We start from the raw sequence: 57,671 nt of genomic DNA, 5'->3' as shown, positions 1-57,671 counted from the left end.
ATGCAGACTATTGGGTAGAGGCAGCCATTGTGCCATTGAAAAATGAATTTGGCAAAGTGGAACAATATTTATCCATTAACTATGATATTACGGACAAGAAGAGAATGTTAACGGAATTGAAAAATATTGAGCGTACTTTCCGATTAATTACTGAAAATACAAATGATTTAATTGTCATCATCAATGAGGATGGCATTATTATTTATGCTTCACCGTCCTATAGGATGTATTTAGGCTATGAGATTGTTGAGTTACAGGGACAGTTTTACAATAGTATAATCGAGGAGCAAAGTAAGCCAGCGTGGCAAGCATTTCTAAATGATTTTACTGCTAAGTCGGACACGCAGTTTGAACTTTTGCTTAAGTCAAAGGATGGTACGCCTGTTTGGACTGAAGGAAATGTAACGGTAGTGCATGATACAGAACGCGAAACAATTTCCCAAATAATAATGGTTTCACGTGAAATTACTCATCGAAAAGAACGAGAAAATGATTTGCTATATTTAGCCTATCACGATAGCCTAACGCAGTTACCGAATCGAAGGTTTTTATTGAAAGAATTCCCTAAACTACTTTCGGACGCACATGCAAAAGGTACTTGTATTGCAATGCTTTATATAGATGGAGATGACTTTAAGGATGTAAATGATCGTTATGGGCATGATATGGGTGATGATTTTATCCGTAATTTCGGTAATGTGCTAATAACATCTGTACGTAGTCATGATTTAGTCATCCGAATGGGTGGAGATGAATTTATCATTATTTTAACGGGTTTAACGCGGAATCCAGATGAAAGACAAGTTCAGATAATGCATATTATTAACCGTATTCGCAATGAATTGAAAAATGGATGGACTATAGAAAAGTATTTCTTTGCACCTACTGCATCTATTGGGATTGCTTATTATCCTGACCACGCAACAACTCTTGAGTCGCTAATGGATCTAGCAGACCAAGCTTTATATAAAGCGAAGGAATGCGGAAAAAATAATTTATTTATTACTGGACCACTATAAAAAAAGTCTGTACAAACGAGTATTTACTTGTGGTACAGGCTTTTTAATTGATGTTATGCTAGTACTATAATAAAGATGATGTTTATATTTTGAAATTAGAAGGTGATCAGATGCCTAAAAAAATACTTTTAGTAGAAGATGAGAAGCATATTGCCCGATTTGTAGAACTAGAGTTACAACATGAGGGCTATAATGTAAACGTTGCCTTTGATGGACGAGAAGGGCTAGCATTTGCCACAACTGAAGATTATGATGTGCTATTACTCGATGTGATGTTACCTAGTATTAATGGAATTGAAATTTGTCGCAGGGTTCGTACTCAATCCCAGGTACCGATAATTTTACTTACCGCTAGAGACGCAGTAATGGATAGAGTTGCTGGTTTAGATGCTGGGGCTGATGATTACATAGTGAAGCCATTTGCAATCGAAGAATTGCTTGCACGTATACGAACTATTTTGCGCCGTGTAGAGCCTAACGAAAAAATAGGAGGGGACACACTTCAATTTCGGGATATTGAAATTGACATTGATGCATACGAGGTATTGGTTCAAGGTAAAAAACTTGATCTGACTAAAACCGAATATGATTTGTTAAAGCTATTAATAGAACAAAAAAATCGTGTATGTACACGTGAGCTAATTCTAACTTCTGTTTGGGGATATGATGCTGATATCGAGACAAATGTCGTTGATGTATATATTCGCCATTTACGGACAAAACTACCCGGTAATTCAAATGCCTATATTGAGACTGTTCGTGGAGTAGGATACGTGATGCGCGAATGAAAAAAATAAAGGAATACTTAAGTAATCTATCATTACAAAGAAAATGGATGTTAACATCTAGTGCAGTTATTTTTATAAGTTATGCGATTATTTGTATAGTCGTATATGTATCACTGCATACTTGGCTTTTAAATGATGAAGGAAGTAAAGTGAAACGAACAAGAGATGATGTCGTTTCATTCTTAGAGTCACAAGGGCCAAACATCTCGATACAACAAATTCAGCAAAATACGGGATTATTGAAATCAATTGTCGATCGTGACCAAACTGTCCGACTATTTAATAATGATGGTATTGAAATTTTACGTATTAATAATGCCTCACAAGCTGCACCGCTTTCTTCGATGGGGTCAATTGTCCAGACGACTATTGACAAAAAGGATGCGTATGTTGTGAACGAACCGTTACAACTTGGTTTTTTTCAAGTATATATTCAAGTGATACATCCGTTAACACGTTTTGAATCATTAATGCGTTATTTGTTGACTGCTATGCTCATTGCAGGAGTTGGCGCATTATTACTTTCAGGTTCCATTGGGTATTATTTAGCAAATTATTTAACGAAGCCACTTCATGCATTACGTGCATCAATGAAAACAGTAATGGATCAAGGTTTTAATGAACCAATTCAGCTATCCTATACATCAAATGATGAAATTGGCGACTTGTTAAAAATGTACAATGCAATGATGAATGAACTGCAAATATCATTTGCTCAACAGCAACAATTTGTCGCAGATGCTTCCCATGAATTACGGACACCGATTCAGGCGATAGAGGGACATCTCTCATTATTGAAACGCTGGGGCAAAGACGATCCTGCTATTCTTGAAGAGTCTATAGACACATCACTGACGGAAATTACACGAATGCGTAAAATGATTGAAGAGTTACTGGAGCTTGCTCGACGGGAAGAAAAAGATGAGATGAGTGAAGCAAACCCAATAGATGTAATTAAAAGTGTGATAGAAGAAATGGCGCTATTATACCCAACAGCAAAAATAACGCTGTCGAAAAATGGTGAAATAGGGGCGGTTTTTATAACGTCTAATGCACTTAGTCAAATAGTTCGCAACATAGTAGAAAATGCGATTCGTTATTGTGAAAAAGTTCCGGAAGTAAATATTTCCCTTTCGATACAGGAAGATGAAATGCAAATTCAAATCGCTGATAACGGTATTGGTATAGCTGAAAATAATTTACCATATATTTTTGATCGTTTTTATCGTGTTGATGAGGCAAGAAATCGCCAAATTGGCGGTACAGGCTTAGGTCTCAGTATCTCTAAAATGTTACTTGAAAAATACAATGCTTCGATAGAAGTCAAGAGTGAAGAAAATGTTGGAACCGTTTTCTTGTTGAGGATACCGCTAAAATATTAAAGAAAATGCGCGGTTTATTTAAGATTTTTAGCCTTCGGGAAAAAAATTGCTTAATTTGCTAAAAAGTGTTGTATTTTTTGTGAAGAGTAGTAAGATTGAGATGGAAAAAACGTTCTTTAAAATATGGATAACTTGTGTCAAACATCCTTTAAAAGAACGGGATAATATTATATAATTAATTGTAATTTAATTAATGGAACTGCCGATAGGCAAAATTTGGAGGTCATTTTTCATGTCGAACAACGTTACAACTGTAAGTTCTCCATGGTCAGCTTTCTCTGGTCCTAACTTAGGATATGTGATGGAGCAATACGACTTATTCTTACAGTCTCCTGAAGAAGTAGAACCGGAGTTAGTATCATTATTCCAACAATTTGGTGCACCAGTAGAAGTAGAAGGTGAAGTAGCTGTAGTAAGTGGTTCAGCAGCTCCTGCTGGCGATTATAAAAAGGTATTGGCAGCTGTTAAATTAGCTGATGCAATTCGTTCTAAAGGGCATTTAGCTGCAGATATTTATCCTTTGAAAAATCGTGCACTTCAAACAGCACAAATTGAAGAAAGTGCGTTCAACTTAAGTCCTGCGGATTTAGCAGAAATACCTGCTGCTATCTTCTTCAAAGATGTGCCAGCGGGCGTGAAAAATGGTAAGGATGCTATTGACTATTTGAAATCTGTCTATACAGATAAAGTAGCTTTTGAATATGAGCATGTGGTAGCAACTGAAGAACGTGAATGGATTCAAGCACAAATTGAATCTGGTTCTTTAAAACAAGCACTAACTTCAGATGAAAAAAAAGCGTTATTAAATCGTTTAACACGTGTTGAAAACTTTGAAAAATTTATTCACAAAACATTTGTTGGTCAAAAACGTTTCTCTGGAGAAGGTTTAGATACTCAAATTGTCCTTTTTGATGAAATTTTAAAAACAGTAGAAGCAAACAATGTTGAAAATGTTCGTATAGGAATGGCGCACCGTGGCCGTCTAAATGTACTAACACATATTTTAAATAAACCATATGACATGATGTTCTCAGATTTTGCACATGTTTCAAACGATTTATTTATGCCAGAGCATGGTCGACTTGAAATTACAAAAGGTTGGACTGGCGACGTGAAATACCACATGGGTGCTTCATATACTCGTGAATCAGGCATGAACGTAAAACTAGCTTATAACCCTTCTCACTTAGAAGTTGGAAACCCAGTTGTATTAGGTTCTACTCGTGCAACACAAGATGATACATCAAAACCAGGGCAAGCTGTGCATAATCCAGCAAAAGGCTTAGGTATTCTTGTACATGGTGATGCTGCATTCCCTGGTCAAGGTATTGTTACAGAAGTGTTAAACTATTCGAAAACAGAAGGTTTCTCAACAGGTGGGACAATTCATATCATTGCAAATAACATGATTGGTTTCACTACAGAGCTTCAAGACTCACGTTCATCTGTCTATTCTTCTGACCCAGCAAAAGGTTATGAAGTACCAGTTGTTCATGTGAACGCAGACAGCCCAGAAGCTGTTTCTCAAGTAGGTCGTTTTGCAGCAAGCTACCGTCAAAAATTCGGTAAAGATATTGTTGTTGACTTAATTGGTTACCGTCGACATGGTCATAATGAAACAGATGACCCAACTGTAACAAATCCAGAAACATACAAACTTGTTTCGAAACATGAGACAATTCGTGCATTATACGGAGCGCAGTTAGTAGCAGAAGGATTAGTTACTGCTGATGAAGTTGCGGCACTTGATTCAGCTATTTATGCTGAGATGCAGGTTGCTTACGATCACGTTAAAGAAATGGCAGAAAAAGATGAACATAAACATTTAGAAATGCCAGAAGAATTAAAAATTAATTTCCCACAAATCGATACAGCAGTAGGTGCTGAGCGTTTAGAAACGATTAACGAAGAACTACTTGTGTTTGAACAAAACTTCGAGCCACAAAAGAAATTAGGCAAAATTTTAGAAAAACGTCGTGATGCATTTGCATCTGCAAAAATTGATTGGGGTCATGCTGAAACATTAGCATACGCAACAATAATTCAAGATGGCACTCCAGTACGATTTACTGGTCAAGATGCTCAACGTGGTACATTCTCACAACGTCATTTAGTGTTACATGACAAAAATAACGGTAACGTATTTACACCACTTCACCACATTTCTGGTGCAAGCGCTTCATTTACAGTACACAACTCACCATTGACAGAAGCTGGGGTTGTTGGCTTTGAATACGGTTACAATTTAGAAAAAGGTAACGTACTTTCAGTATGGGAAGCGCAATTTGGTGACTTCGCGAACATGGCTCAAGTGATGTTTGATAACTTCATTTCAGGGGCACGTTCTAAGTGGGGTCAAAAATCTGGCTTCGTCATTCTTTTACCTCACGGTTATGAAGGGCAAGGTCCTGAACACTCTTCAAGCCGTATGGAGCGCTATTTACAAATGTCTGCTGAAAATAACTGGTTTGTTGCAAACTGCTCGAATGCAGGGAACTACTACCACTTATTACGTCGTCAAGCAGCATTGTTGGAAACAGAAGGTGTGCGTCCATTAGTGGTTGTATCACCAAAATCGTTACTTCGTCATCCATTAGCTGCAGCAAATGCTGAACAATTAGCAAATGGCTCATTCCAAGAAGTAATCGAGCAACCAGGTTTAGGTTCAAAAACTAAATCTGTTGAACGAATTGTATTAGGTACGGGTAAAGTAATGATTGACTTAGCAGACCGCGTGAAAGATGGAGAAGGCTTCGATCACTTACACATTGTTCGTGTAGAGCAACTTTACCCATTCCCAACAGCGCAAGTTGCTGATATTATTGCTAAGTATCCTAACGCTAAAGAAATCGTATGGGTACAAGAAGAACCTAAAAACCAAGGTACTTGGAATTACGCATTGGAAACATTATATGAACTATCTGAAGGCAAAAAGCTTCGTTATGTAGGTCGTCCTGCAATGAGCTCAACTTCAGAAGGTGATGCAGATTCTCATAAAGCAGCTCAATCAGCTCTAATTGAAGAAGCAGTTGCTGAAACGGTAAAAGTAAACTAAATATATTATTATTACTGGAAGCTGGGCTACATGCCTAAGGCGGTAGCCCTTTTATGTGCATGATACGCATGCACGTTAATCAAAGGAGGAAATGAAAGTGGCTGAAATTAAAGTCCCTGAATTAGCAGAATCGATTACAGAAGGTAGTATTGCACAGTGGGTTAAAAAAGTGGGAGACCGCGTGGAAAAAGGTGAATTCATCGTTGAACTTGAAACAGATAAAGTAAATGCTGAAATCATTTCTGAAGAAGCTGGGGTGTTAACACAAATTTTAGCTGAAGAAGGCGATACTGTTCTTGTAGGTCAAGTAATCGCAGTTGTAGAAGCGGGCGAAGGGGCAGCACCTGCACCAGCAGCCGCACCAGTTGCGGAAGCTCCAACACCAGCGGCTCCTCAAGCAGTAGCTGCACCAACACCAGCAGCACCAGTTGTGGAAGAAACTTCTGGCGAGCGTGTAATTGCATCTCCTGCAGCACGTAAACTTGCTCGTGAAAAAGGTATTGATCTTGCAGCTGTATCTCCAGTTGATCCACAAGGTCGCGTACGTGTACAAGACGTTGCAGCTCACGGTACAGCACCTGTAGCAGCACCTCAAGCGACACCAGCAGCACCAAAAGCAGTAGTAGCTGTTGATGAGTCACGTGTTACAGTTGAAAAAATGAGCCGTCGTCGTCAAACAATTGCTAAACGTTTATTAGAAGTTAAGCAATCGACTGCTATGCTTACAACATTCAATGAAGTAGATATGACAAATGTTATGGCACTACGTTCTCGTAAAAAAGATCAATTCTTTGAGTCTACTGGCTCTAAGCTTGGTTTCATGTCATTCTTCACAAAAGCTGTTGTTGCGGCGCTTAAAAAATACCCTTATGTGAATGCTCAAATCGTTGGCGATGAAATTCACTTAAATAACTTCTTTGATATTGGTGTAGCTGTATCAACTGAAGAAGGTTTAGTAGTACCAGTTGTACGCGATGCTGACCGCAAAAACTTTGCTGAAATTGAAGATTCAATTGCAGACTTAGCTAAAAAAGCACGCGATAAAAAATTAGGTTTAGCTGATCTTCAAGGTGGTTCATTCACAATTACAAATGGTGGTGTATTCGGTTCATTAATGTCAACACCTATTATGAACGGTACACAAGCTGCTATTTTAGGAATGCACTCAATTAAAAAACGCCCTGTAGAAGTAAATGGCGAAGTAGAAATTCGTCCTATGATGTACTTAGCATTATCTTACGACCACCGTATTATCGATGGTAAAGATTCTGTAGGCTTCCTTAAAACAGTTAAAGAGTTACTTGAAAATCCAGAAGATTTATTATTAAATTCTTAATTCGATAAATTAAGTATTCAAACCCTGCAAACTTAACTGTTTAGCAGGGTTTTTCATTTAGATTGATTTACGCTATAATGAAATTTGCTTGATGGTCTTAATGGCCTTTATTTGACTGGGAAATCGATTCTTATGGTTTATAAATCTTGTTTTTTATAATAAAAATTTGTGAAATGATGACAAACATAGTTAATGTTATTCTACTTTATTTATGGATTTTAAAAGGATTATAGGCTAATTTTGTAATTAGTCAGAAAAATGATAAAACTATCTTGACGACTATGCTAGCTTTATAGTAATATCTATATATCATTTAAATAAACAAACCTCACTTTTGTTTTTTGTGAGGTAGAGGCGCGGTATTTATTAGTCCATTGCTGAGTATAAGCAAGCGAAGACGTAATGGAGAAGGAAATATCGCCGAAGTATAAAAGGAGCTCGTACTTTTATGCTGGGTCTGCAGTGAATAAGTGCAGGACTGTCCTAGTAAATTCAATTCCAGTTTACTAGGTTGTGCTATCTCGGAAACATGGAAATTATAGTGAGGATTTGGGCAACTGTCAATAAAAGGTAAGACCTAAGTTCAAAACTTAGGTCTTTTTTTGTACAGTTGCTTTATTTTTTTTACAGAAAAGGGGAGTTTTAGATGAAAAGAAAATGGTTGTTATTTATGTTAACAGCAATGACAGCAATCGTGTTAGCGGCTTGTGGTTCTGGTGACAAGGATGAAAAGACAACAGGTGATGGTTCAAAGGAAGAAACTGGTGGAGAGTTCCGCATTGGGATGGAAGCAGGTTATCCTCCATTTAACTGGACTCAGCAAGATGATGCAAACGGAGCAGTGAAAATTGCTGATAATGCAGAGTATGCAGGCGGTTACGATGTACAAATGGCGAAAAAAATCGCTGATGGCTTAGGTAAAAAATTAGTAGTAGTAAAAATGGAATGGGACGGTTTAGTACCTGCGCTTCAGTCAAAAAAAATCGATGCGATTGTAGCAGGGATGTCTCCAACAGAAGAACGTAAACAAACAATTGATTTCACTGAAAACTACTACACTTCTGATTTCGTAATGGTAATTAAAAAAGGTAGCAAATATGAAAATGCAAAATCAATTCAAGATTTTTCAGGTGCAAAAGTTACATCTCAGCTAAATACATCTAACTATAATGTTATCGATCAAATTAAAGGTGTAGAAAAGCAAACAGCGATGGAAAACTTCTCTGCAATGCGTGTAGCTCTAGAAGCTGGCAAAATTGATGGCTATGTAGCTGAACGTCCAGAAGGTATTTCGGCAGCAGCAGCTAATGACAAATTCACATTTGTATCTTTTGAAGAAGGATTTGATACAGATATTTCAAATACTTCAATTGCAGTTGGTTTACGTAAAGGTGATGCTAGTCTAGATAAAATTAATGAAATCTTAAAAGGTATTTCAGAAGATGATCGCCAAAAAATTATGGAAGAAGCTATTCTTCAACAACCTGCAGCTCAGTAATACAAAAAGAGATAGGGTTGTCCTTAACGAAAAAACAGCATACCGGAAATTTCAAGTATGCTGTTTTCTCTAAGTGAAAATTCACTTACAACATATAGAGAAGTTGATTTTTACTGATTGAAAGTCGTGACATTTTGCTAAGAGCGACTGGGACAGCCTTTATCATATTTAGTTTGTTCAGAGAGGCAGTCATTCTGAATAAAGTCATGTCTAAGAAGTGTGTCACATATTTTGAATAAAGCAAATGAATTCAAATGAAGAGATGATTTCACAAAAGGCATAATTGATATAAAGCAACAACACGTTGTTAGGAGGAACATCATGAGTTTAGAATGGATCATTTCTATTATAGAAAACAACTGGCAAATGTTTTTACGAGGAGCGTATTATACGTTACTCATTTCAACAATCAGTACAATTATTGGTGCATTCATCGGATTTTTTATTGGGATTATGCATACCATTCCAGTTCGTAAAAAAAGTATAAAACATTTTTTATTAAAATGTATTAATTTTATACTGACATGCTATGTTGAATTTTTCCGTGGTACACCAATGATTGTACAGGCAATGGTAGTATTTTACGGGCTAGATATTGCTTTTGGCATCGATATGCACTTTATTACTGCTGGTATTTTAGTCGTTTCACTGAATACGGGTGCGTATATGGCTGAAATCGTACGTGGTGGGATTGTCTCTATCGATAAAGGTCAATACGAAGCTGCTTCTGCGATTGGCATGGGGCATGTGCAAATTATGATGCATGTTGTATTACCGCAAGTTGCTCGTAACATCTTACCTGCAACAGGTAACCAACTCATTATGAATATTAAAGATACTGCCGTTTTAAGTGTAATTGGTGTAACGGAATTATTCTTTCAAACAAAATCGATTTCGGGTAATAACTTCCGTTATTTCGAATCGTTCTTTGTCGCATGTGTGCTTTACTTCATTATGACATTTACGGCTTCAAGAATTTTACTATATGTAGAAAAACGTCTTGACGGTCCGGATGCTTATCAAAAAGAACTGAAAGAAATTGACTAGGGGGAACGAACAAATGGCAATCATTCAAATAGAACATTTAAGTAAATCATTTGGTCGTAACCAAGTATTAAAAGATGTGAATTTTAAAGTAGAAAAAGGAGAGGTTGTATGTCTAATTGGTTCATCAGGATCCGGCAAGTCAACACTCCTTCGTTGCATTAATTTACTTGAAACACCAAATGGTGGGGAAATTATTTATAAAGGGGAAAATATTTTACACGCAAAACATAACGTTCAAGCTTATCGTACACATTTAGGAATGGTTTTCCAACAGTTTAATTTGTTTAACAATCACAATGTGCTAAAAAATTGTACAGTTGGACAGGTAAAAGTGTTAAAGCGATCAAAAGAAGAAGCTGAAAAAACAGCTTTAAAATATCTTAAAATCGTCGGGATGGATCAATATGTTAATGCAAAACCACGTCAACTTTCTGGTGGTCAAAAGCAACGTGTAGCCATTGCTCGTGCATTATCTATGAACCCAGATGTAATGCTTTTCGATGAGCCAACATCCGCTCTAGATCCAGAAATGGTTGGGGAAGTGTTAAAAGTAATGCGTGAATTAGCAGATGCGGGAAATACGATGCTGATCGTTACACATGAAATGGAATTTGCGAAGGAAGTTGCAGACCGTGTTGTGTTTATGGATAAAGGTGTAATTGTTGAGGAGGGGCCCCCTTCAAAGGTGCTAGTAGACCCGGAACACGAACGTACAAAAGAATTTTTAAAACGAACGCTGAAGTAAGTTTTATAGTATTTCAATTGTTTTCATATGTTTGTATAAAATAATGCCTAAAAAAGTGAGTCCAGAGCGAAGGACTCACTTTTGCTTATCGTATCCGCACGCAGCGGAAGTCAACAGCTTTTGCAATCATGTTAATAAAATGGAATTTATTTATTGATATGTTCAGTTGATTGGAGCGGAGGGCGACGACTCCTGCGGGAACGCACAATACGTAAGACGCAACAATCCGCGCTAGCGAGGGTTGCGGCTTACGGTGTGCCCGCGGAAAGCGTCCGCACGTAGCGGAAATCAACGGCAATAGACAACTATACTTATTTTCTAGAATTCCATTCTGCATATAAAATGAAGCAAATGGCAAATGCGACCGCGATGATAAAAAACCATTGTGGGACTCCACCGAAACTCATAACAACACCTCGAGTATAGATTTTATAGTATGAAATATGCAAACAATTCGTTATTAAGGACAAAATATAGACTTCTATAGTTTTTTCTCCACAAAAGAGCCAAAATCGTATAAAATAAACAATAGATGTTAGCTAATGGCTAGTAAAGAGAGGTAGAGAATTTATGTTACATTTAAAATGGAAAGATGCACCAACACTTCGTACAGTTACTTGCAAACATACGAACGCATCTAAATATTTAGTATCAAACGTATTAACAGTTGGGAAAGAATATGAAGTGAAAAATGAAACAGAAGAGTTCGTTTTCATTATCGACAACACTGGTAATATTGGTGGTTACTATAAAGAGTATTTCGCATAATAAGATAAAGGGGTGTCTCACATAATTGCTGAGACACCCCTTTATATAATTTAGCGCCCCATAATATTATTCCATCGTTTTTGATTGTTTCATGCCAGCTACATCCTGTTGTAGATGTTGTTTTTCCTTTTCGGTAGCTGTATGTAAAGCAAAAACATCTTGAATGGCCATTTTAAGCTCATGCTGTGTTTCTTTAAATTTCGTTACTTGTTGTTCAAAAGATGGGCTTGTAAATCGTTCATTTGTACGTGCTAATCGTTCTTCTAGCTGCGCATAATGATGATCCATATTCATTGAAAGCATCATTGCTAATTGATTTTTCCAAAGAGGTATAAGTGTGACGATTGAAAACTCGATCTTCTCAGCAAGTGTTTGATTGGCTTGTTGAATCATGCGTATTTGAGGTGCTGTTTGTAATGCTACCTGTTGTGAAACTTGTAAATCATATATACGCTGATCAAGACGTTCAAGTTGCGCCGTGAAATCATTGAGCTGTTGAATAGCGAGCGGTTGTTTAGTCGTTTGTACGATGCTGACTTTTGAAGGTAGCTCAACTTCAATAGCTTGGTGTTTTTTCATCTGTCCAGCTGCAATGGCAGTTGCTAGTTCTTCAAAAAATCCCCGATTATGTGTATATAATTGCTCTAGTAATTCAACGTCTCTTATTAGCTGTAGCTGTGCACGTTCGAGCTGGACACCTATTCGTTCAACCTGAATACTAATTCGTTCAAACTCAGTAAGGGTTTGTTTTACAGTTGGTTCTGTTTTACCGAACATTTTTTTAAAGAAGGAAGGTTTTTTTGGCTCTAGTGCAGCAGGGTCTACACGGTCTAATGTTTGCATTAATGAATCAAGCATCTGTCCAATCTTAGTGACATCCTTATCCTTTACTTGTGCAAGCATGCGATCTGCAAATTGAGAGACGGCGCGTTGAGAGTCTTGGCCTAAAGATAACACTGATTCAAAATTAGTTAGGTCAATTTGACTTGCATATAAAAGTGCTCGACTTTGAGCAAGAGGTGATAGCGTTTCATAGGTAGTCATTGCCTCTTGATTTGACGATCCTAAATAGGTTTGTACAAGAGGTGAGATTCCTGGCAACGATTCTAATGGAAAGATAGAATCTCTGTTAGCTGTCATTTTTCATCGCCTCGCCATTCCAGTTGTTCTTTCCTTCTTAAGTTGGAACGGTTTGCAAATTCAATTTCCATTTGAAGATGATCGATATCGTTTGAAAGTGCATCTTTCAAGTCAATTTGAAATGTAGAATTTAAATCCGATAACGTTTCGCGTGTTTTTGATAATGTCACTTGGATTTCTTTATCTTTGACAGGTTGCTTTGATAGCATTGTATACTTATCAGTCAATTCAACTGCAGAAGGGAGGTGCGCATAAAAAAACGGCTCCACATTGTAAAACTTTTGCGGATCAGTTTTTACAATTTTAACGATATTTTTTGAAATACGAGTCATTTCGAGTAATTGTTTAAAAGCAGAAACTGAACGTACGCGTAAATAGTTTTGACTTAATGTTTGAATATGCTTGTTTGCTGTTGAAAGCTGTAGTTCTATATGTTTGTACTCATCCTTCGAAATACCTGCTATGTGCATAACTTTTCTTTTTTGATTATGTTTTAGCAACGTTGTACTCGTTGCATATGTTCCAGCGAACAATAAACCACCAAGGAAGTATCCTGGATTTGCTGCAAACGCTGTAATAGAAACAGTTGATAGAGAAATTAAAAGGCTAGCGGTATGTCTAGAGAAAAACTGTCCTATACTGAGCATAGTTTCTTCCTCCTTGCTTTTCATTATGTCTATCATCTAATACGTAATAATCGACATAAAGTTTCATTATTAATAATTGTACTTATATTAATTTTACTGCTGTTTGCTAAGTTTCTCAATGAATACACCTGCGCAAAAGCTTCAAACTTGCCTAATGGTGTACTTATAACCTTTATAGTATGTTCGATTTATAAAAAGACCATTACCAATAGTCCGTTAATCTTATTTTTTTCTTGCGATTAAAGGGAAGTAGAAAAAAAGAAGCCAGACTTAAACAATGTCCGACTCCATACGTACATAACCTTTTAAATCGTCGTAAAGTTCTAAAGTAAATGAGTTAGAGTCTGCCTGAGGGCTAACACCCTTTTGAACAAATAGTAGAAATTCGTCAATTGCTTTTTTTGAACCTTCTACTTCTACTTCAATTTGCTCTTGTGCATTTAACTTGCAATACCCTTTTAAACCAAGCTCAATTGCTTTTTGTTTAATAAAAAAGCGATAGCCAGTCCCGTAAACATCTCCGAAAAATTTAATCAGCGCTCTTTTGTTCACGCTAAAACCTCCCAAAAGTAGTAGAGGGATAATCCCTCCAACTTACTGCATAACACGTTCTTTTTCCAAATAAGTAATTAGGTTATTAATAAAGAATAGAACTCGCTCTGAGGCTTCATCCACCTCTTTTAAATGGTCCTCAGCTTTTTTAATATTACCAGCTTTAAAGGCTTCTGCAGCTAGTTTGGCAGATTGGTGTACTCGTAAGTGATAGCCATCTAATTCACGATAATCCTGTAAATGGCCAAAGCGTTCAACAGTACGAGAAGCAGTGTACCATTTACCTAGGCGACATTCCGTATGTGAAGATACATCACTTGGCTGTACTTCTTCTAAACCAAGGAACATATTATAAATACGCCATTTCCATAAAATATGATCAGCTTTCGAAAGCTGTAATAGGGCAATTGAAGAAAGTTGGACATTATTATTCGAAATAATGTCATTACGGAAACGATTAATCTCTTTTCCTAATAAGTGAATATCGCTTGATGTATTAGAACTATAATTGCGAATATCATCTTGAAGGTCAGAAATTTCAATCATTCGGGCAGATACTTCATCAATTGCGGCAGCTTGCTCCTGCGAAATAGCAGCGGTATTTGTAACATCAAGATTAATGCCTTCAATTGCAGAAACAATGGCATTTAACAAAGGTAACGATTCTTTTGCCTCAATTGTTGCTTCTTTAATAATAGAAGTTGTTTCTGTAATAGAATGCGACACTTCATTTGAATAACTTTTTAAATGGTGAACATTTGTAGAAACCTCACTAAGAGCAGTAACGGTGCCTTCAGCCAGCTTACGTACTTCTTGGGCAACAACTGCGAACCCTTTACCATGTTCACCAGCACGAGCAGCTTCAATCGAAGCATTCAATGCTAGTAAATTTGTTTGATCTGCAATTTGGTTTATTAAAGTTACAACGTGTTCAATATCATTTACACGTTTTTGCAACTCAGTAAACGAGTCAACGATCGTTGTAAACGTTTCTTCTGTTTTGAAAATTTCTGATAAAGCATGTTCAATCGCATTTTTTCCTTTAACGGCATGGTCAACTGATTCCGTTGTTTTCTCTGATATATGAGAAGACATTCGGGCTACTTCATTGATCGATGCGGCAATTTCCTCAGTTGCAGCGGTAGATGATTGGATTTCCTCATTTTGTTTGTCTAAGCTATATACTAAATCTTTCATGTACATAATTTTCGCATTGACATCCATTAGTGAAGAAATTTCAGAGACAACGTTTTCAACAATACGCTCTGTTAATACTTCTACAAGTAATTCTTGGTCCACATTGACAGCTGATTGGAAAGATTTCATATACTCAAAAGCTTTGTTTGGTTTTAAACCAAAGTTATGTAAAATATATGTCGTAATATAAAAGGCAAATTGATTGAAAATAACGATTAATTTACCAGGTTCATATTGGTTTTTTCGAAACAAATTATAAAACTTAACTGTTTCATCAACATATTCATCATCACGAGTAGCTAAAAAGAATTGAGTTAAATATTGATTTATATTTTCTTCGCTAATCGTTTGTTGGGAGGAAGGTGAAATCTCACTTAAATAATTATTAAATATTGCATTCATAGAAGGGGTAATATCTTTCAATTTATAAAAGAGTGCTTTTAAATTTTCTTCATCTTGTGAATTAAAGTGATTAAAAGCTAATGTCTTATTGAATCGCCCTGTTGCACTTAAATTTGTTCCACGTTTTAATAATTCATCTAGTTCGGCCTTAGGTCGAATACTTGAAAACATAAAAAAAACCTCCAAATAAATAATGAATAATAAGGTAATAATAGCATATTGCAGGGTGTTTTAATAGACATTTCAGGAGCGTTTGCTAAAATTAGAATATCTTATTACAGCAAGGAATGTGGCAAATATGTATACAATACTTTACATGAAAGCTGATTATGAGCCTTGGTGGAAATTTGAAGGCTGGGAAGCTTTTATTCAAACGAAAGAAACGTTTGAAACAAAAGAACAATTTGAGCAAGCATTACAACGGAAATTAAATCATTTCCGATCAGCATATGAACATGAGGCGAGTAAGGAAGGTGGATATTGGGCATTTTGGTCTGAAGATGAAAGCTTTTACTGCGAGGCATGTGATGATGATGCACAAGTATATCATGGAATAATGGTATTTGAAGAACAAAGTTAAAGTAATTTTCAAATTAATTAAAAAAACAATTTTCTTTATTTGACAAAATTATGAATGGTGGTATACTTAACTTAACAATTTAATTGCTTCACCGGAAACATGGATTCACATATTACAAAAAGTGATCGCGTTAGTTCGGTACTCTTTGTAATATGTGAATTTTTTTAATTCGTTGAAGAAATTACATATTGTTCACTTTTATTTTTTTGGAGGTTTTTTTACATGAAACAAGGTACAGTAAAATGGTTTAACTCAGAAAAAGGTTTTGGATTCATCGAAGTTGAAGGCGAAAACGACGTATTCGTACACTTCTCAGCTATCCAAGGCGAAGGTTTCAAAACACTTGACGAAGGTCAAAAAGTGGAATTCGAAGTTGTAGATGGCAACCGCGGACCACAAGCTGCTAACGTAACTAAACTTTAATTCTCAGTAATTAAAATTACTTTCGTTAAAAAAAGCACCCTATAAATATAGGGTGCTTTTTTCTATACATTTCGGCAATTGCAACTTAGCAATTGCTGGTATATTACTATTGACTTACATTATAACAACTCCTTTTTTCCTACAGTTTCGATTAAATTTTTGAATTTTGGGTAATAGGTAAAGAGAGCAGGAGGAGGAAGATCAATGGAGGACTATCAAAACATTCCTAATGAGCAGGAGCAAAAAGATTTTTATCAAAAATTGCGAAAAAAATTGGAACAATTTCTTGTGTCAAAGACGGGGATGAAGCACAAATATGCTGATTATTTGTTGTTCGTTCCTGATATTTTTCATTTATTAGTTAAGATAGTAGCAGATCCTGCTATCGACTCGAAAAGTAAGTCATTAATTGGCGCTACAATTGCATATTTTATTTTCCCAATGGATTTTCTACCAGAAGGTATATTTGGCTTTGGAGGCTTTCTCGATGATATTATGCTGGCCACTTTTGTCCTCAATATGACAATCAATAAATTAGGGCCAGCAGTAATCGAAAAACATTGGACAGGGGATGAAAAATTGCTTGAGCTATTACAGAAAATCACTGAAACGAGCAATCAATACTTAAGTAAAATGCCTGTAAAATCAATATTTACTAAATATATTAAAAATAAATCTAAATAATAATATTATGTAAACTTGACTACTAACATGTAAGACCCCCAAAAAAAATGGGGGTTTTATTGTAATAATCGAGCTTTTAAATAAACATTTCAAAACTCGAACCTATCGTGGATTTTTTGTAATATAAAATTAAATTATAGTTTGACCTTAACCTCGGTCCCGTCTTGCGCTTTAACATCTACAAGTATAATGCCTTTATAATTTTTCAGTTCATTGACAATAGGTTTAAGTGTTTCTTTATCTATAAGTGGGATAGTAAAGTCTATTTTTTTTCTATCGAAGTGCTCTTTTGTCCATTTGTTTGCAATTTGCTGAACAAACTTTGAAAATAAGATAGAAATAAGGATATTTAAAATTGCATATGGAATTGGAATAGTAAAATTAAAGCCTTTTGTTTTCACTTTTACATGCATCATAAGCAAATCACTACTCAATAATGACTGAAACGGTATCCCCGTTTGCAGATTTAATATCAACAATTTGGCCATCTAATTCATTTTCGATTGCTTCAATTATAAGGTTGATATCTATATCTTTAACGTATTTTTCTGATTGGGGGATACTAGCTGCGATGCTGTGACCAGCCATTAATACTACTTTGACAAGTTTTATTGGTAAATTGACCATGACGTTATCATTTTCGGATGATACAACACGAACTTTTAATGTTTTATCTAAATATTTTGTTGTTTTTTCTAAAAAATTATTTCCTGTATCTTCCTTGTCTTTTAATGCTTGAATAAGTTCTGATCCCTTCTCTGCATCTAGCTTTCCTTCTTGTATCATTGTTAACACTCTTGCAATTTCCTCTTTCATAATAAGTTCCTCCTTATTCTTCTTTTAAGAGCTTTATGGCTTCTTCAGGTGTGATTTCGCCATTTTCCAACATAGTGACAATTTTTTTCTCGTCCACTTCATTTTTCTTCTTTTGTACATATCCAAGCGATGAGATGATTTCTGTTAACTTACCTCGAACAGTAGGGTACGAAATCCCTAATTCTTTTTCCACTTCTTTAATATTCCCTCTACATGTTAAAAACACTTCCACAAAATGAAGCTGGTCTTTTGATAGAGAGGCGAGCTTTGATAATTCAAATTCATTTTCGATCGTCGTGTGACAATGAGAGCAATGGAGCTTGGTAATTTTTAATGTTTTATTACAGACAGGACAATTCGTAATTACTTTATAAGCCATATTGAAATTTCCTTTCTTTAATTTAATTCGATTATACAATAAGGTATTAAGAAAATAAATAATAAAATTTAATTTATTTAATTTTATTATTAATAATTTTAATTTTAAGTTTAAGATAATTAATTATACCTTAAATAATTGTGTAGTTATTACTTAAAAAATTGAAGGGAACTTTTATATATGGGACCAGAGCGAAGAAATAAGTTTGACTGGACACCAAGTAGTGTCCTATAATTAAGGTCACCAATTGGTGTCCTATTTTAGGAGAGGATGATTTTGAACGATAAAGGTCAAGAACGTGATGTTTATGTAGCAGTCGCTGACCCAACAAGAAGGAAATTGCTACGTTTGCTATCAGAAGTAGAAGAATTACCTCTTCACGAATTAACAGCACAATTTCAAATGGGTCGGACTGCTGTTTCTAAACATTTGGCTATACTAAAAGAAGCTGGTTTAGTTTCAGATCGTAAAGTTGGTAGAGAAACAAGATATCGATTAAATGCTGCTCCTTTAAGTGAAATTAAGGATTGGGTAAGCCATTACGAAAAGTTTTGGAAAGAAAAAGCGTTACTTTTAAAAAATTTATTAGAGGAGGAATGAAAATGGCAGAATTGTCATTAGATTTTCAGTTCACAAGTTCAATCGAGAAAGTATGGAATGCATTAACGGATTCAGAAACACTTGCAAAATGGATAATGGAAAATGATTTTAAACCAGTTGTAGGACACCGTTTCCAGTTTCGTACACAACCGACAGAATGGTGGAATGGTATTATTGATGGGGAAGTGCTAATAGTTGAAGAACCATACAAATTATCTTATACGTTCGCAAGCGGTGAAGAGCATACGGTAACATGGACATTAAAAGAATTAGAAGATGGGAAGGTAAATCTTCATCTTGAGCAAACGGGTATTTCAAGTGCTCAAGCAGTAGAAGGTGCAAGATATGGCTGGTTAAATTGGTTTAACGGCTTTGAAAAAGTGTTGGAGGAATTATAAACCTAACGTCAAATCCTGTTGATTGTATGAAGTTAATGTATAAAAAAGCAAACGGCTAAATATGGAACAAAGCCGTTTGCTTTTTTTAATAATTTTTTGTGCTGACCATTTCCTTCACTAACATCAAGTTGAAGTCGCTGAATTGAAAAATAGAGAGGATATTACGATGAAAATAAATCATTTAATAGCAAATAATATTAACAATTTAAATGCTCTAATACCGGTAAATCAATCGCTAGGTATTGCTGGATTGTCTGGGTCTGGTAAAACAACATTTTGTCAAACAATTGGCGAAGAATCGAAAAAACGACTCGTATCCTTATTGCCGAAGGCTGAATATCAGTATTTATTTCCCAATATTATGGAAACGAACTTCAGTGCGATTAATATGGAAGACTTGCCACTTGTTCTTTTTCTAGGTAGATCATCCATTTCCTCCAATCCACGTTCAACTATTGGCACTCATACTGGCGTGTTTACAGAAATCCGTGTAACGCTAGCAGAAAAATATCAACTTTCTCCAGAGGTTTTTTCTTTTAACAATGTATTAGGATGGTGTCCTGATTGTAAAGGACGCGGGACAACTAAAAATGTTGAATGTAAAAAGTGTAAGGGCAAGCGTTTTAATCAAGAAGTTGAACAATATAAATTGGCTTTAAGGGACACAGAGCTCAGTATTTCCGATATCAATGACTTAAGCATTGAAACCATTCTCTCACAAGCGGAAGTTTTAAATATTAGTGAAGGGAAGCAACAAATCCTTCAAAATATTATCAATATGAATGTAGGCTATTTAACATTAAATCGAATAATGGGAACATTGTCAGGTGGAGAGTTAACACGCTTATACTTGGCCGAATTTATGGCGACTAGTGAAAATACAATTATTATTATCGATGAAATTTCTGTTGGCCTAGATCACGAAACACTTCTGACAATTTTAAAAGAAATTGAGCAATTAGGCTGCAAAAATCAAATTTGGCTCATTGATCATTCGGATACAGTGCTTGACATAACGGACGAGCAACTATTTTTTGGACCAGGTAGTGGAAAATATGGAGGGAAAATTGTTGAACAATCTCCACGCCCTAAACCAATTATTTGGGAACGAAATCATGCAATACCTGAAGAATACTACTCATTTCATGATCTTTACTGTCGTAATATTCAAATGGATCATATTGATATTCCTAAAAATAGACTTGTCACCTTTACTGGAGAGTCTGGATGTGGTAAATCGACACTCGTAAATGTATGTCTATCCAGTGATTTTCAAAAACGATATCCTAAAGATAAGTTAGTCATGGTGGGGCAAGATCGCAACCAATCGATTACGAGTCGTTCAACTGTTGCAACGTTTCTTGATATTAAAAGGAAGCTTACAAAATATAGTGACGATATTGATGATATTTTTCAGCGTTCAATTGAAGATATTATTGAGGAGTTGCCTACAGAGGATATTGCTTTTAAACGCCTAAATTTATTGATTAAATTAGGACTTGGTTATTTGACGTTGGAGAGAAAAACACAAACATTATCGACAGGAGAATTTCAATGTGTCCATCTTGTTTCGGAGCTATTTGCTAATACAAGAAATCCTCATACACTCTTTATTTTTGACGAGCCTTCAAAAGGACTATCACAAAATATTTTAAACCAATTCATTGATAGTATAAGGGGGATATTACAAGATGCATCTGTCTCCATTATCATGATTGAACATAATCCATATATGCTAGAAAGCTCTGATTTTATCGTTGATTTCGGTAAACGACAGCTAGCGCCTGTTACCCATCTTGATGTTGTCAGTTATGATGACTATCAACATAAACAAAGCCAAGCAGAGACAAAGACCGATTTGCATATAGCTTCGTCCATTAATCAACAAAATGGTATTGATTATGAAAAAGAGAATCCAATTGCTTATTTTAAAAATGCCGAAAACATCTATAAAGGTGGTATTTTAAAAAGTTTATCATCAATGGCTCGTTTAATTTATGGTGAATATGACTCTGAAACAATAGCTCCTGTGATCGCAATTGATTTAGAACGACACTTATATAGTCAATATACGTTTCTCTATGAAATTGGTGGATTAATCAATTATATTGTGGGAGCACATCCTTCAAACAAAGATACAAGTAGCTTCGATTTTTATTCGCAACATAATCATTGTCCTTGTTGCTCGGGGCGTCGTGTAATTGATAAATTTGATTTTGATATTGTTATTCAAGATAAAAATGCATCATTTTGGGATGGTTTATTGCACCCTGATGTGATGGCAATTTTGAAATTTTATAAATTCGATAAATTACAATTCATCTTTAATGAAATTAATAATGAGCTTGGTCAGGATATTAGTAAAAGTTTTAACGACATGTCGGAAGAAGAAAAGCATACTTTTTTATATGGTTATTGGGAAAAATCATTTTATGATAAAGTGGGCAAGGCATCAAGGACATGGGAAGGTTTTAATCATATAATTGGTAACTATATTGTTATTTCAAAATCCATTATAAAAGAGCAAATTAAAGAGTCGAAAACAAAAATAACATGTCCAATTTGTCAAGGAACCGTACTAAACCATCGTAAAAAGTTGAAATTTGGCGATACAGATATTCGGGAGATTATTCAACTGCCTATAGACGAAGTGATGAAAATCGTTGGAAAATTACCCGCATTAGAAAAAATAAAAGCTATCATTGGTGGTAATACGGTATTGACAGAAGATGTATCTCTTTTCCCAAGAGAAACACAAGTCGCATTGAAAATGTTAGAATTAGAGCTCGCAAGCTTTGCAAATTATGAAATGGTTTTACAAAACGCGTTGCCATTTTGGGACAATATTCGTGGAAATATTGAAACTATTAGCATGCAAAATCGAATGACTATTTGTGATTTTGCCAACATTACCGAGACGAGAGAAACCATTATTGATAAGTATTTCACCAATGGCAAATACAAAAAGCTAACCTATGTCTATGAAGCATTCGGTTACAAAAAAATTGTGACATCTATTAATAAAATAAAGGCAAGTCATCCATGTCCATTTTGCAAAGGGAAGAAAGTAATTTCGGAAGATGGTCTCCATGATGGCGTATATAAACTATCCGTTCCTTGTGTGAGTTGTTATGCAAGTGGCATCAATGATGAAGGGCGCCAGCAAGCCGTTGAAGGCATAGATGTGCAAACATGGCTAACTGGCATTGTAAGTGATGTAGTAGCGGAAAGTACACATGCCGTTGCAAATATCCCCATTTTTAATCGCACTCGAGAATTGAACAAACGAGATATGATGGCGATATACGAGTACCTTGAGCAAAATAATTAAACTTTTTTAGCTATATGTCAGCAAGCCTAGCAACTAGTTGTTCATCGCTAGCTGCTGGGCTTTCATTGTCGGTTGTTAATCTAATTTTACTTCATCATTCCGATAAAGAGAGGAAGCAACACTTCCATAGAAGGAGTGGGCTATTTAAAATTTTCACTTTGTGTATGCCCATATTGTAGGATGTACTCTTCTAACACATGTACAGGAATAAATAATCCTACTCGTCCATAAGGTTCCTTTTTCATCGTGGCAAAAATAATGCCGATTACCTCACCATCACTATTTAAAACAGGGCTACCACTATTGCCTTTGTACACAGGTGCTTGCATCATCATGACGGGTTCCTGCCAATCGTCAAGGTAAGTTTCTTTAAGTAATGTACCTTTATTAGCAATACCAGTGAAGGATAGTGGATTACCTATGAAATAAACAGACTCATTCTCTTGGTAACTAGGGTTATTTGCAAGAGTTAGTGAGGGTAGATTGGTACTAGTAACTTGCAAAAGTGCTAAATCAACTTCAGGAAAGCTTTGTAGTAACTGAGCTTCCATAAGCCCTTGTTCAGGAAATACAACGGACAATGTAAGGGCGTTTTCTACTACATGTGCATTCGTTACAATAAGACCTTCAGGAGAAATAACAAAGCCTGTACCTTTACTTGAGCCTGTAGAAACCTCTACAATCGCCTTTTTATACGTTTGAATATCTTCTTGTTGCGATAATTGACTTGAGACCTTTATAAATTCGATAGCAGGAATGGAGTAAATTTGAAAAATAAGCGCAAACGTATTAAAAAATAGTACGAACGCCATAACCCACATAATCCATTTCATAATTGGCTTTTGTTTTTTAGCCTTTTTACTATGGGTAAGTCGTTCTCTTTCCTCAGCTAGCGCTTTTTGTTGCTCTGCCAGTACAAGTTCGATAAACTCCTCTTCCGTTAGTTCTTCCCCAGTAGTGTGCTTATGTATGTCGCTCATAAATGCTACCTCCTTACTTAAGAAAAAGGCGCCATGCGAGACGCCTGTTCAGACATTTTATTCAATTTTTTGCAAAGTTGACGTAATGATAAATGATTCTCCGTTATTTGTTACCATTTCGTCTTTTGTACGGATTAGTCCCACACCTTTGGCAAAATATTTAGAAGTCGTCATGTTGTCCTTTGTTTTAATAAGTTCAATAACATCGTGGAAAGTGGTTAAGCCCGTGGGTATAGAAGCAGTAGTCGAAAGTATTTCCCACCCATTAAAACGGCTTCCAACTTCCAAAGGCTGTTGTAAAATGATTTCAATAACTGGAAAAGTTGCTATATCGTGTGCTGTTGGCAATGTTGGCGTTTCATCTACTGCTTCCATATAGACAAGTTCTATAGCAGATTTCGTAATACGATAGACTTTTAACAATGTGACGCCACCGTTATTTTCCACTTGAGCGATTGATGTTTCATCGATGTAGGTCGTTTGAAGTGTGTAACTAGCAAACTCGTTCCCTTCACCTTGAAAATAAGCAGTTGTTCCATCCGGTGGGAAATAGGAAGCGAGAACACTACTGAATGGTTGATTAGTTGCTTGTTCTTTATCGTTTTGCTCATCAGTATTAGTCGGATGGCTGGGCTGTGGATTTGTACTCGGATTAGTTGTACAGCCGACAAGTATTATTGCTAGAGAAAATAAGAATAAGATTCGAATACTATCAAACTCCTTTAGCAATTTTCTTTAAGTATACGTGAAAGGGCTCCTATATACGAATATTAAGAGAACCAGCTTTCTAACAACAAAATACGTTTATTCGTTGCATCTACTTTAATACGCAAGCCGATTGGCAATGGATGCAGTGGATGTGTGTGGCAACAATCCACCTCAGCTAAAATTGGTATAGGATTCCCATCCAGCTGTTCTAATAAAACATCATAAGGTTTTCGACCTGTGCCTTCATCATCATACTGCTCATGCTTACCTAAAATAATTGCTGCAATTTTGTCGAAGTAGCCATGTAACTTTAACATTGCAAAGTTTTTTTCCACTACAGCAATTGTTTTGGATGTATCCTCTAATAATAAAATATCGCCTTCCTTAATTTGAGGGAAGTAGGGGGTTCCAATAAAGCCATACATCGTATTGATATTCCCACCGATTAAACGACCTTCGGCACTACCTTGTTGAACTGTTATCCAAGAATTATCATGCTGCGTTTTTTCTGCTGTTTTTTCAAGCCAATTGATTCGATCATCTGTCCAAATAGGAGGAGTCGACATTTCATAAGGAATTGAAACAGTTTGCATAAAGAGATCGATAAAATATTGTTCTGTGTAATTCACAAATGGTGGGAATTCTCCAAATGTAGATGCAACAGAGGGTCCGTAAAATACTGGTACGCCGGTTTTAGCATAGACGGCAAGGAGAATTGCGGTCACATCCGATAAACCAACTAGTATTTTGGGGGATTGTTGAATCGCTTTATAATCTATATAAGGCAACATACTATTTGCATTTGTGCCACCCATTGTAGGTAAAATCATTTTCACTGTAGGGTCGTGTAATAGGTCATTGAGCTCCTGGGCGCGCTCCTTAGGTGTGCCAGAACGATAAATATCATTCATGCCAGTTAATGAACCTTCTTTAATTGTAAAGCCAAGTGCCTGTAACCGTGCCTTTCCTCGCTCATATCGGGCGCGGGCAATAACTGAAGCTGGTTTTGAAGGCGAGTAAATGCCAATTGTATCGCCTTTTTTTAATGGGGAAAACATAAAATACCTCTTTCTATTAGTTTAAGTTGTAGCCCATTATACATGATTTAACAAAAATATGGGCAAAGTCTTTAACTTGAGGAAAGAGAGGTGAAAATCTACTGAAATTTAGAACAATCGTAGTAAAGAGGAGAATAAATAATATTTTTATGTAAACTTAATAATAGAAACTTGCGATACAATAAGGATTTTACTATGATAATAAGGAGTTAAAATTTGGGGGGGCGATAATATGTATCGACAAGTAGACGATTTTCTAAGTGAATGGACAATTGCAACAGAAGGAACTGCTCAAGTACTGAAAGCAATGACTGATGAAACATTAGATCAAAGCATTGTTGAAGGTCATAATTCACTTGGCTGGTTAGGCTGGCATTTAGTTGGCGCGGCAGGCTATTTTAGTTATTTAGTAGGTTTAAAGGTGCCGATGATTCGCCAAGAAGATCCTGTTCCAGCTACAGCAGCTGAAATTGTAGCGACATATGAAAAGACAGCTAATAGTATTAAAGAGGAAGCTGCCAAGCTTTCAAATGAAGACTTACTGGAGGAAGTGAACGGTTTTAACGGACCAATCCCTCGAGGTGTATTATTACGCAAACTAATTGACCACCAAACACACCATCGTGGCCAAATGACTGTATTATTACGTCAAGCTGGCTTACCAGTACCAGGTGTACTTGGACCAACGAAAGAAATGCAAAAATAGTATCAGGCGGCAAATACATGATGTATTTGCCGTTTTTTTTTTAATGTTTATAATTAAAAACCTCCCCCAAGCGAGTGGGGGAGGTTTTTTTTAAGAATGGATTAGTTTAAGCCTTGGCTATCTTTCCACTCTAAAAACTCATCATATGTTAATTGTTTGTCTAAAATTGAACCATCTTCACGGATTTCAATGACACGGTTTGCAATCGTTTGAATGAACTGATGGTCATGAGAAGTGAAAATCATGGCACCTTTGAAGCGGATTAAGCCTTCATTTAGTGCTTGGATTGATTCAAGGTCAAGGTGGTTTGTTGGTTCATCTAGTAAAATAACATTGGCTGTTGCTAGCATCATTTTTGAAAGCATACAACGTACTTTTTCTCCCCCAGATAATACAGAAGGGGATTTTTTCACTTCTTCACCAGAGAATAGCATACGACCTAAGAAACCACGTAGGAAGCTTTCTGTTTCATCGTCAGGTGAATATTGACGAAGCCATTCTACTAATGATTTTTCTGAACCTTCAAAGTATTTATCATGATCGTTTTCGAAATAGCTTTGAGATGTTGTAACACCCCATTTAAATGTACCAGCATCAGCTTCTTTATCTTCCATTAAAATATCAAGAAGAGCTGTTTTAGCCATAGGGCTACCAAGTAAAACGATTTTATCATCTTTATTCATTGAGAAACGAATGTCTTTAAATAACGTTTGACCGTCTTGACTTGCTGTAAGACCATCAACTGTTAATACATCATTACCGATTTCGCGGCCGATTTGGAAGTTGATGAATGGATATTTACGGCTAGAAGGTCTAATGTCATCAAGCTCGATTTTATCCAACATTTTTTTACGTGATGTTGCTTGTTTTGACTTTGACGCATTGGCAGAGAAACGAGCGATAAACGCTTGTAATTCTTTAATTTTTTCTTCTTTTTTAGAATTTTGGTCTTGCGCCATTTTTTGTGCTAATTGTGAAGATTCATACCAGAAATCATAGTTACCCACATATAATTGGATTTTTGAGAAATCAAGATCCGCGATATGTGTACATACTTTGTTTAAGAAGTGACGGTCATGGGATACGACGATAACTGTATTTTCAAAGTTAATTAGGAATTCTTCTAACCATTGAATCGCTTTTAAGTCAAGGTGGTTGGTAGGCTCATCCAGTAATAATACATCTGGTTGACCGAATAATGCTTGTGCTAATAATACTTTGACTTTGTCAGAACCTTCAAGATCACCCATTAACATATAGTGAAGATCATCTGAGATGCCTAAACCGTTTAATAATGTTGCTGCTTCTGATTCAGCTTCCCAACCGTTTAGCTCCGCAAATTCACCTTCTAATTCAGCAGCACGCATGCCATCTTCATCAGAGAAATCTTCTTTTGCATAAATAGCATCTTTTTCATTTTTCACATCATACAGGCGTTTGTTACCCATAATAACAGTATCAAGCACTGTATGCTCATCGTATTCAAAGTGATTTTGTTTAAGGACAGATAAACGTTCGTCCTTACCCATTGATACATTTCCTTCTTGTGCTTCAATTTCACCAGAAAGAATTTTTAGGAATGTTGATTTTCCTGCCCCATTTGCCCCGATTAAACCGTAGCAATTTCCAGGGTTGAATTTTATATTTACGTCTTCAAATAGTTTACGATCGCCATAGCGAAGACCTACATTACTTACTTGAATCATGCAAGTTCCTCCTTTTTTCACAATGGCTTTAGTATATCATGAAATATGTTCCATAGTCTATAAACATTATGACATCAACGTTTACCGATAATAGTTCTTAGGTGTTTGAGGGGAAATTGAGAGTGGGATGAAGAAGTTGGAAATTAAGAGTGGTTTTTAAACGTTTTTAAGGGAAAGAACAGGTAAGTAAATGAAATTGATTTATCCCTAATTTATTACCTTTTAATATTTCATTGAAAGGAAGAAGTTAAATGTCAAGAAAAGTAAAAGAATTGGGAATGGATGATGTTGTTTTTAAGCCTAGCTTACAACCTAATCAATCGAAAGATAATACTACCAAACATAAATCCGATTCAATCCTAATCGATCAAGCACTTGTAATAGTAAATCGACAAATGCAATTACAAGGTCTAAGACATAAGACTTTGTTGACTTATAACCAGACGATGCAAAAATTTGTAGAGTTTTTAAATATTGAGACGGTGGATGATATTAATAAGGAAGGGTTTATGGAGTGGTTAGAATCACTCAGTCATTTAGACAAGTCGACTCAAGCTAATAGATTTAGATTTGTATCAGCTATATTAACGAGATTTTATGATAACGGTTGGATGCAAGGTAATAAATTTTGGAAGGACGTTAAAATTAAAGTTGATAGAAAAGTAAAAAAAGCAGCATACGAAAGTGAGTTAGAAATATTACTATCAGTGATCGACACTACCACATGGCTTGGTTGGCGAGATGTAACAGTTTTACTTCTACTATATAGAACGGGCATAAGAATTCACACATTAACAAGCTTAAAAGAAGAACATATAGATTTTAATAAAAAATTGTTGGTTCTTTCTGGGGACATCATGAAGAATGGACAGGTGTTGAAGATTCCCTTAGAAGATGAATTATTAATGTTGCTTGAACATTTGATTAGGCAAAATCATGAGGTTAGGAAACGTTATAAAGAGAAAAATGATTATGTTTTCATTACAAAAAGTGGAAAGCCGACTTTGAATGACTATTCTCATAACAATGCTATTTCAAAGCGTATAAACGCTTACTCTAAAAAATATTGACTTTCAATCTCACCACACAAAATACGGAGGTTATATGCGACTAACTTGGTACATAAAAAAGTACCTTTGGCAATTATTTCAAAGGTACTTGGTCATTCTTCGTATGAGGTAACTCAGCGATATATTGAAATTGATGCAGATGAAGTGGCTGATACTTTACGTAAATATTTATGATTTAAAAAGAGTCAGCAATTTGCTGAAGCTAACTCTAAGAAAAATTTTATTTAATTATTAGGTGAGTAGCTCATGTAGTTACTCACTTTTTTCTTGATGTATTGTAATGTTGGAAGTTGTATACCATTTAAGGGTAAAGTAAAATTAATCTATAAAAGTATAATATTATAAAAAATAGGGAGGAATGAATAATGGAAACGAAAGAACACATCTTACATTTGTTACTGCAAAAAGGATTTAATTTTAGATACTACGAGGATCAAAAATTACATTTCTATACTAAAGAAATTACAGAGCCTTCAATAGTCAAATGGTTCGCAAAAGAGAACAGCGATTTAGAAGAAGGTTATGATTTAACTAATGTTTCAATAACGATTGAAATTAAGGATAATTTCAAAAATGCTCAATATGTATTTATAAATGGGGAAGAAAAGGATTATCAATACGAAGATCTAGGAGAGTTTAAAGAAATGTTGGAGAAATTACCTAATCAAGTTGAGTTACGTTAAACAATATCAGCATTTTATAAATGAACAATTAGAAGGGAAGGTTTGATTAGGTGAATTTAAAAGAAAAAATTATGAATTTAAACGAGAATGACTTACAAAGGGTTTATGAAATTGCAAATAATAAGAACATTTATAGCGAGTTTCTAATGGATACATTTGAATTGGAAGGCAGTTTTACGAATTCACAACTTGAAGAAATAATAAAGGTCTGTAAGGAAGTTGCTGAGATGAAACAGCACACGTTAAACTAATTATTTATCTCAGGGGGATTGTCATGAAGACGGTGAGGAAAAGAAAAATATGCATGTTGAACAGAATGTAATATGACGCTAAATCAAGAAAAATAGTAGCAGAACATAATGATGGTAAAGAAAATTACTTTTGCTTATCTGATATTAAAAATCGTAATCTAAGGAATGAAGAGTTTAAGAAAACTATTAAATTAGCTATGGAAATGAGAGAAGGATAAGAGACTGATTTTTAATCAAAGAAGTCTTTTATAAAAATGATAGGGAGTTCTTTATGACTGATATCAAATTTGGAATTAATGATGATTACCTAAATCAGTTTCAAAAACATTCAACTGAAGGTTATATTACGTCGTACACTTTAGAAATAGACTTCTTCGATGAAGTTGAAGTGATCGGTGTTATGAATATAGTTTTTGACATAATTGGGTATGGAGTAGAGGGTTTTGATGGTGGAATAGAAATCTCATATCAAGTTATGTATTTTCAAGACTCAGTAAACAAAGAAGATTATCTAGATGATAACGAGGCATTCATTTATATTTTTTCGAACTATGGAAGCGATATAATGACGGTAGTTGACTTAGCTTATGATGCTTTAGATGATTTTTATACAAAAGGTATTCCATTGAGTCAATTTGCAATGCACTTCAAATAATATAAAACAGTGATTTTATAGGAGTAGTGAAGATGGATTTAAACAATATCATAAGTGAATTAAGAGAAGCTCACTATAGAATTTATAAGCATTCGGTAGAAAATAAACAGAATATAAATACCTTAGACCAGTCTTTAATATTTCTATCTAGCAATGCATTTTTGGAATTGAAATCATTGGTATTATTGGTCGAAAATAAAGCTTATCATGGCACTTATAGTTTATGTAGGAGCATGTTTATTTATATGAGATACATTTTAGAAAAAGATTCAATGAACAGAGCTGAAGACTTTCAATTATCAAATTTAAAATCTTGGATTGAGATATACGAAAAAACTAAAAAGATGTATCCAGAACAAATGCCACATATTGATAAAAACGAATTAAATGAATGTAAAAAACCATTTATTTCTTCTAAAGATAAATATAAGTGGTACTGTGCTAGTGGTACTAATTCAATTTCAAGGTTATTTAAATATTTTAAAGAAGATAAATATGGATATTATTACATGAAGTATAGTGGTGAAACACACGGTAATGATTCAATCACAAAATTCTTAGATACTTTTAAACTTAATGATGACAAAGAACAATATGATAATTCAGAGGTTGTGTACATTGCATTAGAGGCTTTTTGTGATATTTTAAAATCACTAATTGACCACTACAATCTCAAAGAGGTAGTTACATATTCTAATATTAATGAAGAATATACAGTAAAACTGTAGAACTATTATAAAATGGGGGAAATGATATGAAATACAAAGTAGATGGAGTAAAGTACACTGTTAGAATTGATAAGTTTTCATATCCATACTTCACAAAAAATGATTTAGATTTTCTATGGGGTAAACCAAATACGTTTTGGTACTATGTAGAAGAAACGATTGCATAAAACACATCTTTTATAAATTTTAAAGAAAACATTTTAAGAAGATCTGCAACATGAGGAGGAACATCTTTGATAGTATATACAGTTCAACCTGAGGTTCTTTATAAGAAAATGCGAGAGCAAGGTTATTTAGAAGGTGATAAAAAATTTGCTATGTTTCCAGAAGCCTACGAATGGATGATGAGACAAATGGAAAAGCGCATTTCTAATTGTGTTATGGAAAACTACCCAGTATGGTTATGGCAAAGAAAACCTAGTGGAAATGAAAAAGCGCTTGCAACAAAAGGTGAAAGATGGGTTATTTTAAAATTAGATATTCCAGAAGATAGAATTTTATGGTCATCCTTTGATGATTGGCATCTTATTTTAAATAATAATCCAATAACTTATAATGAAAAAGAATGGGATTCTTTTAATGAAAGAGGATTTGTTAAAGAAGAAGTTGAAAAAACTTGGGAACGTTTATTCGATTATGATTGGTTGGAAAGTAGATCGACTGAATGGGCAGGTAATTACAATGAACATTGGATGCAAGCTGTTACTCCACGTATTACTATGGATCAGGTAAAGAAAGTTACGAGATTTATAGGTAAAGGATAAATAGTTTAATTTTACATACTGTAACAAATCATTGTTATAAAGCTTATCTGGATGATTTATAAATAGATAATTACTTTACGCAAATACCTTTAGAATTATTAAAATCGCTAGATGCCATTGGTGTAATTGGATTTAGATTATTGTATTATTATGAATCATTCATCAACAGAGAAGATGTAACTAAACAATTTTGTTACCCTAGCTATGAGACTATCCAAGAGGACTTATATATAAGTAATTTTTCTGTAACGAAATATAATAAATTATTAGTAAAGAAAAACTAATTACTATTACAAAACACAAAGTAGAATTTGATCCATTTGGAGATAGTGGATAATCATTACAGTGTAAATTTACATATGATATTGATAGCAGAAAAAGGAACAATTTTCACGATTGGAATTTTACCTGAAAAGGTGAAATTTTGAATCGTATATACTGGTTATTAATGATTATTAAATATTCTTCGTTGCAGTAACAAGTAATAAGCGGAAGTGTTATTGAAATACCCTCAAAGGCTTATGATTCATTTGGAAGCACTTATCCTTTAGGGATATCTATTATGAAGCCAAATGCTGAACACTTTCCCTATTGGCGTTATTTTATAGGCGGTACATCTGATATTAAGGAATTGGTAGTTGTCACTACTCGCCTTAATGGAGGCGGAGTAATACAAGATGTGTACAGTTATAGTTATAATCCTATTAACAAGAATGTAGGATCACTTATAATATATACGCATAGATCATCAAAATCTTTAGCAGGGAATAAAGAATGGAATACATTCATTAAGATATACCCTGTAGTTGCGCCAACCGTATAGCTCAGTAAATTGACTTATGCTTAACTGGGTAAAAGTTATTTATTGCGATTAAATTTATGCAGAAAAAAAGGCTTCGGTTGCGGCAGATTTAGGTTTTAGTGTAATAATGGATGAATTTTACGAATAGTGTTATAAGAATGTAATCCAGCCATTATAAGGAGATTTTAAGCATTCTCAGTTGATGGTGCTTTTTATATTATAAACATTTGAGAGTTTATATTTATAGCTGCAGAATTAATCAAAAACGTATCATGGTAATTTCTCTGAAAGTATTCAAGAATATGAGTAGGGGGAATTGAAAAATGGAAGCATTAAAAGGTATAACTGATATTTTACAAAGTTTCACACCATTAACATTGGGTATTACATTGGTAGTTTATATAATTTTTGACTATATAAATAATCATAATGTTACTGAAATAGAAATTAAGCTCATGTCACCGAAAAGAAAATTTCTAATGCTATTTTCCAAAAATATAATACCGTCGATCATTATTTCTATAATAGGTATTTTAGTTAGTATTGATACTGTTTTGAAACAAATTGAAGAATTGAATTTGAAAGATTTAATGAGCTTAAATACATATTTATTAATTATTTTCATACTCTTTGTTGTCATTCTATTTGCAGTATCTTACTTCACTCAAATATTTTTTAGGGTCATCGAGTTTATTGTGGGTATCAATTATGATTACTTTATAGAGGATGAAAAAGGTACTTGGAGAATTATACGTACTAATAACCTGAATAAAGTAGTGGTAAGGTGTAAGGAGGAAATTAAGTTTATTGAAAATCCCTATGAACATGAATATGTAGAAAAAATAATTAGTTCTAAAAGGAAATTGGAATTGTACAAAAATGATAAAACGGTGAAAAATACATATAGTAGTTTGCTATTAGCAGCGTTAATTTTACTTATTGTATTTATTGGATTATTTTCAATGTCGAAAATTAGTTTTATAGCTTTTATGTTATTATCATTTTTGTGTATTACTTTAGTTATATCAGGATTAATTATCATTAATAGTAAATTAGATTATGACCGACAAATTGAGCAGGGGAATTAAATCCCTTTGCTCTTTTTTTATTTTGTTAGAAAAGAGAGGTGAAAAAATGGAAGCATTAGATTTCAACTTAATTAATCAAAGATTAGAGTCTCAATTTGGATGGGCTATTTTATGCCTTTTATTAGGTGGATTCATCTTGAAAAAGGTTTATCAGAAGAATGAGCAAAATGAAACAAGAATTATTACGCTATATGAAACGAATGAAAAGAAAGCACAGAAACGAGAAGATAATCTTATGGAACACTTAGAACGTAGTAATGAATCACATTAATAATTCTCTTCAATCTTTAGAGAAACGTGTTGAAAAAATTGAAGAAAAAACACCTTAAGGATGGTGAGATAAATGACATTTAACTTGATTTATGACACTCGAAACCGTACAAATTTAAATAAATTAGCAGATCATACAAAGATTGCAGCATATAAATGGTATCAATATTGTGTAGATAATCAGATTCAAGTATTGATTTATGAAACGATCAGAACATTCGAACAATAAAAGAAGAATGTAGATCATGGAGTACCCAAAACAATGAAATCATATCACTTAGTTGGACAGGCTTTAGACTTTATACCAGTGGATTCTAAGGGTAATGCTATTTGGAATGGATACAATACTAACAAGATTCAACAAGCCATTAAATACGCTAAATCAATTGGATTTGTAAGTGGTTATGATTGGGGTTGGGATAGTCCGCATTTACAATTTAATTACAAAGGTTATGGTACAGATACATTCGGTAAAATTAAAGATCATGGAGGGCTAACGATGAGCCAATACAATGAGTTGCTAGGTAAAATTAATGAATTAGAAGTTCAGTTAAAATTAAAAGTGAATATTAGGTCAGAATCACTTGTAGAAGCATCTCATAAAGTACCATGGGATTGGGTTATTAAAGAGGGAATTATTAAAGGTGATGGCAAGAGTATGAATCCTACTGGAGCATTAACACGTCAACAAATGGCTACGATGATTAAACGATACCTGATAAATTTGTTGCTAAATAGGATACATATTTAAGTTTGGGCATAGGACTATAACAATTGAAGTTGTAGTTCTATTTTTTACTTAACTTTTTAACAGATAAGGAGTTGGAATTAAGTGAAAAATCAGAAATTATATATTACCATGTCCAGACATTAAAAGGTAAACATTGACATTTTACGATTGATGTACTAAAATTTATTATATTCCACTTTGTTCACCTCCTTTCTAAATTTAAAAAGTAGGAAGGAAAAAGTCTACTGTGGAAGGTAGCGAAAGACTATGGCATTTGTCGTAGTCTTTTTTATTTTTGTCATAATAATATTTTGTATAAGAAGATTTAAAAAATTATCGCTTACATGATATTGATTTTTCAATTGAGCAAATGCTGCACTTTGAAGGAGAGACAGGTCCATATATTCAATACACGTATGCTCGTATTTTCTCAATTTTAGATAAAGCTGATGTTCAACTTGAGGAAATGACTTATCAATCATTAGGTGTCCAGGCATGGTCAGTCATTCTATTACTAGAACAATTTCCTCGAGTTGTTACAAATGCTTATGAACAAGCGGATCCGTCATTAGTTGCTAAATATGCATTACAATTAGCACGCGCCTTTAATAAATATTATGCTAATAATAAGATTTTATCGAATGATGATCTACAAAGTTCTCGTTTAACTTTATGTTATTGTGTAGCAATCATGCTAGAAGAATCGTTAGCACTTTTAGGCATTAGTGCACCAAAAAATATGTAATGTTGTTTGTATTATAATGCACAGCGTTATTTCCTTGAACTGAGCAATTTTATATGTAATTTACCGAAATATTGACGATATGCAGAAAAAATGGTAAAAATAATATAAGAAATCAGATGTCTGACAACGACGGAAGTTAATCAAGTGCTGGTTGAAAGAGAAATAATGAATTTGGCGTGAAGAAAGGTATTAATCGCATGAATAATAAACAATGGACGACTTCAATAGTATTTGCTGTTGTCAGTATATTTTTCGTTGCCCTCAATATGCGACCTGCTGTAACAGGGATTGGCCCCTTGTTTAATGTGTTAATAGAGTCGCTACAAGTATCCAATACACAAATGAGTTTACTGACATCCATTCCGGTGTTCTGTATGGGACTATTTGCACCACTGGCTGTCCCGCTACAAAGACGTCTTGGTACGAAGTCTGCTATTGCACTGCTTTTAACACTGCTTGCCCTAGCTAATGGATTACGATTGATAAAAGAAAGCTATGCATTGCTAGTCGTGACAAGTTTTGTAGCAGGATTTGCAATTGCTATTATCGGTCCGATGCTAAATGCATTTATTAAAGAAAAATTTCCTAGTCGATTTACTACAGTTGTTGGAGTATATTCTTTTGGCATCGGGACAGGTGCAACATTAAGTGCGGCATTAACGGTATCATTTTATAATGGCTTTCATAACAACTGGACAATTGCACTTGGTAGTTGGGCAGTACTTGCCGTATTCGCTCTTATTATTTGGTTGCTCGTTATTCAAAACAAGAAAGGTCAACTGTCTGTACAAGAGGAAAATATTACAAAGGAAGCAGCACGTAATCCGTGGAAAAACGGTCGAGCGTGGACGATTTTACTTTATTTTGGTCTGCAAACATCGCTATTTTTCTCAATGATGTCTTGGCTAACGCCAATGCTACAAGATAAAGGCTTCTCACTTGTTGCTGCTAGTTCCATGCTAACTTTTTTATCTATCGTACAAATGATAGGGAATATTGTCGTACCGTTGCTAATGGAAAAATGGTCAAGTCGCATTCATTGGCTTCTATCATTAGGCATTATGGGGGTCATCGGTTTTGCACTATTGTGGATAGGAATAGGATTAATGTTATGGGTAGCTGTCCTAATTATTGGGATAGTGCTTAGTGGATTGTTTCCAATCGGTTTATTATTACCATTGGATGAAGCACGTAACAATGAAGAAGCCAATAGCTGGTCATCAATGGTGCTGTCCGGGGGTTTTATGATGAGCGCCGTTATTCCGACGTTAATTGGTTATTGCTATGATTTAACGGGTAATCATTCGTTCACCTATACAATATTTTTAGTTTTAATGCTCGGTATTATTGGTACAACACTCGTATTAAAGAAAGAATAAATACATGACGGGCATGCTTGAATAATAGGGCATGTCTTTTTTTATAAATCATATTACAAAATGCATCCAGTAGTTCTCTCTTGATGCCTAAATTTTTCAGTTGTATAGAGTGGAGGGAGGCGACTCCTGCGGGAACAGCACAAAATGTAAGACGCAACAGACCGCGCGTTTGCGAGGGTTGAGGCTTACATTTTGCCCTCGGTAAGCGTCCGCCCGTAACGGAAATCAATTGCAGTTAAATGAAGGAGGAAGAATTCTGTTTTGTGTTGAAATCCTGCTTCAAAAGAACAAGACTACATATTTCGAGTTTTTGGTATTCCAGTAGAAAAACAGAATTAAATTCTGTTTTTCTTTTTTTATGGAGTATAAGGAAAATAAGTGAAAAAATCAGTTAGTTGTTACTATTATTTAAAATAGGTTTTTTCTCTTTTTTAATAGGAAGCGTTTGTTCTAAAGAAAAAAATCAATAATTATATTATGTAAACTTGAAACGAATGAAATCCTTGTTTATGATAGAATAGGAAAGAAGATGAGAAAGAAAGTACTGGTGAATGTATGCGAAACAAAATGCTAATCGTTGGAGCGGCAACCTTCCTATTAACTGGCTGTAGTGATCAGTCCGTTGCAGAAATGTTTAACAAGGAAAAGGCTGAAGTGAAATCGGAAAAGCCTGTGGAGAAGCAGGAGGAAAAGCTTGTTCCAGAGGTGAAGGTTGTAGGAGAGAACGGAATTGGTGCAGGCATTATAGTGAAAAAAGAGCCAAAGATGCTCTATATTGTAACGAATGGAGCACTCGTATCATCAAAGCCTACAGCGCTTGTGCAATTTAGTAACGATAAGCTTGTAGAAGCTGAAGTACGCTATATGTCGACAGCCTATAATATAGCCGTGCTACAAGTGAAATATAACGCTTCGGTTAACGTTCCAACAGTTTATAATGGGAATTTGGATAACCTAGCTGTGTATGTCGATGGTTTACCACACACAATCAAAAAATATAATGACAAAGTAGCTGCTTATTATATTGATGGAGAGGAAGCCTTACCACCAGGTAGCCCTGTGATGGAGGCCGAGAAAGGTCAAATCGTGGGTATTTATTTTAATCGGCAGCAACAAGGTGTTTCACAACCATACATATTGCCACTGAAGGATATTGTACAATTACTTGATGAATGGATTACTGACGGCATGAAGGCAAAAGATCGTTTGTCCCAATCAAAAAATCTATACACGTATAGTGAAGACGGGGACAAAGAAGCAGTACAACAAGCTATCGAGAAATATGGTAAGGATGTTTTTGCTTATAACGAGGACGAAGTAAAAATATTTATTGACACATTTCATGAACATCTAAAAGCAGCTGTTGCGATTAATGATGCAAGTGTAATGAAGACTGTCACTGGAGCAGATGATTTACAGAGCACGCTGAATGACATGGTTGCCTATTATGCGTCTAAGCAAGCAAAAATTCATTTTTCGAATACGACAATTAAACGTATAGAGAAAGTTGGGCAAAATATTGTTGTGCGCGCAAAAACGGAATATGTGCTGACCAATTCTGCTGGGCAGGAGGCACTGGCCAATTCCATCATGACATATGAAATTTTTAAAAATGATCAGGGCGAGTATAAGTTAATTCGTCTTACAGCAGAGGAGTGAGAAAAATATGGAGCAAGCAAAACAAATGCTACAGCACCACTTTGGGTACGATTCGTTTCGCACCGGACAAGCCCAAATTATTGAGCAAACGTTAAGTGGACAGTCGAGCCTATGTGTCATGCCAACAGGTGGGGGGAAATCGATTTGCTATCAAATTCCTGCCCTGATGCTTGATGGCTTAACGATTGTTATCTCACCGTTAATATCACTCATGCAGGATCAGGTAGAGTCGTTGCGAGCAGCAAATATACCAGCTGCTTATATTAATAGTACGTTATCTACACAGGAAGTAGATGAAACAATGCAGCTAGCGAGTGCAGGCTATTTAAAGCTTCTATATATTGCCCCTGAAAGATTAGAAAGTGCCTCCTTTTTACAGGCGTTATCACAATTATACGTTCCATTGCTAGCAGTCGATGAGGCTCACTGTATTTCACAATGGGGACATGATTTTAGACCAAGTTATCGTGCGATTCAAAAATTGTTTACACTGTGGCCACAAAAACCAACTGTTCTCGCATTAACTGCTACTGCGACACCTGCCGTTTGCGAGGATATCCGTCAATTATTAACGATTGATGAAGAGGCAACGCTTATTACTGGTTTTGAACGTGAAAACTTAGCTTTTACCGTATTAATCGGTGAAAATAAAGAACGATATATTAAAAATTATATTGAAAAAAATAAAACAGAAGTAGGTATTATTTACGCAGCGACACGTAAATCGGTCGATAGTTTGTATGAAATATTTGTTCGTGCTGGTGTATCGGTCGCAAAGTATCATGCAGGGCTATCAGAGGACATGCGCATGTCTGAGCAGGAACGTTTTTTAAAGGATGAAGCTCGTATTATGATCGCAACGAATGCGTTCGGGATGGGAATAGATAAAAGTAATGTTCGCTTTGTTATTCACTATCAAATGCCGCGCAATATGGAGAGCTACTATCAAGAAGCGGGGCGTGCAGGGCGTGATGGACTGCCAAGTGCCTGTATATTGCTTTATGCATCAGGAGATGTACAAACACAACGATTTTTAATAGAGCAAACACGTGATGAAGCACGAATTGCACAGGAATTAGAAAAATTACAAACAATGGTTGATTATTGTCATACAGAAGGTTGCCTTCAAAATGCGATATTAACGTATTTTGGTGAAGAACCAGGCGAACCTTGTAATCGTTGCAGTAATTGTAATGACAGCCGTGAAGTGAAAGATGTCACTGTAGATGCGCAAAAGGTTTTGGCTTGCGTCGTACGGATGGGGCAAAAATTCGGTAAAACAATGGTTGCACAAGTATTAATCGGCTCTAAAAATCAAAAGGTTCTTGAATTTGGATTTTCAAGACTTTCAACATATGGCATTTTAAAAGGTCAGTCTTCAAAGGAAGTTTCAAATTTTATTGAGTTTTTAATTGCGGAAGGGTTACTAGCTGTGAAGCATGGGACATTTCCAACGATTTATGTTTCAGAGGAAGGGAAATCTGTCCTGTTAGGCAGTCGAATAGTTATGCGAAAAGAAGCGGTTACTGTTCGAGTTCTTGCAGATAATGATCCGTTATTTGAACACTTACGATTATTACGAAAAGAGATTGCGGATGAAGAAAAGGTGCCACCATTCGTTGTGTTCTCTGACAAAACGTTGCGTGAGTTATGTGATAAAAAGCCGCTGGAGCTCGAGGGACTAAGACAGATTAGTGGTATAGGTGAAGTGAAATTTGAGAAATATGGTAAGCGTTTCTTTGAGGCAATGCAGTCATTTAACCTTACCTCAAAAATTAATGAGTAAAAGAAAAAGAATCCATTGTGTTTTTCACAATGGATTCTTTTCTTGTTGAAATGAAATAGAAGAGCCTCGCTACACTAAATCCGCTTATTTCTTCCAATGGTCTGCAATAAATTCATCACGCCCAGATATAGCGCGATCTTGCTTATAATGTTCTGATTCTTTTTTATAATAATCTTGATGGTAATCTTCAGCTGGATAAAAGTGTTGAGCATCACGAATAATGGTTACAATAGGTTTATCAAAGCGACCACTATTCGCAAGTTTTTCTTTCGATGCCTCTGCAATTCGTTTTTGTTCTTCTGAATAAGTAAAAATTGCAGTTGAGTATGACTCACCTCTGTCGTGAAATTGACCATAGGCATCTGTTGGATCAATTTGCATCCAATAAATATCAAGTAATTGTTCATAGCTAAATATCGACGAATCAAATTCGATTTCTACTACTTCTAAATGACCGGAGTTGCCCTTTTTAACATCTTCATATGTTGGATTTTCTAAATGGCCACCCATATAGCCAGATGTGACCTTATGTATGCCGTCCCACTCTACAAATGGCTTAACCATACACCAAAAACAGCCACCTGCAAACGTCGCTTTTTCAATCATGTTCATCATCCTTTCTACCGTGAAAATATTATAGCATTATTTTGCTCATAACTGGCAAATAGGGTGTAAAATAACGAATAGAGAGATGTTGATGAGGTTAGAAAGAAAAATGAAACTTTCCTTACTAGCAATCGTTACATTACTATAAAAAAATAGAGGAGTTATTTTGATATGGAAGAGCAAGACTATACAAGACGCTCGCAACGTCCAAAAAAACGTCGATTGCGTAAAGGGAGAGCATTGTTTACGTTCTTATTACTCTGTGTCATTGTAATTGCGGGATATAGCATTATGCAATATCGTAGTGGTTTACAATTAGCAACTGACACAAAGGTAGCACAAGAAGATTTTAGTGGGGACAAAATCAATAGTGATATTGAAAACTATTTATTATTAGGAATTGATACACGTGGTGAAGAAAAATCACGAACTGATACAATGATGGTATTATCTTGGAATAAGAAAACCAATGATGTCAAGCTTGTTTCATTTATGCGTGATATTTATGCAGACATTCCTGGCTACCAATCCTATAAACTAAATACCGCATACTATTTAGGTGGTGTTCAGCTATTAAAAGATACATTAACTAATATGTTTGGATTACCAATTCATCACTACGCACTTGTAGATTTTAAAAATTTTGAATCACTTGTTGATATTTTAGCACCAAATGGTGTGGAAATAGATGTTGAAAAAGATATGTCTGAAAAAATTGGCGTTACGCTTACTAAAGGTACTCATAACCTCAATGGGCAGGAATTACTAGGCTATGCAAGGTTCCGTCACGATGCGGAAGGAGATTTTGGTCGTGTTGCCCGCCAGCAAAAAGTAATTGAAGCATTAAAAAATGAAATATTAGCACCCCAAAATGTATTCAACTTACCAAAATTTATTGGTGCAGCCCAAGGCTATGTGACAACTGATTATTCATCTACAGGCGAAATACAACAAGTTTTAAAAATGGTGTCTAAAGGGAAAATATCAATAGAGAAAGCGACAGTCCCAATTGAAGGCAGCTATGATTTCCAAAACTTTAGCCATGCAGGGTCTGCGATTGTTATTGATGAACAGAAAAATAAAGAGTTTTTAAGTAAATTTTTAGGAATTTCTTTAGAGTGATGTTTCGCAAAAGCCAACATTATCCTGTAAAATATAGGTGAGCATTTGGATTGGGGTGTGAATATGAGAGAACAAAGACCAAAGGAGCATTCAAACTTTTTTTCGACGAAGTTTATCCGCTTTTTAGGTGGTAAAAATTTATTATTTACGTTGATTATTTTATTATTACTCGCATGTGTGATTTTTATGTTTGGAAAAGTTTCCTTCATATTTACCCCACTACAAGTATTATTTGAAGTTGTAATTTTACCAGGGGTGCTTGCCGTAATAGGATATTATTTATTACGACCATTATTAGGAATACTTGAAAAGTGGCGTATCCCTAGAGCTTGGGGCATCTTAATTTTGTATATCGGTGTCATTGGCGTCATTACGTTACTTGTCGTGCTAGTTTATCCTTTTTTACGTGATCAATTTACGAATTTAGCACAAGAATTCCCTGTGTATTTTATGGCACTAACCCAGAATATTGTGGAATACTTGAATAACTCACGCGTAAATGAGTATTTAGCCAATATGGATTTTAACTATGAAAAAGTAGTGATGAATTTCACTACAGACATTATCGAAACAGTAAAAGATACAGCAGCAAATTTAGCACAAGGTGTTGCTACGGGTATAACAGGATTTCTTTCAACCTTAACGGGCATTATTTTGTCGCTCGTTACAGTACCTTTTATTTTATTTTATTTACTGAAAGATGGAGAAAAACTACCGAGATTTGTCATGAAAATTTGCCCGCCGCGCATGCGCACAGGTTTACATGATGTTTTACACGATATGGACAAGCAAATTAGTTCTTACATACAAGGGCAAATTTTAGTTTCAATGTGTATTGGAGCAATGGTCACGATTGGCTTCTTAATTATCGGTATGAAATATGCATTGCTACTTGGCTTCCTAGCGATGATTACAAGTGTAGTACCATATTTAGGACCAGTCATAGCTATTACACCAGCAGCCATTATCGCGCTTGTTAATTCTCCATTCATGCTAGTGAAACTTGCCATCGTTTGGACAGTAGTACAGTTGATTGAAGGGAAGTTTATATCTCCACAAATTATGGGGAAATCATTAAGCATCCACCCAGTTTCCATTATTTTCGTATTATTAACAGCAGGTTCGCTATTTGGTGTACCAGGTGTTATTTTAGGGATTCCAGGCTATGCAATCTTTAAAGTCCTTGTAACACATTTATTTAAATTATTTAAGAAGCGATACAATCGATATGAGGATGAAGAAGTACAAAAATATGATGTATAAAAGAAACAGCTACTGCAATCATGCGGTAGCTGTTTTGTTAATTAATAAGAGAAAGAATAAAAGCATGTGAAATGGGAGTACCCTGTATCACATGCTTTTTGTATTGTTATTAAATTGAAACGTTTTTTAGACGATCTACTGCTTCTTGCAATACGTCCTTTGGCTGCACAAGTGCAAGTCGCAAGTAACCTTGTCCTGCTGTTCCAAAAACAGTTCCAGGTACTGTGACAACACCGATTTGCTCAATTAGCTTAAATGATAATTCGGTACAGTCAATATCGTACGGATATTTTGCCCAAACGAACATGCCACCATCTGAAGGCGCTGCATCCCAACCTAGTTCATGTAAGCCGTTCATTAGTGTTTTATGACGCTCTGAGAAAGTTGCACGCAAGTTCGCTGTAATTTCTTCTGCATTATCTAATGCTACTACAGCAGCATCTTGAATCGGTTCAAAAATACCGAAGTCTAAATTCGATTTAAGTTGCTTTAAGACAGCAATCATTTCGGCATTACCAGCAATATAAGCAATTCGCGTTCCAGCTAAGCTGAAGCTTTTTGAAAGCGAATTAATTTCCATCCCAACTTCTTTTGCACCAGGTGTTGCTAAAAAGCTAATAGGACCATCACCCGTAAAATAAAACTCTGAGTATGCTGCATCATGAAGCACAATTACGTTATATTTTTTAGCAAAAGCAATTACCTTTTCGAAATATGCAAGAGAAGGCATAGCAGGTACAGGATTTCCTGGTAAATTTAAAATAAGTAGTTTAGCCTTAAGTGCAATTTCTTCCGGCACTGCGTCTAAATCCGGTAAATAATCGTTTTCAGCTGTTTGAGGCATATAGTAAGATGTTGCACCAGCTAAATGTATGCCAGCATCGTAAGCGACGTATGCTGGATTCGTTGATAGTACGATGTCTCCTGGATCACAAAAGGCGATAGGTAAATGTACTAAACCTTCTTGAGAACCAATCGTTTGAATAATTTCATTAGTAGGATCTAAATCGACATTACTACGACGTTTATAGTAACGGCTTACCGCATCGTAAAAGCGTTGTGTTCCTGATAGCGTATAGCCATATGATTCTTCTAAGCTTGCTCGATACGATAAATGCTCACGAATTTTCGCATGAGGTGGAAGATCTGGGCTACCTAAGCTTAAATCGATTAAAGACATTCCTTTTTCTTGTTGTTGCTTTGCGAAACTCTTTAAATCTCCGAAAATTGCTGGGGTGAATAATGACATTTTTTTTGATGGTACGATTTTCAAAACTAGTACACTCCTTATAGTTGTATAACAGAATAATAGTAGTTCACATTTTAACATACTAAAGCACAGAAAGGGAAAGTTATTCTGAAAAAAGAATATATTCTATTAATGGAGAAGATGCTTGCATAGACTAGCGGAAAAATTTAAGCTAATATGAGAAAAGCTCGCGCATATGATAGCATCTGGCCCATATCAGCAAAAATAGAGTGATAATTCTGCTATTATTAAGCGAGGAAGGTGTGTGTGTGGATGAAGGTATGTTCGTTAAGTGGACCGAGTGGAACAGGGAAAAGTACTAGTGCTCTAGTTTTTGCACATAAAATAGGGGTAGAAGCAATAATTGATGATGGTTTACTAATTGTCAATGGAGTTAAAGTAGCGGGCATATCCGCGAAATTTGAAAAAAATACGATCACAGCTGTACGACGCGCGATTTTCACAGAGAAAACTCATCGTGAGGAAGTCATTAAAGCGCTCGATTCATACAGTGTTCAATCTATTTTAATCATCGGCACGTCTGATAAAATGACGAAAAATATTGCCCAGCGTTTAGCGCTAGGACCAATTGAAACATATTATTACGTCGAGGATATTCGTTCGCAAAAGGAAATTCAAAAAGCGAAATTTATTCGCCAGACACAAGGAAAGCATGTTATGCCAATACCATATCGCCAAGTTGAGCAAAATTTCTTTAAACGACTCATTCAAAAGGGGAAAGAGATTTTCACTCCGAAGCGCGAAAAAATCGGTGAAACAACAATTGTTCGACCAGATTTCCAACAAGAATATATTGAAATTGAAAAGCAAGTGTACGTTCAATTACTCACGTACTGTTGTAATCAGCAAGATATTGTGCAAAAGGTTGAGCAAATACAGTTTAGTCTTGGAGAACAGGCAAAGGCGACCATTTCATTGCAATTAAAAATGCCGATTGATTATTTATTACCACGTCGCTTATATCAATTACAAGAAGAAATACAACGTTCGTTCTTTCAACATTTTGGCTATGAACTAGATGTCATCAATCTTTATGTTCATGCCGCTTTGCATAAACGAAAATAAAATACAGGTACTCCATACGCGAAAAGGCGAGAGTACCTGTATTTTTATTTTGATGGTCGTGTAAATTGCGGTTGACGTTTTTCGACAAAAGCGCGACAGCCTTCTGTAAAATCATTGCCTACAAATGGTGTAGAACCTTGCCAAAGTGCTGGTACACTATCAATACATTCTTGTACAGATTTTTTTACAGCTAGTAATGATTCTGGTGACATACCAGCAACAAGCTTACCCATCCGAATCATAAATTTATTTATGTCCTTTTCAGCAACTAAGTAGTTGAGCATGCCAAGCTTAAATGCTTCTTCCGCTTTAAACATCCGACCAGTAAATACTAAATCCTTCGTTGTAGAAGGGCCGACAAGTTGGACAAGGCGCTGAGCGAATTTGTTGTTTAATGTAATGCCTAACTTGCCTACGGGAATACCTAATTTCGCTTTTTCAGAGCCGATGCGAATATCACAAGCTAATGCTAGCTCTAAACCAGCACCCATCGCCGGACCGTTAATAACACCAATAGTTGGAATTGGTAAACGTTCAATTGTTGAAATCGTTTTTTCCATATGTAAAAATGCTTCCTCTGCTTTTTCAAGTGAAATGGCGTTAAATTCTTTAATATCAGAGCCTGCCGTAAAGTTTTCACCTGATCCACGTAAAATAAGCACTTTATTTTTCGGATTATCCAACACTTTTAGGGCAATGTTAGCTAATTGATCCCACATATTTGCTGTTAGCGCATTTTTCGCCTGCGGTCGGTGAATCGTAATGATCGCAAGTCCAGCCGTTTCCTGATAAATAATTTTGGCATCTTCAGCTTCAAGACGAGTCGTTCTTACTTGCATAATTGAAAAGCCCCCTATATTCAGATAGTACTTATATTATATAACACAAAGGAGGGTAAACACTAAATAATACGAATTTTCATGTATTTTCAGCCTGTTATACAAAATTACAAACATTTTCAAGCGATTGTACTACAACAGAATATTGCTATTGTAATAAAGCAAAAGATATGAGAAACTACTATAGGAACATTTGTTTCTTTATTAAAAAAGGGACTTTTCCATAGAAGAAGCGGTAATCTATCACTTTATAACAGATTATCCGACACTAAAGTTATTAAAAAAAATAGACTACACGCTCAAAAAATATTATAAAATTAAATTAACTTACGCCCTATCTAATAAGGAGGAAGCAAAATGGTGACATTGAAGGAGGCATGGCAAAGCTATTTATTGCTTTTAGATTCATTAAAGAAAAGTGCTGCTACGAAAAAACAATACAATATTGATGGACAGCAATTTTTAGCTTTTGCTAGTGAGCAAAACGTTGAACATGTTGACAACGAATTCAAAGAATTAATATGTATATATAGTAATTATTTAAAAGAGAACTATCCAAATGTTAATACATTCAATCACAAAATCGCTTCACTTCGGAGTTTTGTAGACTTTGTTTTTTTGAGAGAATGGGCAGAACCGTTCGATTATGAAAGCATTTTACAGCCCAAAAAGAGAGGTAAGGATTCCCTAAAATTGCTTACGAAAGAGCAATTAATGAGCATTACAGAAGTATGGCCAACTTATTTTCAATACGCAAAAACACAAGAGCATGCTTGGTTAGCAAGAAGAAATGGCTGTATTGTTCAAATGTTTATCGAAACAGGTTGTAAGCCAGCAGAAATTGTTCGCATGAAATGGGCGCATCTTGACCTTGATAATTTACATATTTCTATTGCCAATCATAACGGTAAGAGAGAAATTAAGCTTTCAATTGTTTTAGTAGAAATGTTGTTGCATTATCAAGCTGCAATGGAGGAATTACATCAGAAAAATGTGGGGGAATGGCTTTGGGTAAGTGAGGCAAGCCAAACGAAAGCAATCACGACAAAAACAATAGAACGAATTTTCCAAACGATATCTAAAGATATTGGCACTAATGTGCGAGCAACGGATGTACGTTACACTGTGCTTCAAAAAGCGTTACAAAGCGAAAAAACAATAGAAACGATACAGCAAAACATGGGGTATGTTCGAAAATGGGTGTTAACGGAACGAGGAGAAAGATTTAAATAGACGTGCAGTAAAAGATGTTTTCACACGTTTCACTGCACGCTCTATTAAAAATGCGTTAAAGCTTTAACATTTACTTTGACTGTCAAATCATGCTTGCCGCCTGTATATACACCTTCGACGGGACTAATATCTGTATAGTCACGGCCAATGCATAAAATAATGTGATTTTCTAATACTTCTACATTATTTGTTGGGTCTAAACCAATCCAACCGATGCCAGGAATCATCACTTCAACCCAGGCATGTGTAGCACTATCACCGATGAGAGCTGAATTTTCATCGACATATAAATAGCCACTAACATAGCGAGCAGGTATTCCTTTAGCACGTAAAATCGCTAGCATAACATGTGTGAAATCTTGGCAAACACCTCGTTTTAAATCAAATGCCTGGCTTGCAGTTGTCATGACATTTGTTGCTGTTGGATCATATTCAAATGTCGAATATAAATACTGCATTAAATTAAGCGAAAACAGTACTGGATTTTCTGCGTGACCAATGGCATGAAAAACATCTTCTATCTGTGCATCAGTCATAAACGTAAAGCTCGTTGATTTTAAATAGGGCAAATAATGCTCATAAAATAGCTGGGAATGGAAAATCGTCTGCATCTCTGGTGAATATTGAATCCGATGAATAAATGGTGCTCGTTGAATACTGACGATAGAGGTTGTTTCAATTTCTAGTTCTTGGTGTTGCTCAGGAATATAAAATGTACCGACCGTGTTGCCCCAAATATCTGCATGCTCGCGCGTCAATGATGAGGGCGAAATAGCAATGCGATAGGACAGCAAGCGCTGACGCTCATCACTTCGAGGCTTTAAGCGGATTGTATTCAAGCTTTGATCGACTTCAGATTCATATTGAAAAATATTTGTATGTTGAATTTCAAATTTCATCGTGTCCGCTTCCTTTTGATTACTGACTTGCGTGTTGAAAAGGAGCTGTGAATTGTTCCTTTCAAGATTGTAGGCTGGGTTCATATAAGTGATAAATTGTCGAAAATGTATGACCAAAATCAATACATTGACACAATCTTTCCTCCATTGAAAATATTGCTTCCTCTAAGGAAGATGTCGATAAATCGATATTGTTTATAGCAATTAACAAAGCTCTTAACGGCGTGTTAAGTGCTAAAAATCGTTCTGTTAAATGGTCTTCTTCGATATGTGTAAATGCCTCTTCTAGTTTTTTGAGACAAACAATCACTGAGCGGGGAAAATGATCATCATGTAATAAATATTGTATAACATTTTGTAAATGTGTTTGATGATGCTTTCGCAGGTAGGGTTCTGTTGCTTTTGATAAATCGAGCAAAAATGTTCCGTCTGCTTCTTGTAAATCGCTAGCCATTAGTTTTTGTTGCTCTAGCATAATTAAAATCATTCGAATCATTTTTTCTGCACGTTCAAGCCATTTGCCAACTTGCATAAAATAAAAAGGCAAATCCCGTTCCATCGAGCCCTCAATTAATCCAGTAACCGTCAAGGATGTCTTACGAACATTGTGTAAAAAATAGTTTAAAGATATTAACGGAAAAGGGCGTTCTCGCACTGTGATCTCTTGCTGCATATATAAATAAAAGGCATTGTGTAATTCCCATAACTCAATAGGGATACTATCACGTGTAATGCGTGCATTTTCCCGAATAGCTCTTAATGTTGCATGTATAGCATTGCTATTGTTCTCCGAAAATAAAAGGTATTCAATAAGAGGATTGACACGAATGACTTCATAGTATGATATAAACTCTTCTTTCGATGCACAAATGTCTAATATTGCTTCCCAGTGATCAAGATATTCATTTTCCTTACCTGATTGCTCCAACATATTCAACAGCTGTACTTGTAATATATGTGCATTAGTTTCTGTTCGTTCACTATATCTTGCCATCCAATATAGTGCGTCTGCTACTCGACTTAGCATGTTGCAATTCCTCCTTTAATATCCACGTATCTTTTGCTCCACCACCTTGAGATGAATTAACGATTAACGAGCCTTCTTTAAGTGCAACACGCGATAAACCTCCGGGAAGTACAAAAATATCACCGCCGTTCATAACATAAACCCGTAAATCGACATGACAAGGATAAAATTTGCCATGCTGATATGATGGTGCACGTGATAGTTGAATAGTCGGTTGCGCAATGTATTGATTTGGATGTTTTACTATTTTTTCATAAAAACTTGCGATTTCCTCTTCACTTGCATGTGGTCCAATTAGCATATCGTAGCCACCTGAAGCACTTACATTTTTAATCACTAATTCTTTTAAATGGTCAAGAACCCATGCTCGTTGACTTTCATCTTCAAGATGATAGGTCGTCACATTTTCTAAAATCGGCTCCTCATTTAAATAATAACGAATCATATCGGGTACATAGGCATACATCGCTTTATCATCCGCAACACCATTGCCAACCGCATTCAAAATTGCGATATTGCCCGCTTTATAGGCTTCTATTAAATAGGGTACTCCTAGTAAAGAATCTTCTCGAAAGACAGTAGGATCTAGGAAATCATCATCAATACGGCGATAAATAATATCTATTTGCTCAAGACCATATATAGTCTTCATAAAAACTTTAAGATCTTGAACGATTAAATCTCGTCCTTCCACAAGCTGAATATTTAATTGTTGCGCTAAAAATACATGATCGTAATAGGCAGAATTATACATCCCCGCTGTTAAAAGCACTGCTTTCGGTTCTACATTTGCTTTTAAAGCTGTTGGCCGATGTGCAAGAAGGGCATTTTTCATAATTGTCATCTGTTTCTCAAGAGATTGGATTGTATGTTTTGAAAAGAACTCAGGATAAACTTCCTTCATTACATATCTGTTTTGAAAAACGTACGAAATGCCAGAAGGATTACGTAAATTATCTTCCAGTACACGATAAACACCATTTTCATCGCGAATTAAATCAATTCCAGCTAAAAAAATATGATTATTAATAGGCACTTGTACACCTAGCATTTCTGGATAATAAAATGAATTTTGTTCGATAAGGCTTTTTGGAATAATCCCGTCTTTAACAATTAGCTGTCGATTATAAACATCATGTAAAAAACAGTTTAAGGCTTTAACACGCTGTTTCATACCTGTTTCAATGATGTTCCATTGTTCATGTGGGATAATAATTGGGACAAAATCAAAAGGCATTGTCCGCTCCGTCCCACCCTGTGCACCATATACAGTAAATGTTATACCTTGTCTAAGAAAGCTTGATTGAGCTTGCTGGTATTTTTCTTCTAGCTGATCTTGTGAAAAAGCACTAAGCTTACGATGGAAAGAGCGATAATGTGGTTTCGGCTGATCACCATCTAACATTTCATCAAAAAAAGAACCTGAATCATACAATTTCATCATGTGAACCGCCTCCGAATTTAAGTAGTAGAAAAAACGTGTTACACTAATAGGAAATACATAAAAGGAGCTAGTAAAAATGACAAATATTAACTTAATGCAAGCTTATGAGTTAGACAAGCTATCAAAACTAAATTTATCTGACGAGAAGATTTTACAGACTTTACGAACTGGGGATGTGTCATCATGGCGTAACCTAGAACCAAAGTATGAATTTAACGAAACGTTGGCTCTTTATCAAGAAGGGGAACAAACATTTCTTGATGCCTATCACGGTAATTATCGAATTAAATATGTAACATTACCGGGCATTCAGCGTTTACTACATCTGCGTTTTCAATTAGAAGAAACAAAGAATTTCCAATTAGAAGATACAGGAATTAACAATTTATTTTGCGATGATGAAATTATTTTGAAAATTCAAAATATGTTATCTACTAATTGGAAGCTAACAAAGCAAAATGATGGTACATATAGTATTTTCGCCAAATAAATACAAATACCCAAAAATTTACACGCGCGTTATGAGACGAATCGACTCGCATCGTTACCCGACGTTTAATTTTTCGATTCGTCTCAGCGCATACTAGTATACTAGAGTTTAATATTCATTCGACGAACGCTTTATGCATAAAAAGTGAAACCTAATAAAAAAATAGTGAAAAAGCTAATTTTTTATTACGAAAAATATTTTCATCATTAGCTAATAAATTTCCTCGGGTTAGTGCTTAACATCCTATGAAAATTAATAGCTTCTTTTTATGAAGAAGAGGGGACACCCTAAGCTGCAATGTTCGCAATTCGAGTGATTCTTTAATGTCGATAATAAAAAAATAGTTGGCGGCTAACCGAGATGATTTCTATTACTTAGAAGTCATCTTTTTTTATTCCGAAGAAGAATATATGTTCTAATTGTTATAAATAGGCACTTTTTTATCAATAAAGTTCCCAAATTTATATTTGGGAACGTTTTTTCGTGGTAAAATAGAGAAAATAGAGGTGATTTTATGCAGAAGACTCAACTACCTAAAATAATGAAAGATTTCCTTGTCTACTTAACGACGATCAAAGGGAAATCGCAGCGCACTAGAAAAGAATACGAATACGATCTCACATTATTTTTTCGTTTCCACTTAGCAATGCAAAACGATATTGAGATAGCGCAATTAGAAAAAATTAATATTGCTACTATTACAATAGAAGAAATCCGTGATATTGCTTTGGAGGATCTCTACTTATTTATGGAATACTGCGAAGTGCAACGTCAAAATTCCGCTTCTGCTAGAGCACGGAAAGTAGCTACATTAAAATCGTTTTTCAAATACATTAAAGGAAAACGCCGTCTCATTGAAGAGAATCCAGCCGAAGAGTTAGAAACGCCGAAGATTGGGCGCAGAAAACCAATTTATATGAATATGGAAGAGGCAACACAGTTTATCGAGGGCATTCAAATACATCGCGCATCTCCACGCAATTATTGCATGATGATGTTTTTCTTAAATCTAGGTATACGAGTATCCGAGCTTTGCCAACTAAATACATCGTCAATACAAGGACGCTATTTGACTGTTATCGGAAAAGGCAATAAAGAACGGACAGTTTATTTGAATGATAGCTGCATCCAAGCACTAAAAAATTATGAACAAAGCGGAAAAGCGCCGTACAAAGGCGAAGGAGAAGAGCCCCTTTTCGTTTCACAAAAAGGAACACGTTTTACACGGCAAACAGTAGCCAAAATCGTTAAACAAATAAACAAACAATCGGGGCTACAAAAAGATCGGCTAACGCCTCATAAATTGCGTCATACATCCGCAACAATGATGTATAAAGCTGGCGCAGATATTCGAAGCTTACAACATATACTTGGGCACTCTAGTGTCGCTACAACCCAAATCTATACGCATATTGAGGACGAGCAATTACAGCATGTTCTAGAGAATAACCCATTCAATATTGTAGAGAATAGCTAATGTAAGAGAATACTTGCTAGATTAGTGCATATATAAAAAGTAGAACCTTAAATCGGAAAGGGGATATCGTATGATAGCATTATTGCTGGAACAACTAAGTGCAACAAGAGCGCAATTACTAAAGGAAATTACAATATACAATAATACACAATTTAATCAAAAACCTGATGAAAACAGTTGGAGTATCGCACAAATATGTCATCACTTAGTGCTAGTAGAAGCATCGACTATCAAGGCAATTACTTGGGGGTTATCCTCACAAGAAAATTCAGAACCAAAACGTCTAAATGTTCAGCTGATAAAAGATAGAACGAGGAAGCTTAAAGCGCCAAAAATTGTTGAACCTTCAGATGAACCATTTGAAATACAGCAAATATTGACATTACTAGATGATACGCGAGAACAATTCACTGCCTATCTGCAAGCGATTGAAGATCCATCTCTGCTAGCAAAAAAAGCCGTTCAACATCCTGCTTTTGGGAAATTACCACTCGACCAATGGATTGAGCAGGTGTATTTGCATGAACAACGACATATTGAACAAATCCATGAAAGGAAAGGTATTGTAAGTTAAAGTATAATAGGAGTTAACATGAAAAGAAGAAAGATCAAGTTGTATACGAAAAAAATCTTAACAGAACTTAGAAATACTATTTTATTTGAAGTAATCTGGAATATCATTTTATGGATTCCAAGATTAGTCATTCGGTTATTGAAACATCTATGGTAATACAAACAACTATAAGCCAGACTTCTCACACTTGAATTTTACTGAGAAATCGGGCTTTTTTTCATCATCCTACATGAATATCCTCTTGACGAACGATATAATCTGTTATATATTAAATAAAAATAAAAACAACTGTTATAAAACAGTTTGTACAGGAGGAATTTATGATGTCGAAATATCGTGATGGTTATGAGTTTTATTGTGAAATGTGTGAACGTTATGGTTTAGAGCCAATTTCATTCCGTTATTATGTTATCCAATTATCGCAAGAACAGCTTTCCGCTTATAATATGCAAGCGAAACAACTTGGAATATAAAACATTAGCTACAAAGGATGTGGTTAAAACGGACGCCAATGTGAATAGTTTATGAAAAGCCCAGCCATACTAAATTAGTAGACTGGGCTTTTATTGATATAAAAGAAATTTCAGAATTATTATTGACTTGAAAACATATCTGTTATATATTATTTATACAAATAAACAACTGTTATAGTACAAAGAAAAGAGGGAACGGAATGGCACAGTATAGAGAAGGTTACGAGTTATATTGTAAAAAATGCGAGCAATTTAATTTAGAGCCAGTTAATATTTATTACTATATTAATAAGTTATCGCAAGAACAATTAAAATATTTTAATGAAGCAGCACACGAAAGGAAGTTAGTCGTATGACAGACTATCGACAAGGCTATGAGTTTTACCGACAAGTATGTGACAAACACGAGTTAGAGCCAATTAATTTTCACTACTATATTTTAAACTTATCACAAGAGCAACTTGATGCTTATAATGAACAAGCGAAAATTGTAGGAGGTCATATAGCATATGATATCTCTTAACATGTAAAATGCCTTACTGCCCAGCTGCGACAGTAAGGCATTTTCACTTATAAATAAATTTAGGCTTTTGTCGTTAACAAGGTAAATAGTATTTCTATAGTTTAAACAGTAGTACAAATGTAATTATTGAAAATGGAAAAATGGTGAAACACGTGCGTTTAAAGTCATTCTTTTTTGTCTAATTTATAGAAATCTATTAAATTTGATATATGCAGATTGTATATTTGGGTTGAATTAACTGCTTTTCTAAGACTATAATATAATTACATAAAAAAGGGCCATCTACCACAACTTTATACCTCACTGTAATATAAAGAATAAGTACTAAACCCTCTTATTTTAACGAACGGAGAATGAAGATGATGAATATCACGCCTAGTAGTATTAATCAAGTTAACTACAGCCTGAAAGAATTACAAGATATTTTTTCAGCAATGAACAGTTCGATCATAGTCGCTATTACAGATCGGACAGGAAAAATTACCTTTGTTAATGATCATTTTTGTAAAATTTCTAAATATAAGCGTGAAGATTTAATTGGACAAGATCATCGTTTATTAAACTCGGGTTTCCATCCCAAATCATTTTTCAGAGAGATGTGGAAAACAATCGGAAAAGGTGACATGTGGAATGGTGAGGTGTGCAACCGTGCTAAAGATGGTAGTCTATACTGGGTGAAAACAACAATTATTCCTTTTCTCGATGATAATGACAAGCCTTATCAATATATTGCCATTAGAGTAGACATTACCGCACAAAAGGATATTAAAAAAATTACACATATTGCGTATCATGATGAATTAACAGGGTTACCAAACCGTCGTAAATTAGAACAACGTTTAGAAAATGAATTCCATCAATCTCGACGTACAGGAGATAAGTTTGCGTTATTTTTCATTGATGTGAATCGTTTTAAAAACATTAACGATGGACTTGGCCACATCATAGGCGATATGTTCCTAGTGGAAATGGCAAATCGATTACGCAATGTAGACTTCACATCCAATTCATTTTATCGTCATAACAGTGATGAATTCGTCATGATCTTAAATGATGTTTCACGTATCGAAGAAATGGCAAAAGAAATCATTGCTGTTTTCGATGACAGTTTCATCGTAGATGCATATGAATTTTATGCGAGTATTAGTATTGGTATTAGCATTTTCCCTGATCATGCTAATTCAATTGAAGATTTATTAAAAAATGCTGATATCGCCATGTATGCTGCAAAATCAACACGAGGTAATCAATATAAGCTTTATCGACATAATATGGATGAGGCAAATGATAAATGGTTATTACTTGAAACTAAACTTCATCAGGCATTAAAAAAGGATTTATTAGAGCTACATTATCAGCCTAAAATTGATTTAAAAACAGATCAAGTGGTAGGTATGGAAGCATTGCTTCGTTGGTATGATTCTGAATTAGGACAGATGCCACCAGATCGTTTCATCCCATTTGCGGAAGAATGTGGTCTTATAAATGATATTGGTATATGGGTATTACATAAAGCTTGTGCGCAAGTATGTGCATGGAACGAAACATTTCAATCAAATTTACGCGTAGCTGTCAATATTTCTCCTATCCATATTAGCACACCAGGTTTTGTTGAAATGGTACGCGATGTAATTGAAAAAACAAAAATTGACCCGCATTCATTAGAAATTGAAATTACCGAAATGAGTATGCTTGATTATACAGAAGAGTTGATAAATACGATTGAGCAGCTACGGGCATTAGGCATTACCATTGCATTAGATGATTTCGGAACAGGCTATTCATCATTAAATTATTTAAAAAAATTCCCTGTGGACGTATTAAAAATAGATCGGGCATTTGTGCGTGATATTGTGCCTGAGAAAACAGGGATAGCGATGATTTCTGCAATGATTTCATTGGCACATGCTTTAAACCTCAAAGTAGTAGCAGAAGGAGTCGAAGAAGAAGCTGAATTAAACGTTCTTCGTGAGCATGGCTGTGAGTTCGTCCAAGGCTATTATTTTAGCAAGCCGCTTTCAGTGGAAGACTTTACAACTAACATTTTAAATCAATCGCTAACAATTACATCTAGCTCCTAAGAGGGGCTAGTTTTTTTATCCTTTTTTAGTTTACATAATAAAATTATAAAAATATATTTACATTTTCCAAAAAATACATGGTACAATTTGTATATAAATACTCTGGAAAAGGAGGATTGGTCGTATGAGAAAGCATACTATTTTTGCATAGCAAAGGCTATTGCATATAATTTTTAAAATCAAATAGCCTTTGCTCTTCCTAAACGAACGATAATACATTTAGGAGTGCAAACATGAGCTATAAGAAAGCAAATAATCTGTTACCAGCAGAGTTAATCGCGTTAATTCAAAACTATGTAGATGGTGAATATATTTATATCCCGAGAAGACAAGATAGTAAAAAGAGTTGGGGGGCTGGCACTACTACAAGGAATGAATTAGATGTAAGGAACAATAATATTTATCAAGAATATCTCTCAGGCACCGATATGGAGACTTTAAGTGCAACATATTATTTGTCTTTAAAGAGTATTCAACGAATTATCCTAAAGGAAAAAAGAAAAAGAACAAACATATAAAAAGAAGCTATGTGGTTTTTACCACATGGCTTATTTTCTTTTATGAAACGAATATGAGGTATTTTCATTGAATGTCAGTCATTTATAATCGAATTAACAATATGAGCTGATAGGAGAAATAAATCATGTCTTTGTATATAACGAAAGAATTAAACGATCAAGCTAAACAAATAGTAAATAATGAGCTTTACAAATTTAATTTAAAGCATTTT

General features: G+C 35.1%; 60 protein-coding genes, 2 pseudogenes and 1 riboswitch (2 of these 63 running past the window's edge). Of the genes and pseudogenes, 45 read left to right on the top strand and 17 right to left on the bottom strand.

From position 1 onward, the window contains the following. The 9 genes from ACIP9G_RS01425 to ACIP9G_RS01385 all read left to right on the top strand — a co-directional run. A protein-coding gene (locus tag ACIP9G_RS01425; protein WP_401016819.1) for a diguanylate cyclase domain-containing protein crosses the window boundary here: on the top strand, positions 1 to 1,019 show its 3' portion. The gene continues 1,009 nt to the left of window position 1, outside the view; 1,019 of the gene's 2,028 nt are visible here — the last part of the coding sequence; its start codon lies off the left edge, out of view; the stop codon is at positions 1,017 to 1,019. A 110-nt stretch (positions 1,020 to 1,129) separates the two neighbouring features. Further along, complete coding sequence (locus ACIP9G_RS01420; RefSeq protein WP_401016817.1) at positions 1,130 to 1,807, top strand: response regulator transcription factor; 678 nt, start codon at positions 1,130 to 1,132, stop codon at positions 1,805 to 1,807. Next, on the top strand, positions 1,804 to 3,189 hold the full coding sequence (locus ACIP9G_RS01415) for a sensor histidine kinase (RefSeq protein ID WP_340824498.1): 1,386 nt from the start codon (positions 1,804 to 1,806) through the stop codon (positions 3,187 to 3,189). Before ACIP9G_RS01420 ends, ACIP9G_RS01415 begins: the two co-directional genes overlap by 4 nt. A gap of 232 nt (positions 3,190 to 3,421) precedes the next feature. Continuing rightward, positions 3,422 to 6,244, top strand: a complete 2,823-nt coding sequence (locus tag ACIP9G_RS01410; protein WP_401016815.1) for a 2-oxoglutarate dehydrogenase E1 component — start codon at positions 3,422 to 3,424, stop codon at positions 6,242 to 6,244. A gap of 97 nt (positions 6,245 to 6,341) precedes the next feature. Continuing rightward, the gene (gene odhB / locus ACIP9G_RS01405; protein ID WP_340824502.1) at positions 6,342 to 7,580 is read left to right on the top strand and encodes a 2-oxoglutarate dehydrogenase complex dihydrolipoyllysine-residue succinyltransferase; all 1,239 of its coding nucleotides are present in this window, start codon (positions 6,342 to 6,344) and stop codon (positions 7,578 to 7,580) included. 341 nt (positions 7,581 to 7,921) lie between these two features. Next, positions 7,922 to 8,107, top strand: a riboswitch (Lysine riboswitch). Positions 8,108 to 8,226: 119 nt separating this feature from the next. Continuing rightward, on the top strand, positions 8,227 to 9,078 hold the full coding sequence (locus ACIP9G_RS01400) for a transporter substrate-binding domain-containing protein (RefSeq protein ID WP_340824504.1): 852 nt from the start codon (positions 8,227 to 8,229) through the stop codon (positions 9,076 to 9,078). 321 nt (positions 9,079 to 9,399) lie between these two features. Next, positions 9,400 to 10,125 carry an amino acid ABC transporter permease gene (locus ACIP9G_RS01395; RefSeq protein ID WP_340824506.1) on the top strand — a complete coding sequence of 242 codons (726 nt, stop codon included), beginning with the start codon at positions 9,400 to 9,402 and terminating at the stop codon, positions 10,123 to 10,125. Between the two features lie 13 nt (positions 10,126 to 10,138). Continuing rightward, a complete protein-coding gene (locus ACIP9G_RS01390) occupies positions 10,139 to 10,870 on the top strand; it encodes an amino acid ABC transporter ATP-binding protein (RefSeq protein WP_340824508.1) in 732 nt (243 codons plus the stop codon). 570 nt (positions 10,871 to 11,440) lie between these two features. Continuing rightward, positions 11,441 to 11,638 (top strand): DUF6501 family protein, encoded by a 198-nt coding sequence (locus ACIP9G_RS01385; RefSeq protein ID WP_340824510.1) that lies wholly within the window; start codon positions 11,441 to 11,443, stop codon positions 11,636 to 11,638. 66 nt (positions 11,639 to 11,704) lie between these two features. Here ACIP9G_RS01385 and ACIP9G_RS01380 read toward each other — a convergent pair whose 3' ends face one another. The 4 genes from ACIP9G_RS01380 to ACIP9G_RS01365 form a co-directional block, all read right to left on the bottom strand. Continuing rightward, the gene (locus tag ACIP9G_RS01380) at positions 11,705 to 12,778 is read right to left on the bottom strand and encodes a toxic anion resistance protein (RefSeq protein WP_401016811.1); all 1,074 of its coding nucleotides are present in this window, start codon (positions 12,776 to 12,778) and stop codon (positions 11,705 to 11,707) included. Further along, positions 12,775 to 13,425 (bottom strand): 5-bromo-4-chloroindolyl phosphate hydrolysis family protein, encoded by a 651-nt coding sequence (locus ACIP9G_RS01375; RefSeq protein WP_340824514.1) that lies wholly within the window; start codon positions 13,423 to 13,425, stop codon positions 12,775 to 12,777. Before ACIP9G_RS01375 ends, ACIP9G_RS01380 begins: the two co-directional genes overlap by 4 nt. 270 nt (positions 13,426 to 13,695) lie before the next feature. After that, the gene (locus ACIP9G_RS01370) at positions 13,696 to 13,977 is read right to left on the bottom strand and encodes an acylphosphatase (RefSeq protein WP_340824515.1); all 282 of its coding nucleotides are present in this window, start codon (positions 13,975 to 13,977) and stop codon (positions 13,696 to 13,698) included. Between the two features lie 42 nt (positions 13,978 to 14,019). Next, positions 14,020 to 15,747: a methyl-accepting chemotaxis protein gene (locus ACIP9G_RS01365; RefSeq protein WP_401016809.1), complete on the bottom strand. Its 1,728-nt coding sequence runs from the start codon at positions 15,745 to 15,747 to the stop codon at positions 14,020 to 14,022. A gap of 127 nt (positions 15,748 to 15,874) precedes the next feature. Here ACIP9G_RS01365 and ACIP9G_RS01360 point away from each other — a divergent pair, with 127 nt between their 5' ends. From ACIP9G_RS01360 to ACIP9G_RS01350, 3 genes are all read left to right on the top strand, one after another. Further along, positions 15,875 to 16,156, top strand: coding sequence for a DUF1033 family protein (locus ACIP9G_RS01360; RefSeq protein ID WP_340824518.1), 282 nt, complete (start codon positions 15,875 to 15,877; stop codon positions 16,154 to 16,156). Positions 16,157 to 16,378: 222 nt separating this feature from the next. Further along, a complete protein-coding gene (locus tag ACIP9G_RS01355; protein ID WP_004230088.1) occupies positions 16,379 to 16,579 on the top strand; it encodes a cold-shock protein in 201 nt (66 codons plus the stop codon). Between the two features lie 204 nt (positions 16,580 to 16,783). Next, positions 16,784 to 17,263 (top strand): YkvA family protein, encoded by a 480-nt coding sequence (locus ACIP9G_RS01350; protein WP_401016806.1) that lies wholly within the window; start codon positions 16,784 to 16,786, stop codon positions 17,261 to 17,263. Between the two features lie 134 nt (positions 17,264 to 17,397). On the opposite strand, the gene ACIP9G_RS01345 is transcribed toward ACIP9G_RS01350, so the two are convergent. The 3 genes from ACIP9G_RS01345 to ACIP9G_RS01335 are packed head-to-tail and all read right to left on the bottom strand — an operon-like array spanning position 17,398 to position 18,458. Continuing rightward, on the bottom strand, positions 17,398 to 17,679 hold the full coding sequence (locus tag ACIP9G_RS01345) for a hypothetical protein (RefSeq protein ID WP_340824522.1): 282 nt from the start codon (positions 17,677 to 17,679) through the stop codon (positions 17,398 to 17,400). 10 nt (positions 17,680 to 17,689) lie between these two features. Then, positions 17,690 to 18,079, bottom strand: coding sequence for an SHOCT-like domain-containing protein (locus ACIP9G_RS01340; RefSeq protein WP_340824524.1), 390 nt, complete (start codon positions 18,077 to 18,079; stop codon positions 17,690 to 17,692). A gap of 13 nt (positions 18,080 to 18,092) precedes the next feature. Next, positions 18,093 to 18,458 carry a DUF2089 domain-containing protein gene (locus ACIP9G_RS01335; RefSeq protein WP_337981186.1) on the bottom strand — a complete coding sequence of 122 codons (366 nt, stop codon included), beginning with the start codon at positions 18,456 to 18,458 and terminating at the stop codon, positions 18,093 to 18,095. Positions 18,459 to 18,734: 276 nt separating this feature from the next. Between ACIP9G_RS01335 and ACIP9G_RS01330 the strand changes: the two genes are divergently transcribed. The 3 genes from ACIP9G_RS01330 to ACIP9G_RS01320 all read left to right on the top strand — a co-directional run bounded on the left by ACIP9G_RS01330 (position 18,735) and on the right by ACIP9G_RS01320 (position 22,787). Then, complete coding sequence (locus ACIP9G_RS01330; RefSeq protein WP_340824526.1) at positions 18,735 to 19,058, top strand: ArsR/SmtB family transcription factor; 324 nt, start codon at positions 18,735 to 18,737, stop codon at positions 19,056 to 19,058. Further along, a complete protein-coding gene (locus ACIP9G_RS01325; RefSeq protein ID WP_401016803.1) occupies positions 19,055 to 19,456 on the top strand; it encodes an SRPBCC family protein in 402 nt (133 codons plus the stop codon). Before ACIP9G_RS01330 ends, ACIP9G_RS01325 begins: the two co-directional genes overlap by 4 nt. 166 nt (positions 19,457 to 19,622) lie before the next feature. Beyond that, positions 19,623 to 22,787 (top strand): ATP-binding cassette domain-containing protein, encoded by a 3,165-nt coding sequence (locus ACIP9G_RS01320; protein ID WP_401016801.1) that lies wholly within the window; start codon positions 19,623 to 19,625, stop codon positions 22,785 to 22,787. Positions 22,788 to 22,927: 140 nt separating this feature from the next. Here the strand turns inward: ACIP9G_RS01320 and ACIP9G_RS01315 are convergent, their stop codons facing one another. The 3 genes from ACIP9G_RS01315 to ACIP9G_RS01305 are packed head-to-tail and all read right to left on the bottom strand — an operon-like array spanning position 22,928 to position 25,533. After that, on the bottom strand, positions 22,928 to 23,767 hold the full coding sequence (locus tag ACIP9G_RS01315; protein ID WP_401016799.1) for a S1C family serine protease: 840 nt from the start codon (positions 23,765 to 23,767) through the stop codon (positions 22,928 to 22,930). Between the two features lie 57 nt (positions 23,768 to 23,824). Beyond that, on the bottom strand, positions 23,825 to 24,496 hold the full coding sequence (locus tag ACIP9G_RS01310; protein ID WP_401016797.1) for a hypothetical protein: 672 nt from the start codon (positions 24,494 to 24,496) through the stop codon (positions 23,825 to 23,827). Positions 24,497 to 24,537: 41 nt separating this feature from the next. Then, positions 24,538 to 25,533: a S66 family peptidase gene (locus ACIP9G_RS01305; protein ID WP_401016795.1), complete on the bottom strand. Its 996-nt coding sequence runs from the start codon at positions 25,531 to 25,533 to the stop codon at positions 24,538 to 24,540. A gap of 232 nt (positions 25,534 to 25,765) precedes the next feature. Here ACIP9G_RS01305 and ACIP9G_RS01300 point away from each other — a divergent pair, with 232 nt between their 5' ends. Next, a complete protein-coding gene (locus ACIP9G_RS01300; RefSeq protein WP_340824536.1) occupies positions 25,766 to 26,239 on the top strand; it encodes a DinB family protein in 474 nt (157 codons plus the stop codon). Positions 26,240 to 26,340: 101 nt separating this feature from the next. Here ACIP9G_RS01300 and ACIP9G_RS01295 read toward each other — a convergent pair whose 3' ends face one another. Further along, complete coding sequence (locus ACIP9G_RS01295; protein WP_340824539.1) at positions 26,341 to 27,945, bottom strand: ABC-F family ATP-binding cassette domain-containing protein; 1,605 nt, start codon at positions 27,943 to 27,945, stop codon at positions 26,341 to 26,343. A gap of 251 nt (positions 27,946 to 28,196) precedes the next feature. On the opposite strand from ACIP9G_RS01295, the pseudogene ACIP9G_RS01290 reads away from it, so the two are divergent. The 16 genes and pseudogenes from ACIP9G_RS01290 (at position 28,197) to recQ (ending at position 40,555) form a co-directional block, all read left to right on the top strand. Then, positions 28,197 to 29,189: pseudogene (locus tag ACIP9G_RS01290) on the top strand (tyrosine-type recombinase/integrase). 191 nt (positions 29,190 to 29,380) lie between these two features. Further along, positions 29,381 to 29,698, top strand: a complete 318-nt coding sequence (locus tag ACIP9G_RS01285; protein ID WP_401016792.1) for a hypothetical protein — start codon at positions 29,381 to 29,383, stop codon at positions 29,696 to 29,698. A 50-nt stretch (positions 29,699 to 29,748) separates the two neighbouring features. Further along, positions 29,749 to 29,949 carry a hypothetical protein gene (locus ACIP9G_RS01280; RefSeq protein WP_401016790.1) on the top strand — a complete coding sequence of 67 codons (201 nt, stop codon included), beginning with the start codon at positions 29,749 to 29,751 and terminating at the stop codon, positions 29,947 to 29,949. Positions 29,950 to 30,220: 271 nt separating this feature from the next. Further along, positions 30,221 to 30,604 (top strand): hypothetical protein, encoded by a 384-nt coding sequence (locus tag ACIP9G_RS01275; RefSeq protein WP_401016788.1) that lies wholly within the window; start codon positions 30,221 to 30,223, stop codon positions 30,602 to 30,604. 32 nt (positions 30,605 to 30,636) lie between these two features. Further along, positions 30,637 to 31,332 carry a DUF5677 domain-containing protein gene (locus ACIP9G_RS01270; RefSeq protein ID WP_401016786.1) on the top strand — a complete coding sequence of 232 codons (696 nt, stop codon included), beginning with the start codon at positions 30,637 to 30,639 and terminating at the stop codon, positions 31,330 to 31,332. A 26-nt stretch (positions 31,333 to 31,358) separates the two neighbouring features. Next, the gene (locus tag ACIP9G_RS01265) at positions 31,359 to 31,499 is read left to right on the top strand and encodes a hypothetical protein (protein WP_401016784.1); all 141 of its coding nucleotides are present in this window, start codon (positions 31,359 to 31,361) and stop codon (positions 31,497 to 31,499) included. 66 nt (positions 31,500 to 31,565) lie between these two features. Then, positions 31,566 to 32,096 (top strand): DUF3841 domain-containing protein, encoded by a 531-nt coding sequence (locus ACIP9G_RS01260; protein WP_401016782.1) that lies wholly within the window; start codon positions 31,566 to 31,568, stop codon positions 32,094 to 32,096. Positions 32,097 to 32,658: 562 nt separating this feature from the next. After that, positions 32,659 to 32,919 (top strand): hypothetical protein, encoded by a 261-nt coding sequence (locus ACIP9G_RS01255; protein ID WP_401016780.1) that lies wholly within the window; start codon positions 32,659 to 32,661, stop codon positions 32,917 to 32,919. 302 nt (positions 32,920 to 33,221) lie between these two features. Further along, positions 33,222 to 33,986, top strand: a complete 765-nt coding sequence (locus tag ACIP9G_RS01250; protein WP_401016778.1) for a hypothetical protein — start codon at positions 33,222 to 33,224, stop codon at positions 33,984 to 33,986. Positions 33,987 to 34,032: 46 nt separating this feature from the next. After that, on the top strand, positions 34,033 to 34,257 hold the full coding sequence (locus tag ACIP9G_RS01245) for a hypothetical protein (RefSeq protein ID WP_401016776.1): 225 nt from the start codon (positions 34,033 to 34,035) through the stop codon (positions 34,255 to 34,257). Between the two features lie 84 nt (positions 34,258 to 34,341). Continuing rightward, positions 34,342 to 34,731: pseudogene (locus ACIP9G_RS01240) on the top strand (M15 family metallopeptidase); the annotation flags it as partial. A 24-nt stretch (positions 34,732 to 34,755) separates the two neighbouring features. Then, complete coding sequence (locus ACIP9G_RS01235; RefSeq protein ID WP_401018139.1) at positions 34,756 to 35,007, top strand: S-layer homology domain-containing protein; 252 nt, start codon at positions 34,756 to 34,758, stop codon at positions 35,005 to 35,007. A 349-nt stretch (positions 35,008 to 35,356) separates the two neighbouring features. Beyond that, on the top strand, positions 35,357 to 35,731 hold the full coding sequence (locus tag ACIP9G_RS01230) for a DALR anticodon-binding domain-containing protein (RefSeq protein ID WP_401016774.1): 375 nt from the start codon (positions 35,357 to 35,359) through the stop codon (positions 35,729 to 35,731). A 197-nt stretch (positions 35,732 to 35,928) separates the two neighbouring features. Next, a complete protein-coding gene (locus ACIP9G_RS01225; protein ID WP_401016772.1) occupies positions 35,929 to 37,110 on the top strand; it encodes an MFS transporter in 1,182 nt (393 codons plus the stop codon). 555 nt (positions 37,111 to 37,665) lie between these two features. Next, positions 37,666 to 38,769: a TcaA NTF2-like domain-containing protein gene (locus ACIP9G_RS01220; protein WP_401016770.1), complete on the top strand. Its 1,104-nt coding sequence runs from the start codon at positions 37,666 to 37,668 to the stop codon at positions 38,767 to 38,769. Between the two features lie 7 nt (positions 38,770 to 38,776). Further along, positions 38,777 to 40,555 (top strand): DNA helicase RecQ, encoded by a 1,779-nt coding sequence (recQ, locus tag ACIP9G_RS01215; RefSeq protein ID WP_401016768.1) that lies wholly within the window; start codon positions 38,777 to 38,779, stop codon positions 40,553 to 40,555. An 84-nt stretch (positions 40,556 to 40,639) separates the two neighbouring features. On the opposite strand, the gene msrA is transcribed toward recQ, so the two are convergent. Further along, positions 40,640 to 41,161, bottom strand: a complete 522-nt coding sequence (gene msrA, locus ACIP9G_RS01210) for a peptide-methionine (S)-S-oxide reductase MsrA (protein ID WP_401016766.1) — start codon at positions 41,159 to 41,161, stop codon at positions 40,640 to 40,642. A gap of 171 nt (positions 41,162 to 41,332) precedes the next feature. On the opposite strand from msrA, the gene ACIP9G_RS01205 reads away from it, so the two are divergent. Both ACIP9G_RS01205 and ACIP9G_RS01200 read left to right on the top strand, forming a co-directional pair. Continuing rightward, entirely contained in the window at positions 41,333 to 42,283 is a 951-nt protein-coding gene (locus tag ACIP9G_RS01205) for an LCP family protein (RefSeq protein WP_401016764.1), read from the top strand. Between the two features lie 63 nt (positions 42,284 to 42,346). After that, the gene (locus ACIP9G_RS01200; RefSeq protein ID WP_340824550.1) at positions 42,347 to 43,546 is read left to right on the top strand and encodes an AI-2E family transporter; all 1,200 of its coding nucleotides are present in this window, start codon (positions 42,347 to 42,349) and stop codon (positions 43,544 to 43,546) included. A gap of 109 nt (positions 43,547 to 43,655) precedes the next feature. Here the strand turns inward: ACIP9G_RS01200 and ACIP9G_RS01195 are convergent, their stop codons facing one another. Beyond that, the gene (locus ACIP9G_RS01195; RefSeq protein ID WP_401016762.1) at positions 43,656 to 44,819 is read right to left on the bottom strand and encodes an aminotransferase class I/II-fold pyridoxal phosphate-dependent enzyme; all 1,164 of its coding nucleotides are present in this window, start codon (positions 44,817 to 44,819) and stop codon (positions 43,656 to 43,658) included. Between the two features lie 249 nt (positions 44,820 to 45,068). Between ACIP9G_RS01195 and ACIP9G_RS01190 the strand changes: the two genes are divergently transcribed. Beyond that, positions 45,069 to 45,881 (top strand): hypothetical protein, encoded by an 813-nt coding sequence (locus ACIP9G_RS01190; RefSeq protein ID WP_401016760.1) that lies wholly within the window; start codon positions 45,069 to 45,071, stop codon positions 45,879 to 45,881. A 44-nt stretch (positions 45,882 to 45,925) separates the two neighbouring features. On the opposite strand, the gene ACIP9G_RS01185 is transcribed toward ACIP9G_RS01190, so the two are convergent. Beyond that, a complete protein-coding gene (locus ACIP9G_RS01185) occupies positions 45,926 to 46,720 on the bottom strand; it encodes an enoyl-CoA hydratase/isomerase family protein (protein ID WP_340824554.1) in 795 nt (264 codons plus the stop codon). A 357-nt stretch (positions 46,721 to 47,077) separates the two neighbouring features. Between ACIP9G_RS01185 and ACIP9G_RS01180 the strand changes: the two genes are divergently transcribed. Beyond that, positions 47,078 to 47,953 (top strand): tyrosine-type recombinase/integrase, encoded by an 876-nt coding sequence (locus ACIP9G_RS01180; RefSeq protein ID WP_401016758.1) that lies wholly within the window; start codon positions 47,078 to 47,080, stop codon positions 47,951 to 47,953. A 44-nt stretch (positions 47,954 to 47,997) separates the two neighbouring features. Here the strand turns inward: ACIP9G_RS01180 and ACIP9G_RS01175 are convergent, their stop codons facing one another. The 3 genes from ACIP9G_RS01175 to ACIP9G_RS01165 all read right to left on the bottom strand — a co-directional run bounded on the left by ACIP9G_RS01175 (position 47,998) and on the right by ACIP9G_RS01165 (position 51,323). Beyond that, positions 47,998 to 48,852 (bottom strand): transglutaminase family protein, encoded by an 855-nt coding sequence (locus ACIP9G_RS01175; protein WP_401016756.1) that lies wholly within the window; start codon positions 48,850 to 48,852, stop codon positions 47,998 to 48,000. 61 nt (positions 48,853 to 48,913) lie between these two features. Continuing rightward, complete coding sequence (locus ACIP9G_RS01170) at positions 48,914 to 49,879, bottom strand: alpha-E domain-containing protein (protein ID WP_340824560.1); 966 nt, start codon at positions 49,877 to 49,879, stop codon at positions 48,914 to 48,916. After that, positions 49,833 to 51,323, bottom strand: a complete 1,491-nt coding sequence (locus tag ACIP9G_RS01165) for a circularly permuted type 2 ATP-grasp protein (RefSeq protein WP_401016753.1) — start codon at positions 51,321 to 51,323, stop codon at positions 49,833 to 49,835. Before ACIP9G_RS01165 ends, ACIP9G_RS01170 begins: the two co-directional genes overlap by 47 nt. A 76-nt stretch (positions 51,324 to 51,399) precedes the next feature. On the opposite strand from ACIP9G_RS01165, the gene ACIP9G_RS01160 reads away from it, so the two are divergent. From ACIP9G_RS01160 to ACIP9G_RS01120, 9 genes are all read left to right on the top strand, one after another. Further along, positions 51,400 to 51,813, top strand: a complete 414-nt coding sequence (locus ACIP9G_RS01160) for a hypothetical protein (RefSeq protein WP_401016752.1) — start codon at positions 51,400 to 51,402, stop codon at positions 51,811 to 51,813. A 514-nt stretch (positions 51,814 to 52,327) separates the two neighbouring features. Next, positions 52,328 to 53,290, top strand: a complete 963-nt coding sequence (locus tag ACIP9G_RS01155) for a tyrosine recombinase XerC (protein WP_401016751.1) — start codon at positions 52,328 to 52,330, stop codon at positions 53,288 to 53,290. Between the two features lie 70 nt (positions 53,291 to 53,360). Further along, a complete protein-coding gene (locus ACIP9G_RS01150) occupies positions 53,361 to 53,864 on the top strand; it encodes a DinB family protein (protein WP_401016749.1) in 504 nt (167 codons plus the stop codon). Positions 53,865 to 54,187: 323 nt separating this feature from the next. Continuing rightward, on the top strand, positions 54,188 to 54,337 hold the full coding sequence (locus ACIP9G_RS01145) for a transcriptional regulator (RefSeq protein WP_143998710.1): 150 nt from the start codon (positions 54,188 to 54,190) through the stop codon (positions 54,335 to 54,337). A gap of 200 nt (positions 54,338 to 54,537) precedes the next feature. Further along, positions 54,538 to 54,693 (top strand): transcriptional regulator, encoded by a 156-nt coding sequence (locus ACIP9G_RS01140; protein WP_340824568.1) that lies wholly within the window; start codon positions 54,538 to 54,540, stop codon positions 54,691 to 54,693. Beyond that, complete coding sequence (locus tag ACIP9G_RS01135) at positions 54,690 to 54,860, top strand: transcriptional regulator (protein WP_340824569.1); 171 nt, start codon at positions 54,690 to 54,692, stop codon at positions 54,858 to 54,860. The genes ACIP9G_RS01140 and ACIP9G_RS01135 overlap by 4 nt, the downstream gene beginning before the upstream one ends. 359 nt (positions 54,861 to 55,219) lie before the next feature. After that, on the top strand, positions 55,220 to 56,941 hold the full coding sequence (locus tag ACIP9G_RS01130) for a sensor domain-containing protein (protein WP_401016747.1): 1,722 nt from the start codon (positions 55,220 to 55,222) through the stop codon (positions 56,939 to 56,941). A gap of 233 nt (positions 56,942 to 57,174) precedes the next feature. Continuing rightward, positions 57,175 to 57,459, top strand: coding sequence for a CD3324 family protein (locus ACIP9G_RS01125; protein ID WP_340824573.1), 285 nt, complete (start codon positions 57,175 to 57,177; stop codon positions 57,457 to 57,459). Positions 57,460 to 57,584: 125 nt separating this feature from the next. Then, a protein-coding gene (locus tag ACIP9G_RS01120; RefSeq protein ID WP_401016745.1) for a GNAT family N-acetyltransferase crosses the window boundary here: on the top strand, positions 57,585 to 57,671 show its 5' end (the start). Its footprint extends 345 nt past the window's final position; only the first 87 of its 432 coding nucleotides appear in the window; it begins with the start codon at positions 57,585 to 57,587; its stop codon lies beyond the right edge, outside the window.

Origin of the sequence: Lysinibacillus sp. NPDC093197, assembly GCF_044754025.1 — a bacterium.
Classification (GTDB): Bacteria; Bacillota; Bacilli; order Bacillales_A; family Planococcaceae; genus Lysinibacillus.
Note: the sequence above shows the minus strand (reverse complement) of the source record. Positions and strands in the feature narration are given on the sequence as shown.

Coding starts and splice junctions, on each gene's coding strand:
- ACIP9G_RS01185 (WP_340824554.1), bottom strand. CDS start 46,720: ATGCAAGTAAGAACGACTCGTCTTGAAGCTGAAGATGCCAAAATTATT.
- ACIP9G_RS01350 (WP_401016806.1), top strand. CDS start 16,784: ATGGAGGACTATCAAAACATTCCTAATGAGCAGGAGCAAAAAGATTTT.
- ACIP9G_RS01285 (WP_401016792.1), top strand. CDS start 29,381: ATGGAAACGAAAGAACACATCTTACATTTGTTACTGCAAAAAGGATTT.
- ACIP9G_RS01220 (WP_401016770.1), top strand. CDS start 37,666: ATGCGAAACAAAATGCTAATCGTTGGAGCGGCAACCTTCCTATTAACT.
- ACIP9G_RS01315 (WP_401016799.1), bottom strand. CDS start 23,767: ATGAGCGACATACATAAGCACACTACTGGGGAAGAACTAACGGAAGAG.
- ACIP9G_RS01130 (WP_401016747.1), top strand. CDS start 55,220: ATGATGAATATCACGCCTAGTAGTATTAATCAAGTTAACTACAGCCTG.
- ACIP9G_RS01270 (WP_401016786.1), top strand. CDS start 30,637: ATGGATTTAAACAATATCATAAGTGAATTAAGAGAAGCTCACTATAGA.
- ACIP9G_RS01235 (WP_401018139.1), top strand. CDS start 34,756: ATGAGCCAATACAATGAGTTGCTAGGTAAAATTAATGAATTAGAAGTT.
- ACIP9G_RS01190 (WP_401016760.1), top strand. CDS start 45,069: ATGAAGGTATGTTCGTTAAGTGGACCGAGTGGAACAGGGAAAAGTACT.
- ACIP9G_RS01365 (WP_401016809.1), bottom strand. CDS start 15,747: ATGTTTTCAAGTATTCGACCTAAGGCCGAACTAGATGAATTATTAAAA.
- ACIP9G_RS01245 (WP_401016776.1), top strand. CDS start 34,033: ATGGAAGCATTAGATTTCAACTTAATTAATCAAAGATTAGAGTCTCAA.
- ACIP9G_RS01395 (WP_340824506.1), top strand. CDS start 9,400: ATGAGTTTAGAATGGATCATTTCTATTATAGAAAACAACTGGCAAATG.
- ACIP9G_RS01170 (WP_340824560.1), bottom strand. CDS start 49,879: ATGCTAAGTCGAGTAGCAGACGCACTATATTGGATGGCAAGATATAGT.
- ACIP9G_RS01230 (WP_401016774.1), top strand. CDS start 35,357: ATGCTGCACTTTGAAGGAGAGACAGGTCCATATATTCAATACACGTAT.
- ACIP9G_RS01380 (WP_401016811.1), bottom strand. CDS start 12,778: ATGACAGCTAACAGAGATTCTATCTTTCCATTAGAATCGTTGCCAGGA.
- ACIP9G_RS01250 (WP_401016778.1), top strand. CDS start 33,222: ATGGAAGCATTAAAAGGTATAACTGATATTTTACAAAGTTTCACACCA.
- ACIP9G_RS01345 (WP_340824522.1), bottom strand. CDS start 17,679: ATGATGCATGTAAAAGTGAAAACAAAAGGCTTTAATTTTACTATTCCA.
- ACIP9G_RS01180 (WP_401016758.1), top strand. CDS start 47,078: ATGGTGACATTGAAGGAGGCATGGCAAAGCTATTTATTGCTTTTAGAT.
- ACIP9G_RS01295 (WP_340824539.1), bottom strand. CDS start 27,945: ATGATTCAAGTAAGTAATGTAGGTCTTCGCTATGGCGATCGTAAACTA.
- msrA (WP_401016766.1), bottom strand. CDS start 41,161: ATGATTGAAAAAGCGACGTTTGCAGGTGGCTGTTTTTGGTGTATGGTT.
- ACIP9G_RS01265 (WP_401016784.1), top strand. CDS start 31,359: ATGAAATACAAAGTAGATGGAGTAAAGTACACTGTTAGAATTGATAAG.
- ACIP9G_RS01325 (WP_401016803.1), top strand. CDS start 19,055: ATGAAAATGGCAGAATTGTCATTAGATTTTCAGTTCACAAGTTCAATC.
- ACIP9G_RS01165 (WP_401016753.1), bottom strand. CDS start 51,323: ATGATGAAATTGTATGATTCAGGTTCTTTTTTTGATGAAATGTTAGAT.
- ACIP9G_RS01175 (WP_401016756.1), bottom strand. CDS start 48,852: ATGAAATTTGAAATTCAACATACAAATATTTTTCAATATGAATCTGAA.
- ACIP9G_RS01160 (WP_401016752.1), top strand. CDS start 51,400: ATGACAAATATTAACTTAATGCAAGCTTATGAGTTAGACAAGCTATCA.
- ACIP9G_RS01205 (WP_401016764.1), top strand. CDS start 41,333: ATGGAAGAGCAAGACTATACAAGACGCTCGCAACGTCCAAAAAAACGT.
- ACIP9G_RS01400 (WP_340824504.1), top strand. CDS start 8,227: ATGAAAAGAAAATGGTTGTTATTTATGTTAACAGCAATGACAGCAATC.
- ACIP9G_RS01200 (WP_340824550.1), top strand. CDS start 42,347: ATGAGAGAACAAAGACCAAAGGAGCATTCAAACTTTTTTTCGACGAAG.
- ACIP9G_RS01340 (WP_340824524.1), bottom strand. CDS start 18,079: ATGAAAGAGGAAATTGCAAGAGTGTTAACAATGATACAAGAAGGAAAG.
- ACIP9G_RS01255 (WP_401016780.1), top strand. CDS start 32,659: ATGAAGCCAAATGCTGAACACTTTCCCTATTGGCGTTATTTTATAGGC.
- ACIP9G_RS01335 (WP_337981186.1), bottom strand. CDS start 18,458: ATGGCTTATAAAGTAATTACGAATTGTCCTGTCTGTAATAAAACATTA.
- ACIP9G_RS01410 (WP_401016815.1), top strand. CDS start 3,422: ATGTCGAACAACGTTACAACTGTAAGTTCTCCATGGTCAGCTTTCTCT.
- ACIP9G_RS01135 (WP_340824569.1), top strand. CDS start 54,690: ATGACAGACTATCGACAAGGCTATGAGTTTTACCGACAAGTATGTGAC.
- recQ (WP_401016768.1), top strand. CDS start 38,777: ATGGAGCAAGCAAAACAAATGCTACAGCACCACTTTGGGTACGATTCG.
- ACIP9G_RS01125 (WP_340824573.1), top strand. CDS start 57,175: ATGAGCTATAAGAAAGCAAATAATCTGTTACCAGCAGAGTTAATCGCG.
- ACIP9G_RS01275 (WP_401016788.1), top strand. CDS start 30,221: ATGACTGATATCAAATTTGGAATTAATGATGATTACCTAAATCAGTTT.
- ACIP9G_RS01420 (WP_401016817.1), top strand. CDS start 1,130: ATGCCTAAAAAAATACTTTTAGTAGAAGATGAGAAGCATATTGCCCGA.
- ACIP9G_RS01145 (WP_143998710.1), top strand. CDS start 54,188: ATGTCGAAATATCGTGATGGTTATGAGTTTTATTGTGAAATGTGTGAA.
- ACIP9G_RS01305 (WP_401016795.1), bottom strand. CDS start 25,533: ATGTTTTCCCCATTAAAAAAAGGCGATACAATTGGCATTTACTCGCCT.
- ACIP9G_RS01320 (WP_401016801.1), top strand. CDS start 19,623: ATGAAAATAAATCATTTAATAGCAAATAATATTAACAATTTAAATGCT.
- ACIP9G_RS01385 (WP_340824510.1), top strand. CDS start 11,441: ATGTTACATTTAAAATGGAAAGATGCACCAACACTTCGTACAGTTACT.
- ACIP9G_RS01300 (WP_340824536.1), top strand. CDS start 25,766: ATGTATCGACAAGTAGACGATTTTCTAAGTGAATGGACAATTGCAACA.
- ACIP9G_RS01155 (WP_401016751.1), top strand. CDS start 52,328: ATGCAGAAGACTCAACTACCTAAAATAATGAAAGATTTCCTTGTCTAC.
- ACIP9G_RS01390 (WP_340824508.1), top strand. CDS start 10,139: ATGGCAATCATTCAAATAGAACATTTAAGTAAATCATTTGGTCGTAAC.
- ACIP9G_RS01225 (WP_401016772.1), top strand. CDS start 35,929: ATGAATAATAAACAATGGACGACTTCAATAGTATTTGCTGTTGTCAGT.
- ACIP9G_RS01355 (WP_004230088.1), top strand. CDS start 16,379: ATGAAACAAGGTACAGTAAAATGGTTTAACTCAGAAAAAGGTTTTGGA.
- ACIP9G_RS01415 (WP_340824498.1), top strand. CDS start 1,804: ATGAAAAAAATAAAGGAATACTTAAGTAATCTATCATTACAAAGAAAA.
- ACIP9G_RS01360 (WP_340824518.1), top strand. CDS start 15,875: ATGTATACAATACTTTACATGAAAGCTGATTATGAGCCTTGGTGGAAA.
- ACIP9G_RS01375 (WP_340824514.1), bottom strand. CDS start 13,425: ATGCTCAGTATAGGACAGTTTTTCTCTAGACATACCGCTAGCCTTTTA.
- ACIP9G_RS01140 (WP_340824568.1), top strand. CDS start 54,538: ATGGCACAGTATAGAGAAGGTTACGAGTTATATTGTAAAAAATGCGAG.
- ACIP9G_RS01150 (WP_401016749.1), top strand. CDS start 53,361: ATGATAGCATTATTGCTGGAACAACTAAGTGCAACAAGAGCGCAATTA.